Raw genomic sequence first — 49,944 nt, forward strand, 5'->3', positions numbered from 1 at the left:
CCATGCCTCCACCGAATGGGCATAACCCATCACGTGGAGGCGGCGGTAGGCGGTCGCCATCTCCGGGGTGATCCAAGTACCTGTGCCGACTTCGATTCGCAGACGGGCACAGGCATGAATCACTTGATCGAAGGCAGTGTCCAGGGTAACCCGGAAACGTTCCTGGCGGATGGTCTTACGCAAGGAACGGGATATCTTCAATTCTTGCGGCATCAGCACCAAACGGGGGTCCGGCGACCACCAGAGAATCGGCTCGTCACCGGAATACCAGGGAAATATACCGTTGCGGTAGGCGAGCAACAATCGCTCCGGCGCCAGATCGCCGCCGACCGCCAGTAAACCTTCACGCGTGGCAAGGTGGACGGGTGGGAAAACCAGTTCCTTGGACAGCAGGTAGACAGGCATGACGGGTTACACCGGCGTTCCGGACTGCATTTGAAGGTAGGCAGGACAAGGAAGGAAGGGCGGTGCCGACCGCCCTTTTTCCATGCTATTCATAGGCGAATACGATGGTATCGTCCTTGACGTCCAGGGTGGCCTTGCCCCCCTTTTCCAAGCGACCGAAAAGGATCTCATCGGCCATGGGATCCTTGATGGCGGTCTGCAGCACCCTGGCCAAGGGTCGGGCCCCATAGTCGGGATCGAACCCTTTCTTGGCCATCCAACGGCGCACGGCGTCGGTGTAGGTCAACATCACCTTTTTTGCCGCCAATTGAACGGCGAACTCCGACATGAATTTGTCGACGATCTGTTCCATGATCTCGACGTTCAGTCCGTTGAAGGTGATCACCCCATCGAGACGGTTGCGGAACTCCGGACTGAAATACCGTTCAACGGCTTGCTTGCCTTTTCCGGTGGCCCCTTTTTTGGGATCGCCGAAGCCGATGGTGGCTTGGCTCATTTCACGGCTGCCGGCGTTGGAGGTCATCATCAGGATCACATTACGAAAATCGGCCTTCTTGCCGTTGTTGTCCGTCAGGGTGGCATGATCCATCACCTGCAACAGGATATTGAACAGATCCGGGTGGGCTTTTTCGATTTCATCCAGCAGCAGCACACTGTGAGGGTGCTTGCGGATACCGTCGGTCAAAAGGCCGCCCTGGTCGAAGCCGATATATCCCGGCGGCGCACCAATCAAACGGGCCACGGCATGTTTTTCCATGTACTCGCTCATATCGTAGCGCATGAATTCGATACCCAGGTTGGCCGCCACTTGGCGCGCCACCTCGGTTTTGCCTACACCCGTGGGGCCTGTGAACAGGAACGAACCCACGGGCTTTTCCGGGTGTCCCAGCCCAGCCCGTTGCCGTTTGATGGCGGTGGTCAGTGCGGCAATGGCATCATCCTGACCGAAAACCACCTGTTTCAAACGCTGCCCCAGCGTTTCCAGCTTGGCCTTGTCCGGCGTGGAGACACTCACGGTGGGTACGCGCGCCATTTTGGCCACGATCTTCTCGATGTCGGCTGGATTGATTTTGGTCCGATGGGCGCCGCCGGAAAGGCGCACGAAGGCACCGGCCTCGTCGATGACATCGATGGCCTTGTCGGGTAGAAAACGATCATTCAGATATTTGAACGAAAGATCGCAGGCCGACCGCAGGGCGCTGTCCGTGTAAACGATGTCGTGGTGCTCTTCATAGCGGGAACGCAATCCTTTCAGAATGCGCACACTCTCTTCAACGGTGGGCTCGGCGATCTCGATTTTCTCGAAACGCCTTGAGAGCGCTCTGTCCTTTTCGAAATGGTTCTTGAACTCTTCGTAGGTGGTGGACCCGATGCAACGGATTTCACCACTGGCCAGCACCGGCTTGAGGATATTGGAGGCATCCATGGAGCCGCTGCTGGTGGCCCCCGCCCCGACGATGGTGTGTATCTCGTCGATGAACAGAATGACGTTCTTGCGCTTTTGCAGTTCGCCGATCACACCTTTGAGGCGCTGCTCGAAATCGCCACGAAACTTGGAGCCGGCCAGCATTCCGCCCAGATCGAGGCTGTAGATCCGCATTTCCTTGAGCATCCCGGGCACTTCGCCGTTGAACACCTTCTGTGCCAAGCCCTCGGCCATGGCGGTTTTGCCAACGCCCGGCTCCCCCACGAAGATCGGGTTGTTTTTACGACGCCGACAGAGCACCTGCATGGTGCGTTGCAGTTCCAGTTCCCGACCGATGAGCGGATCCAATTTCCCCTCGGCGGCCAGGCGCATCATATCGACTGTATAGGCATCCAGGGGGTTGGTCTTCTTCTTTTCCCGATCCACATCCGATTCGGGTTTGCCGAATCCGGCCGGATCCCCGGCAGGCGGCTCATTGGGCAACTCGTGGCTGATGTAGTTGAGCACATCCAGTCGTGTAATGCCTTCCTGATTGAGAAAGAAGGCGGCGTGCGAGTCTTTTTCCATGAAAATGGAGGCCAATATGTCACTGACCGAAACCTCCGCCTTCTCCGCCGAACGCACGTGGTTCACCGCCCGCTGAATCACCCGCTGGAATCCCACGGTCTGTTGCAGTACATATTCGTTGCCTTCGGGAATCACTTCCATCTTGTCGCGGAAGAAATTCTCCAAGGCCGCCTTTAGATGTTCCACGTCGCCGCCGCAGGCGTTGATGATTTCCAAACCGTTACTGTCATGCAGGATGGCGAACAGGATGTGTTCGATGCCCACATACTCATGGCGGCGACGCTTGGCCTCGCGTACGGCGAAGCCCAATGTGACACTCAACTCTTTGCTTATCATGACGCTACGCTTTCTCCATGGTGCATTTCAATGGATACCCGTTCTCCCTGGCAAGGCGGGTGACGGTTGTGACCTTGGTCTCGGCCACCTCGAATGTGAACACCCCGCAAGTGCCGATGCCGCGTTTGTGAACGTTCAACATGATCCGGGTGGCCTGCTCCACCGATTTGTGAAAAACCGCCATCAATATATGCACCACAAATTCCATGGTGGTATAATCGTCATTGTGCAGCAAGACCTTGTACAGCGGTGGCTCCTTGAGGTCACGCTCGGCCTTGACATCGACATCCCCTATGGTTTCCGGTAAATTTTGGCTCATCACACCGAATCGTCAACGCTAACCCCGGATGTCTCATTGACTGTTATCAATTATAAGCATCCGGGTCTGTTTTTGTAAAGTGGTTCGGCAACGGTGCTCATGGTGCCGAAAACCGCCCTCGGCCATGGCCTTGGCACAAATCTAACCGCCCAATTCGGAATGTCAAACAATCGGCTGCCGGTGGGTCGCCGCGATGTCAAACAGGCTTTAAAGGGCGATGATGCGGGGATGCAATCCGGTATCGTCGATGGTGATGCGGCCCACGCTGGTGCTGCCGCCATAACGACCCTGACTGGCCGATCCTGGATTGAAATAGAGAACACCGCCCGCATGGGCGATGGTCGCCTGATGGGTGTGGCCGCTGACGACAACGTCAATCCCGGCGGCAGGGGGATCCAAATCGAGGGCGGCCGGATCGTGAAGCAGATAGAAGCATTTCCCCCCCAGCTCAAGCATATCGGTGGGCGGTAAAGCCGCGGCCCACGATCCGCCATCGGTGTTGCCGCGAACTGCGGTCACAGGCGCCAATGTCGCCAACTGCTCAAGAATGGCCGCACCACCGATATCGCCGGCATGCAAAATGTGATCGGCACCGCGCAGGGCATGCAGGGCCTCGTTGCTCAAACTGCCGTGGGTGTCTGAAATAAGGCCGATAATCATTTGCCGCAACACTTCTTGTATTTCTTGCCGCTGCCGCAGGGGCAGGGGTCGTTGCGGCCCACCTTTTGATCACTGCGCCGCACCGGCTGCTTTTTGCGCGGGCTCCCGTCGCCGCCGCCCGAAAAAACCAGTTCCTGCGCCTTCTCCTTCTGCATTTCCTCCAAGGAGGGCGGTGCGGCCAACTGCACCCGGAACAAAACTCCCAGGGTCTCACTTTTGATCCGTTCGATGAGATCCTCGAACATGGCAAAACCCTCTTTCTTGTAAATCAACAAGGGGTTTTGCTGGGCGTAACCGCGCAATCCGATCCCCTCTTTGAGGTGATCCATGCTCAGCAAGTGGTCTTTCCATAGATTGTCCACCGTCTGCAGCATCAAGACCCGCTCCACGTGGCGCATGGTATCGGCGCCGAACTGTTGCTCCCGGGTCTGATGATAGGCCGTCGCCTGCTCGTAAATCGCCTCGGCCAAGCCCTCTTCGGTCAATCCGTCCAGCGTGTCGTTGTCGAAGGGCTGTAAACGGAAATTGAACTGCTTGAAAACCGCGTCGGACAATCCCTGATGGTCCCAGTCCTCGGGCAAGGCCTTCTCATCGGCGAATTGGGCGGCGATGATCTCGGCCTGTTCCATCATCATGTCGAGAATGGTCTCGTGGATACTGTCACCGCGCAACAGTTCCCGCCGCTGGCGGTAGATCACTTCCCGCTGCTGGTTCATCACATCGTCGTATTCCAGCAAGTGCTTGCGGATATCGAAGTTGTGCGCCTCCACCTTGGTTTGAGCGTTTTCGATGGCCCGACTGATCAGGTTGTGCTCGATGGGTTCGCCGTCCTGCATGCCGAGCCGCTCCATGATGCCGCCGATGCGCTTGCCGCCGAAAATGCGCAACAGGTCGTCTTCCAGGCTGAGATAAAAACGGGAGGAACCCGGGTCCCCCTGGCGCCCGGAACGGCCCCGCAGCTGATTGTCGATGCGGCGGCTCTCGTGACGCTCCGTGCCCAGGATGTGCAACCCGCCCAGCTCGGTCACCCCTTCACCCAACTTGATGTCCGTGCCGCGGCCCGCCATGTTGGTGGAAATGGTGACCGCTCCCCGCTGGCCGGCCATGGCGATGATCTCGGCTTCGGCCTCATGGTTCTTCGCATTGAGCACGGCATGGGCAATGCCTCTTTTTTTGAGGATGCCGGCCAACTGTTCCGACACATCGATGGAGATGGTCCCCACCAGTACCGGCTGCCCCTTGGTGTGCAAGGCCTCGATCTCGTCCAGCACTGCCTCGTATTTTTCCTTTCGGGTCTTGTAGATCGCGTCGGCGTGATCCTGGCGGATCATGGGCTGGTTGGTGGGCACCACGTTGACGTCCAGGTTGTAAATCTTCTTGAACTCCGCCGCCTCGGTGTCGGCCGTACCAGTCATGCCCGCGAGTTTGTCATACATGCGGAAGTAGTTCTGGAAGGTGATGGTGGCCAAGGTCTGGTTCTCGTTCTCGATCTTGACATTCTCCTTGGCTTCCAGGGCCTGGTGCAAACCGTCGCTGTAACGGCGCCCCGGCATCAGGCGACCGGTGAATTCATCGACGATGATCACCTGGCCTTCCTTGACGATGTAGTCCACATCGCGCTGAAAAAGGGTGTGGGCCTTCAAGGCCTGATTGATGTGGTGCAGGGTTTCGATGTTGCGCGGATCGTAGAGGTTGTCCACCTGGAGCAACCTCTCCGCCAGGGCCACCCCCTCTTCGGTGAGCGTGACACTGCGCGCCTTTTCGTCCTTGCTATAGTGGGCATCGGCCTTGAGGTTCGGCACGATGCTGTTGACCTGGTAGTAAAGGTGGGTCGATTTCTCCGCCGGACCGGATATGATCAAGGGCGTGCGGGCCTCGTCGATCAGGATGCTGTCCACTTCGTCGACGATGGCATAGTGCAGGTCGCCCTGGACGATGGTCTCCAGGTCGTATTTCATGTTGTCGCGCAGATAGTCGAAGCCGAACTCGTTGTTGGTGCCGTAGGTGATGTCGGCGCCGTAGGCCTCGCGCCGCTGGGCATCGTCCAAACCGTGGAGGATGGAACCCACCCGCAACCCCAGAAAATTGTAGATTTTGCCCATCCATTCGGTATCCCGACGGGCCAGGTAATCGTTGACCGTGATGATATGCACCCCTTTGCCGGCCAGGGCGTTCAGGTAGGCGGGCAAGGTGGCCACCAGGGTCTTGCCTTCACCGGTTTTCATCTCGGCGATCCGCCCCCTGTGCAAGAAAATGCCGCCGATCAACTGGACATCAAAGTGACGCATCTCCACCGTCCGCACCGATGCCTCGCGAACCGTTGCAAAGGCTTCGGGCAGCAGTTCATCCAACGATTCGCCCTGCGCCAACCGCTGCTTGAACAAATTGGTCTGTTCCCGGAGCTGCTCATCGCTCATGGCCTGCATACGGGGTTCCAGCGCATTGATCGCCTCCACGACAGGCCACAATTTCTTGACTTCACGTTCGTTTTTGCTCCCGAAGAGTCGGGTCAGCAGATTCCATATCATCGGATCAATCGTCCTTCCCGGAGATTCGTTTTACAATACGGATGCATGGCTTGCGGTTTGCGGGGACCGTAGCTGATGTTGGATCCTGCATGATGCGGGATGGATGGTGGTGAGGTCGAATCAATTAAGAATGTAGTTTTCCGGATTGACCGGCACACCGTTCAAACGCACTTCGTAATGCAGATGGGGCCCGGTGCTGCGTCCGCTGCTGCCCATTTTGGCCATCACCTCGCCCCGTTGCACCCGATCCCCCTTCTGTTTCAATCCCTTTTCCAGATGGGCGTAACGTGTGGTGAAGCCATATCCGTGATCGATCACCATGAGTGTCCCGAAGGCACCCCGCTCACCGATGAATGAAACGACCCCATCCGCGGTGGCCACCACCGGCGTGCCTTTGCGGTTGGCGATGTCCATGCCCCGATGGAACTCCCGCTTGCCGGTAAAGGGATTCCGGCGATATTCGAAGCTGGACGTGACCCACCCTTGGGCCGGCCGAATCGCCGGCGTGTGCGCCAAGATATTTTTACGCTCTTCCAGCTTTTCCACCAATGTGGCAAAGCTGCCGCTCCGGCGCGCCGCGGCGTTGTCCAATTGTCTCACCTGCGCGTGCATTCGGCGCATCAACTGTTGGTGGTCACGGGTGATGTCCAATTCGGGACTCAGGTCCTCGGGCGCCGAACCGCCGACACCGAAAAGCCCTTCCTGTTGATCGCGTTGATCGAGATTGGCCAGGATGCGAATGCGCTCCTCGAATTGATCCAGGGTAACGATGCGCTCTTTGAGCAGATCGATTTCCCTGGCGAACTTCTGGATTTGCCGGCGCTGCAGCGTCACCTCTTCATTTCGCAGCGCCAACTCACGTTGTAAAGCGCTGTTCCGGGCGGCCTCCCGTCCTATGGAAACATAATCCCACATCCCGTAACCGATGACCGACAGCAGGGTCAACGTCAACAAAGCGAGAAGAATGCACTGTCCGCGGGAAATTCGGAGCTGCCTGACCTTTGTACCGGAACCGCCTACAAGGAACAGGGAAAATTTTTGTGCCATGGTCAGTCCTGATGATGATGGCCGCCGCTTTGACGTGGGTGCCCGCACTTCCTGATCCCGCTCACATCGCTGGTACGCTTCGGGCTTCCGTGGGGTGGACGAACATCATCCGTTCCGATGTTGCCGGGTTGCGTGGCATTCGTGCTTCAGCGCACACCAAGGGCCGTTATGCACATGGTACAATTCACTACTGATATTAGCAAGATACGATGCTCTTTGCGTTAAAAACCCAGGGCAAAATAACATGGATCAGCAATGGTGTCAAATCCCATCGATTTGTTTTTGTTATACATTTTCAATGAAGCCCAATGCGGTGCCAACTTCACCGACACGCACTGTCGGTCATGAAGGCCACCAACCTGAAGTAGCTTTGGGTGCCGTCGGAAAAAAAGCCACCGGCGGACCGAGACCCACCGGTGGCTTCAGCGTTGTTGCACACTAGGATCAGGCGATCCCCAGCTTGAACTTGAGGGACTTGAGGGTGTTGAGCATCAGCATGGTGATGGTCATCGGGCCCACGCCGCCCGGAACGGGGGTGATGGAACCGGCGATCTCCTTGGCGGCATCGAAATCCACATCGCCCCGCAAAATGGCGATCGGCTTGCCGGTCTTTTCGCTGATCTTCTCGCCGACCCGGTTGACACCCACATCGATCACGCAGGCACCGGGCTTGATCCACTCCGGTTTGACCAGGCCGGGCACGCCGGCGGCCACGATCAGGATGTCGGCCCGTTGGCAATGGGAGGCCAAATCCTTTGTGCCGGTATGCACGATGGTCACCGTACTGTTGGCGCCTTTGCCCTTTTGCAACATCATGTTGGCGATGGGCTTGCCCACGATGTTGGAACGACCCACGACCACCACCTCGGCGCCGCTGGTTTCGACGCCGGCGCGCACGATCATCTCTTGGATGCCGGCCGGGGTGCAGGGCGGAAATTTCACTTCCTTACCGCCGATCATCAAACGGCCGACGTTGACGGGATGGAATCCGTCCACGTCCTTGTCCGGATCGATGGCGTTGAGCACCTTTTTTTCATCGATGTGCTTGGGCAGGGGCAGTTGCACCAGTATGCCGTTGATGGAATCGTCTTTATTGTACTTGTCGATCAGGGCCAACAGCTGCTCTTCGGTGATGTCCACGGACTGAGAGTCCTGGATCTCCTTGAACCCCACCCGGTGAGCGGTTTGGATTTTCAATGTGACATAGGATATGGAGGCCGGATTCTCACCCACCAGGATGGTGACCAGCCCCGGCACGACCCCATGTTTTTCCTTGATCTGTTTGACCTCAGCCGTGATCTCCTCGAGGATCTGCTCACGAATGTCGGTACCTTTGATTAGCTTTGCGGCCATCTGCTCTCATCTCCTTTCAGGATTGTGTAAACGAATATTTCCCGGGAAAATCAACCCTTAAGGGAGCAAGGGGTTGCTTTCACCGATGCAAAGGCGTTGGCGAAATGTCCGCTTCCATGCATGACGGATCGGCGCTTCGAAAGATGGTTTCCCTTAATTCAATGAAGCTGAAATGTCAATTGCAACTCACACCGTGGCAAACTCCCATTCCCGTTTGCATTCGACATAAAAGTTTTATATTCTCTGTGTTCGGTAACGCGCCGACCATCCAATAAGGAGGGAAAGCCACAGCGACGGCAAAGACATGGAAACCAACGCCCATCAAACCAAGATCACCTTCACTGATGTAGAGTTGTCGCGGCAGCTTTTCGGTGAGCACGACCGCCATCTGCAGCACATCGCCCGAAGTCTCGATCTGCAGGTCAAGGCGCGGGGCAACACGGTCCATTTGTGCGGGGATGAGATCACCGTGCACCTGGCCCGCAACCTGCTGACCCAGCTTTACGGATTGATCAAGGAACGCTATCCGGTCTACGACACCGATATCGATTACGCCATCCGGCTGCTCAGCGCCGACGACCGCACCCTGCTCAAAGAGATTTTTCTGGACACGGTCTACATCACAGCCAAGAAGATGGCCATTACACCCAAGAGCCGCGCCCAGAAAGAGTACATCGACGCCATGCGCCGGCACGACATCGTGTTCGGCATCGGCCCCGCCGGAACGGGCAAAACCTATCTGGCCATGGCCATGGCGGTGGCGGCGCTGACCAAGGGCACCGTCACCCGCATTATTCTGACACGGCCGGCGGTGGAGGCGGGCGAAGCGTTGGGGTTTTTGCCCGGCGACCTGGCGGAAAAGGTGGATCCCTATCTGCGGCCGCTTTACGATGCGTTGCACGACATGATGCGCTTTGAAAAGGCCGCCGCGCTGATGCAACAGGGAGTGATCGAAGTCGCCCCCATCGCCTTCATGCGGGGGCGCACCCTGAACGACTCCTTCATCATCCTCGACGAAGCCCAGAACACCACCTCGGAACAAATGAAAATGTTCCTGACACGTATCGGCTTCAATTCCAAGGCGGTCATCACCGGCGACATCACCCAGGTGGACCTGCCGCCCCAGAAAACCTCCGGACTGATCGAGGCCAAACAGATTCTGGCTCACATCCAGGAAATCAAGATGGTCTTTTTCACCCAGCGCGACGTGGTGCGTCACCGGTTGGTGCAGGACATCATTCTGGCATATGAAGCGGCCACCGAGAAAAAACTGGCGGCCGCCAACGGTCCGCCGCCGGGTATCGTGCCGACGGTCCCGGCTTGACGAGGCGATTCAACCCATGAGTCCCGAAAACAAGAAACGCTTGACGCCCGGCGCCATCGTGACGCGTCATCTGGGATGGCTTTTGCTGGCCGCCCTGGTAATCCTGTTTCTGATCCTGGTCTATCCAAGTCTGCTCATTACACAGGAACAGTACCAGTTGGGCGACATCGCCATGCAGGACGTCAAGGCGCCCGGTGATTTTTTCGTGGAGGACAAGGTGGCCACGGCGGCCAACCAGGAACAGGCCGCGGCCGGCATCCTGACCGTCTACGATCACGACCCGCGCATCGCGCCCCGCATTGCGGAACAGGTGCGCACCGTCTTCGCCCGGATGCGCACGCGCATCGAGGAGGCCGGCCTCGTCGGCGAAGGCGCCCAAGACACGCCCCCCGACCGACAAGCGCTGGAGCGGGCCATGGCGCCCCACAAAGAGAGCTTCGAAACGGCCATGGGCATCGAGGTGAGCCGGGGCGCCTACCGCCTGCTGACGGCTGAAATGTTCTCCGCCGCCATCGCCGAAATCATCGTTCAAATCGTGGACGCCATAATGTCCAACGGTGTCGTCGCCAACAAGGAGGTGTTGCTCCAGGAGATCGACAAGGGCATCACTTTGCGGGACGTGGCCACGCAGAACGAAAACACGGCCTATGCCCTGCGCCAATACTATGGTCCGGATCAAGCCAAAACCATGGTTCGCATCATCGCCGAACCGATGGTCAAGGACCTGAATTACAACCTGATCAATCTGATCGTGGACTTCAGCCAACGTCTGCTGGCACCCAACATCACCCTCAATCGCAACGAAACCGAGGCCCGCAAGCAGCAAGCCCGGGAGAGCGTCAAGCCGATCATGTACCGGATCAAGACCGGGGAGATGGTGCTGCGCGAAGGTGAAAGGGTCACCGCAGTCCAGCTGCTCAAACTGCGCGCCATGGAAGAGCAGAGCAAGGGCCGGCCGATCTTCACCAGCGCCGTCGGCGCAGCTGCCATGCTGGCCATCATTCTGATCGTGCTGCACTTCATCCACCTGCAACTGCCCGACCACAAACACCTGAACACCAGCAAAAACCTGCTCTTCATGACCTTGAGCCTGGTTCTGGTGCTGGCGCTTACCAAAGCGGGCATCGTTGTGGCGGGGGGGCAAAGCGGCGCCCACCCCTTTGCGCCGCCCGCCGATGCGGTGCTCGTCGCCATACCCATAGCGGCCTGTGCCATGCTGGTGTGCCTGGTATTGGGCTTTGAGATCGCCCTGCCCTTCGGCATGGTCGCCGCCATGTGCGCCGCGCTGTTGATGGGCACCCGACTCGACACCTTTCTCTTTTTCGCCGTCACCAACAGCATGGCGGCCTTCTGGGTGCAGCACTGCCGCGAACGCCGGGTGGTGATCATGGCCGGCATCAAAACAGGGATTCTGGGCGCCTTGATGGCCCTGGCCATCGGCATTCACGCCGGTGAAATCGGTGGTCTCAACTTGGCCTGGATGGCCGTCCTGGCCCTGGCCGGCGGGCTGCTCAGCGGAATCATCACATTGGGCGTGGCACCCTTGGTGGAGATGGGCTTCGGCTTCACCACCGACATCACCCTGCTGGAATTGGCCAACCTGGACCGACCCATTCTGCGGCGCCTGATGATCGAGGCGCCGGGCACCTACCATCATTCGGTCATCGTGGGATCCCTGGTGGAGGCCGCCGCCAGCGAAATCAACGCCAATCCGCTGCTGGGCAAGGTGTGCGGCTACTACCACGACATCGGCAAGGTCAAAAAGCCCCTCTATTTCATCGAAAACCAGACCGACGGGCGCAACAAACACGACAAACTGGCCCCTTCCATGTCGAGCCTGATTCTGATCGCCCATGTGAAGGACGGTGTGGAGATCGCGCGCAAGCAGAAGCTGGGGCAGGTGATCATCGACACGATTCAACAGCACCACGGCACCAGCCTGATCCACTATTTTTTCGAAAAGGCCAAGCAGCTCAAGGGCGAGGATGCCGTGAAGATCGACGATTATCGCTACCCCGGCCCCAAGCCCCAAACCAAGGAGGTGGGACTGGTGATGCTGGCCGACATTGTAGAGGCGGCCTCGCGCACCCTGGAAAACCCGACGCCCGCGCGCTTGCAGGGGCTGGTGCAGCAACTGATCAACAAAGTGTTCTCCGATGGTCAGTTGGACAACTGCGAATTGACCCTCAAGGATCTTCACAGTATCGCCAAGAGCTTCAATAAAATTCTCAACGGTATTCACCACCACCGTATCGAATATACCGAATCGAGCAGCAAAGAGGGCGCAAAGACGAAAAATGGCCATTCTGATCGACAATCAACAGGCAAACCATCCCATCGCGACGCAGGACGTGCAAAGGAACGCCCAAGCCATCTTAAACGCCTTGGGATGTCCTGACGGTGAATTGTCGATCGTGTTGGTGGACGACCCGACCATTGCCCGGCTCAATGAACAGTACCTGCAGCACACCGGCCCCACCAACGTGATCAGCTTCCCCATGCGCGAAGGGCCCCACGGCGATCTGCACCCCGAATTGCTGGGTGACGTGGTGATCTCCATGGACACCTGTGCCCGGGAAAGCCGGCAGGCCGACATGCCCATGGCGCAGCGATTCCTTGAACTTCTGATCCACGGCATCCTGCACCTGATGGGCTATGACCACGTGCACTCGGAGGCGGAGGCCGACATCATGGAAGCCAAGGCCCGGGAACTGATGGAAATGCTCGACAACGCTTGAAGGAGGTGCAATGGCCGGTTTGACGGTATTGGTGGATCATGTCGCGTCTTTGCGCAACAGCGGCCGCGGGGCCGATCCCTCACCTGCGACGGCGGCCTTGTTGGCCGAGCTGGGTGGCGCGGACGGTATCGGTGCAGGTTGGCATCCGGCACGTGCCCTGATCGATGAGCAGGATCTAAGGCTGCTCCGTCAATCGGTGCACGGACGGATGGTGCTCCATTTGACCGCGGCGCCGGAATGGGTCGGCTTGGCCCTGGACATCCAGCCGGAGCGCGTCATCTTACGACCATCGGAAACGTCCGACGAAGGCAAGGCCGCCGATGCTTTCGACATGGCGCTGCACACAAAAACCATCTTCGATATGGTCGACACGCTGCAATCCAACGGCATCGGGGTCGGCGTGGCCATCGTACCCGAACCCGAGCAAGTGAAATCGGCGCACCAGGCACGCGCCAGCTGGATCCACATCAGCACCCGCCGGCTGCAAACGGCTCCCTCGGCCGCCAATCAGCACCAGGAGCTGTTGAAAATCATCGACGTGGTCAAAATGGCCCACCGTTTGCGGCTGCGCATCGCCCTGGGCGGCGGACTGGATTTTCGCCTGGTCAAACTGTTCACCGGTCTCAAGGAGATCGATGAATTCAGCATCGGCCACGGCATCATCGCCCGGGCCGTGCTGGTGGGCATGGAAACCGCCGTGCGGGACATGGTGACGCTGATACGAACGCTGTAGAAAGGAGTTCCTGCGCCATGATTGTCGTTACAGCCGCCGAAATGCAGGCCATGGACCGCAAAACCATTGATGAGATCGGCATCCCCGGACGGGTTCTGATGGAGAATGCCGGAAGGGGCGCCACCCGTGCATTCCTGGAGCATATCTACCGCAACGGCGCCCGACCGGTGGGCGTGCTCGCCGGGCGGGGCAACAACGGTGGCGACGGCTTGGTGATGGCCCGCTACCTGGCTAGGATGGGGGTGGAAGTACGCATCTTTCTGACAAGCACCCGCGACCGTCTCCAGGGAGACGCGGCCGCCAACGACCGGTTGCTCAGCGCCCTGAACATCCCCGTTACGGAAATTCCCGACGCCGCCGCCTTTGCCGCCTGCCAAGGCGCCATGCGCCACTGCGGCTACTGGATCGATGCGCTGTTCGGCACAGGTCTCAACAGCGACGTACGCGGCTACCTGCGCGATGTGATCCAGTTCGTCAATCAGTTGCAAAAACCATTGCTGGCCGTGGACATCCCCTCGGGACTCCACAGCGACACCGGCCACCCCTGCGGTGTTTGCATTCAGGCCACTGTGACAGCCACCTTCGGCCATCCTAAAATCGGCCATCTGCTGCAGCCGGGCGCCGGTTTTTGCGGCCGCCTGGTGCTGATCGATATCGGCATTCCACCGTTGATCACCCAATGGGCCGATCCGCGCCAACGTTTGATCACCGGTCGTGCGGTACGCCGCTGGTTGCCCCGGCGGGCGTCCGACAGTCACAAAGGACACACCGGTCATTTACTGGTGGTGGCCGGCGCCGCCGGCAAAACGGGCGCCGCCATCATGAGCGCCCAAGCGGCCCTGCGGGTGGGCGCCGGCTTGGTGACCCTGGCCGCGCCCCAAAGCCTGAGCCCTATTCTGGAAGGCCGACTCATCGAAGCCATGACCTGGCCGGTTCCCGACAACGGCCAAGGGCAGTGGCCGTCGGAAGCCTTCACCGCCATCGAGCAGGCGGCGATGGAAAAACGCTGCATCGCCATCGGGCCCGGCATGGGCACCAGCACCGCCGCCCGCGATCTGGTGCGGCGCGTGGCATCGGCCCTGGATCTGCCGCTGGTGATCGACGCCGACGGTTTGAACAACCTGGTGGGCGGCCTGGCGGTTCTGGCCGGCCGCAGCGCACCGACCATTCTCACGCCCCATCCGGGCGAGATGGCCCGGCTGCTCGACCAATCGGTTGCCGCGGTTCAACACGACCGCATGGCGGCCGTACGTCGGCTCGCCCGCCAAACGCGATCCCACGTGATACTGAAAGGGGCCCGCTCCCTGGTGGCCGATCCGGACGGCAAGGTCTGGATCAATCCCACCGGCAACACCGGTATGGCCAGTGGCGGGATGGGCGATGTGCTCACAGGCGCAGTGGCCGGCCTGTTGGCCCAGGGGCTGCAACCATCCCAAGCCGCCGGCGCCGCCGTGTTTCTCCATGGCCTGTCCGCCGACCTGCTGTCGGAAGAGGCATCCAGAGGTTATCTGGCCACCGAAGTGATGGATGCCTTGCCCCTGGCCATGCAACGGATCTTCGACAACCCCCCGGCGCCGCCGGTGGAACAGCCACTGCTCTGATGAACACCACCGGCCAATGGATCACCCACGGTCCCGAAGAAACCCGCTGCTTGGGCCGGCGCCTGGGACAGTGCCTGCAACGGGGAACCATTATACGACTGTACGGGGACCTGGGAAGCGGCAAAACCTGCCTTGTCCAAGGCCTGGCCCGCGGTTTGGCGGTTCCCGAAGGGTATGACATCACCAGCCCGACCTATACCCTGATCCATGAATATCCCGGCCGCTTGGCCCTTGTTCATGTGGATCTCTACCGTTTGGAAGATGCCTCGGCGGCCGATGCCGTTGGTTTGTGGGACTTGTGCGATGAGCGGTCCGTGGTGGCGGTCGAATGGGCCGAGCGGCTGCCGGACAGCGAGTGGCCTTCGGACAGCGTGGCCATCCGGATCACCACCATCGACGACACCCGGCGTCGACTGCACGTCCAGGCACCGGCAACTTTGGACATCAGCGAAATCGGTCCGGCACTTTGAAGCCGGTCGACCGCCTACTCCTTGAAAATTGATCGTGGACTTGAAAAGCGCTCTCTGATATATAATCAGGTTGCCCGCGTCGGCATTGCCGTTGGGCATGTAACCGACACCATCTCTCCGCAAGGCGAACCGTGCCGGCGGTGGTTAGCGAGGAGAATCCATGGCCCTTGTGGTTCAAAAGTATGGCGGCACATCGGTGGCCAACATCGATCGCATCCGCCGAGTGGCACAGCGGGTGGCCAAAACCTTTGATCAAGGCAACGATGTGGTGGTGATCCTGTCGGCCATGGCGGGGGTCACCGACGGCTTGATTGAACTGGCCCATAAGGCCGCCGAAGAGCCGGCCAAAAGGGAGCTGGACGTGCTGCTGGCCACCGGCGAGCAAACCACGGCGGCCCTGCTGGCCATGATGCTGCAAGGGATGGGCTATCAGGCCCAATCCCTGCTCGGGCACCAGGCCGAGGTGGTCACCGATTGCGACTACGGCAACGCGCGCATTTTGGAAATCGGTGCCAAGCGGCTGCATCAATTGATCGAAAAGCATACCATCGTGGTGGTGGCCGGCTTCCAGGGATATGACATCAAGGGCAACATCACCACCCTGGGCCGGGGCGGCTCGGACACTTCGGCCGTCGCCATCGCCGCCGCCACCAAGGCCGATGTTTGCGAAATCTACACCGATGTGGACGGCATCTATACCGCCGATCCCAACATCTGCCCCAAGGCGCGCAAACTAAAAACCATCTCCTACGACGAGATGCTCAACATGGCCAGCCTTGGCGCCAAAGTGCTGCAGATCCGTTCGGTGGGCTTTGCCAAAAAATACGATATCCCCGTGCATGTGCGCTCATCATTCAACGAGGAGGAAGGTACCATGGTCGTCAACGAGGATTCGGGCATGGAACAATTGGTGGTGTCCGGCGTGACCCTCGACAAGAAGCAAGCCCGCGTCACCATCACTAAAGTTCCGGACCAGCCGGGGATCGCCGCCAAGATCTTTTCGCCCATTTCCGAAGCGGGTATCATTGTGGATATGATCATCCAGAACACCCGCCAAGGGGGCCAGACCGACATGACCTTCACCGTGCCCAAGATCGATTTCAAACGCACCATGGAGATCGCAGGCAAAGTGGCCGACCGGATCGGTGCCGAAGAGGTGCTGGGCGATACCAACATCGGCATGGTGTCGGTGATCGGCGTGGGCATGAAGAATCACGCCGGCGTGGCGTCGGTGATGTTCAACACCCTGGCCCGGGAGAATATCAACATCATTATGATCGGCACTTCGGAGATCCGGATCTCCTGCGTCATCGAGGAGAAATACACCGAGTTGGCCGTTCGCGTCCTGCACACCGCCTTCGGTTTGGATGCCGACGAATAGGGTGCGATTGCCCCGCTTCAGTCCCGACCAGCTGCTGGTGATCCTGGTCTTGGGTTTGCTGATCGCCGGCTTAGCGGTTTGGCGCCACTTCACTTGTTGATGATGCCATCGGTGTCGCGGTCATCCAGGGCGTTCTCGATCTCCGCCGCAACCCGACGTGCCGCCGCGACCGGATCGGCCGCATCACGGATGGGCCTTCCAATAACAAGGTAATCGGCGCCCCGCGCCACCGCCATGGCGGGTGTGACCACCCGGGCCTGATCATCCTTTTTCGCCAACGACCAGGCGGGGCGGATGCCCGGTGTCACCGCCAGGAAAGCAGCACCCAATCGCTGCTTGATGGTCGCCACCTCATGCCCCGAACAAACAACGCCGGCACACCCCGCCTCGTGCGCCATTTGCGCCTTGTGCAACACCAGGCGCTGCAGATCCGCGACCATGTCGTCGGCATACCCGGCGGCGCGCAATTGGGCGGCCGATACGCTGGTGAGCACCGTCACCCCCAACACTTTGACACGGCCGGCACCACCCCTGACGGCGCCCTCCAACATCGGCCGGCTCTCGCCGCAATGGACCGTAGTCAGGTCTACCGGCAAACCGGCAACGCCACGCATGGCGCGCTCTACCGTTACGGGAATATCGTGCAGCTTGAGGTCCAGAAAAACCCCGGCCCTGCCTTGGGCCGCCACCCATTGCACCAGGGCGGGTCCGTAACGCACAAACAGCTCCAGCCCGATCTTGAACATCCCCACCTCTTGATGCAACAAAGCGACCAAGCGCCGGGCATCGTCATCGTCCGCCACATCCAACGGAAAAATAATATAGTCCTTGCCGCTTCGCATTCAGCCCATCCTTTCCAAACGTCCATGACGGCATATGCCACAGCCCTCTATGCAGGGATCCATCAACGAAGTCAAACCGAAACCATAGGCGACCGATCATCGTCCTTTTTCCGTCGAATTGGACGCGGTGGTTGAATTATTCCCCGAAATCATGGTATTAGACGAGATCAAGCCTTGGCTCCCGCTGCCGCGGGGGCCGGATGTAATGGCATCGGCGGGATTGTCGTTTAAAACAATGGGGATTCCAAACGTGAACACACGGCGGTACCACGTCTCGGCGGGCACTTTTCAGACCAGTACGCGACAACCCCTGCTGTTGCAGGCCTATTTGGGAACTTGCGTCGGTCTGGCGATCCATTGCCGCGACACCGGTTGCGGCGGCATACTGCACCTCCTGCTGCCGGAACCCATTGTCAAAACCAATGTCACCAACCCCGAAAAATATGCTGCGACCGGCGTGCCATTGTTTCTCGACGCGCTCATGGCCATGGGCGCCCGGCCGGAAAGCATGGCCGCCACCCTGGCCGGCGGGGCGCTGGTGGGACCGCTGAGTTCCCAGGACCTCTCCCTGGACATCGGGGGCCGGACCGCGGAAACGACCTTGGATATCCTAAAAAAGCGCGGGATCGAAATCGCCCAGTCCGAAACAGGGGGATTCTTCACCTGTTGCCTGAGCCTGGACACGGCCGTAGGGCAATGTACCATCGAGCCGGTCGGGCAAAGCAAGCACGTCCCCCTGGCAGACATTAAAATACCGCAGACCGAGGAAATCCTGGCATCCATGGCCGGCTTGCGCCCCATTCCCCAGGTGGCCCTAAAGGTACTGCGCCTGATCGAAGACCAGGGATACAGCATTGACCGCGTGGCCGAAGAAATTCGCCAGGATCAAGTGATCACCGCCCGCACCCTGGGTTTGGCCAATTCGGCCCTGTTCAGCAAAAAACGCACCATCGAGACCCTGGATCACGCTTTGGTCTACCTGGGCCAGGAGCAGATGGTCAAACTGGTGTTACTGGCGGCGGTGGAAAGCTATTTCGAGCAGTCCGGCATGGGCTATTCGCTTTGCAAGGGGGGCCTCTACCACCACGCCCTGGGTTGCGCCCGCCTGGCCGAAGTGCTGGCCGCCCGCACCGGCCGGGCCGAACCCCATATGGCCTACACCGCCGGTTTGCTCCACGACATTGGCAAGGTGGTGCTGGATCAATATGTGGCCGCCGCCTATCCCCTCTTCTACCGCCAGGCGCTGGTAAAGCAGAACGACATGCGCACTGTCGAACGGCAAACCCTGGGCATTGATCACACCGAGGCGGGCCATCTGCTGGCCCGCCAGTGGTCCCTGCCCGACAGCCTGGCCCATGTTATTCGTTACCACCACCATCCGGACCGGGAAAGCGCCTGCCAGCCCTTGTCGATCATCGTCTACCTGGCCGATCTATTGTTGTCCCGCTTCCGTGTCGGACTGGAACTGGAGCGCCTGGATACCCGAACACTGCAAACCCAGCTGGCCGCCATAGACTTGGAAATGGAAAACTTCGCCGACCTGGTGGACCTGATTCCCGGGTCTGTATTGGAAGCCAACCCCGCCGAGTGGACACCACCTGCCGGCAACCACAATGAAAAGGACAAGCACCAAGGCCGTGAAGCCCATCAGTGATCATCAGCAGCAATTGCTGCGCCGGCTGCCGGGCGTGGACGCCCTGCTTGTCCGGGCGCAATCGGACCCCCATTTGGCGCCTATGCCGAAAACGGTCCTGCTGCGCGCCATCCGCGACACCCTGGCCGATTTCCGCCGCCGCATTTTGGAGCAACCGGACCGGATAACGGACCCATCCTTGCCTGAGCGTCATTTGCTGGCCGCAGTCGCCCAAAAGGCCGATAAACTTCAGGCCTACAACCTGCAACGCACCATCAACGCCACCGGCGTGGTGGTGCATACCAACCTCGGCCGCTCCTGCCTGGCGGCCGAAGCACTGGACCATCTCCTGGACATCGCCGGACACTACTCCAATCTGGAGTTCGATCTGCGCATCGGCCGCAGGGGCTCCCGCTACAGCGCCGTTGAGGATCTGCTCTGCGAGCTGAGCGGTGCCGAAGCCGCCCTGGCGGTCAACAACAATGCGGGGGCCGTCCTGCTGTCCCTGGACACCCTGGCCCGCGGCAAGGAAGTGGTCATCTCCCGAGGGGAGTTGGTGGAAATCGGCGGCGCCTTCCGCATTCCCGATGTGATGGCCAAAAGCGGCGCCATCCTCAAGGAAGTAGGCACCACCAACCGCACTCACCTGCGGGACTACCAACAGGCCATCACCACCGACACCGGACTATTGCTCAAAGTACACACCAGCAACTACGCCATCGTGGGCTTCACCGCCGCCGTGGACCTGAAGGCCATGGTGGGCCTGGGCGCACAATTCGGGCTACCGGTCATGGAAGACCTGGGCAGCGGCAATTTCATCGATTTCACGCGCTACGGGCTGACCGCCGAACCCACCGTTCAGGCATCGGTCGCCACCGGCATCGATGTGGTCACCTTCAGTGGCGACAAGATGTTGGGCGGCCCCCAGGCCGGACTGATTGTCGGCAAAAAGGCTGCCGTGGAGCGCATCAGGGCCAACCCCTTGACCCGCGCCCTGCGCATCGACAAACTGACACTGGCCGCCTTGGAGGCCACTTTGCGCCTCTACCGGGATGAAGCCAAGGCAGTGGCCACGATACCGACCCTGCGCATGCTGTTGGCCGGGCGTCCGGAACTGGAAGGCCGCGCCCGACGGCTGGCCCAGGCGATCGAGGCGTTGGCCCATCCCGATTTGACGGTCACATTGCTGGACCGGCCGTCCCGAGTCGGCGGCGGCGCCCTGCCCACACTGGATCTGCCCAGTTGTTGCGTCGCCATCCGCATGACCGGCATGTCGGCAGCGGGCCTCGAGAAGGCGCTGCGCCGCAACCGCCCTCCCATCATCGGCCGGATCGAAGACGACTATTTCTTAATGGACCCGCGCACCCTGGCAGACGAGGCGTTCGACACCATTGCCGGCGCCATCGACACCATCGTCAAAGGCGATCACCAGGGGAATATACCCTATTGACCGTCACCTGTGACCATCGAGTGGAGTTCAAACATGGCCATTCCGACCCGCAGCAACCAGCCCGATGATCGTTCTTTCCTGCGCACCGGCGCACCGGACACTCCCGGCGCCGATGGCGAGAATCACAACGATCAATCTCCCATCCGGCCTTCGGCCCCTCTGGATCCCGAGTGGATCGCCCCTTTGGCGGCCCTGGACCGCATCGGCATGTGGGCCATCCACCTGGACCCGCCGACCACGGCCGGTGTCTCGCTGCACAAAGCCCTCGCCAAAAGCCTCTCACAATTCGCCCTGACTTATAATGGGCGATGGTTTCAATGGGACAACGGGTTGTACGGCTGTTTATTACCCGACACGGACGCCGCCGCGTCCGCGGCCCTGGCACGACAATTTCTCAGCAGCTGGAGCGATCAACGGGTTGAAAGCCTCTCCATCGGCGTCAGCCAATTCCCACTGCTCGATTTCGACCGCGAGACTTGTTTGTTCAATGCATGCAAGGCACTGGACCACGCCGCTTTTTTCGGTCCGGCCAGCGTGGTGATTTTCGATGCGGTCAGCCTCAACATCAGCGGCGACCACTATTTTCAAAGCGGACAACCGGCGGATGCCATCGCCGAATACCGCGATGCGCTGCGCCTCGATCCCAACGACGTCAATGTCCTCAACAGTTTGGGCGGCTGCCTGGCCCAAATGGAAGACCGAACCGGCGCGCGGGAAGCCTTCGCGACAGCCCTTCAAATCGACCCGCGGGAACCCATGGCCCTCTATAACCTGGGTGTACTGGATCTGCTCGATGGGCAGCCCGAGGCGGCAATGGACAAATTCCGGCAAGCCCACGCCCTGGACGCCGCCCTGTTCGAACCCCTCCTCCAGCTCGGCAAGTGGTTCACCGAACAGCAAGCCTACGACGAAGCCTGCCGATATCTTGAGAAGGCCGTTGTGCTGCAACCGGAGCGGGCGGCGGTGCATAGTTTGCTCGGCCAGTGCCTGGCGGCCCGGGGGCACGACCGGGAGGCGATCATGGCTTGCAAAAAGGCGGTCAAACTCAATCCCAACGATGCCGCCGCCTTTTCCCAGCTGGGAATGCTCTACGATGCGAAGGGGGAAAACCCGGACATCTGCATCACCTTCTGCCGTCAAAGCGTCACCCTTTGCCCCGACAACAGCCTGTTCCATCTGCGCCTGGCCGCACTCTACCACAAGCACCACCATTTGGAGGACGCCCTAGCCGCCTATCAAACCGCCGCCGAACTAGGCGCCGACACCGGCAACCGCATCACCGAAATCCAGGAGCAGCTGGCCACCCCGGACGCCAGGCAACGTTACGCATAAGCCATCGCTTGCATTTGGAGGCGACAATCGTTATATCTTAGGGCTTGCGAAAAATGAATTCGCATCTCAAGCGCACGGGGAGGTCCGTGCGGACCCTTTGATGTCAAGGAGCACCTCATACCATGCCGATTTATGAATATCGCTGCGAAAAATGCGGCCACGAGTTCGAACAACTGGTGCTGGGCCGGGAGTGCCCGGAGTGCCCCACCTGCCAAAGCGAAAAGGTGTGCCGCCTGATGTCCAGTTGCGGCTTCGTCTCCAAGGGGGCCGGCGGCCAGACCGTTTCCGCCTCCGCGGGATCCTCCTGCGGGGGATGCGCGGCCACCAGCTGTGCCGGTTGCGGTCACTGATGGGCGAGGCGTTGCGCATCGGCACCCGCGGCAGTCAACTGGCCCTGTGGCAGGCCCGCTGGGTGCAGCAATCCATACTGGAACAGTGGCCCGGCACCACCGTTGAGCTGGTGATCGTCAAAACCCAGGGGGACAAGATCCTGGATGTCCCGCTGGCCCAGGTCGGCGGCAAAGGGCTCTTTGTCAAAGAGATCGAGGAGGCCCTGCTGGACGGCCGCATCGATTTGGCCGTCCACAGCATGAAGGACATGCCGGCGGCCCTGCCGGAGGGGCTGCACATCGCCGCCGTGCCGCTCCGGGAAAATCCTTTGGACGCCCTCATCTCCCTGCGCCATGCATCGCTGGCGGATCTGCCCCAAGGCGCACGGGTGGGCACCAGCAGCCTGCGCCGGGGAGCGCAACTGCTACACCAACGCCCCGACCTGACCATCGACCCCTTGCGCGGCAATGTCGACACCCGCCTCAAGAAGTTGGAAACCACGGAACTGGACGCCATCGTTCTGGCGGCGGCCGGTCTGACCCGCCTCGGCTTGGCCGATCGCATCACCGCCCATATCGCCCCCGATATCATGCTGCCTGCCGTGGGCCAGGGCGCCTTGTGCATCGAGGCGCGCAACAACGACGGGGCGACCAAACAACTGCTGGCCGCCCTGGACCATCGCCCCACCCACGTGGCCATCACCGCCGAACGGGCATTCCTGCACCGCCTGGAAGGCGGTTGCCAAATCCCCCTGGCCGGCCACGCCACATTGGAAAACGATCAATTGCAATTGACCGGCCTGGTGGCTGAACTGGACGGCTCCCGCATGGTGCGTGCCACCAACCGGGGCGCACCCGACCAGGCTGCTGCTTTGGGGCGGCAACTGGCCGAAACCCTCTTGCACCGCGGCGCCGGTGAAATTCTGGAAAGGCTCCAAGCCCATGCCCGATAAGGCCTCTACAGGAATGGTGTTTCTGGTGGGCGCCGGTCCCGGCGACCCTGGTCTGATGACCCTCAAAGGGGCCGACTGCATCGCCCGGGCGGATGTGCTGATCTACGATTTTCTAGCGGCCAAGGCGCTGCTCGACCATGCCCGACCCGATTGCCACTGCATCTACGTCGGCAAGCAAGGCGGCGACCACACTCTGGCCCAGGAGGAGATCAATCGGCTGATCGTGGAAAAGGCCCGTGCCGGCATGACGGTGACCCGGCTCAAGGGGGGCGATCCTTTCATTTTCGGGCGTGGCGGCGAAGAGGCGGAAGAGCTGGTGGCCGCCGGCATCCCCTTTGAAATTGTGCCGGGCGTCACATCGGCCATCGCCGCGCCGGCCTATGCCGGCATCCCCCTGACCCATCGCCGTTTCACGGCCACCGTGGCCTTTGTGACAGGCCACGAGGATCCGACCAAGGAGCAATCCAATATCGACTGGCGCGCCCTGGCGCAGGGCATCGGCACCCTGGTCTTTCTGATGGGGGTTAAAAACCTGCCCCACATCGTCGACCGTCTGCTGGCCAACGGACGCCGCCCGGACACCCCGGTGGCCCTGGTGCGCTGGGGCACCACCGCCCAACAGCAAACCGTTACCGGCACCCTGGCCGACATCGCGGAGCGGGTGCGGGCCGCCGGTCTCAAGGCACCGGCGATCATTGTCGTCGGCGAGGTGGTGGGACTGCGGGAACAGCTGCAATGGTTCGAGCGGCGGCCGCTGCTCGGCAAGCGCATCGTCGTCACCCGCGCCCGCGCCCAGGCCAGCGATCTGATCCGGCGTCTCAGCGCCCTGGGCGCCGAGTGCCTGCAATGCCCCACCATCCAGGTAACCGCCCCGGACAGCTGGCAACCCCTGGATCAGGCCATCGCCCAATTGGACCGTTACCATTGGATCGTCTTCACCAGCGTCAATGGCGTCGACGCCTTTTTCGACCGCCTCGACCGCAAGGGGCTGGATGTGCGCGCCCTGGGCCACCTGCGCACCGCCGCCATCGGACCGGCCACCGCCGAACGGTTGAAGCAACGGGGCCTTAATACCGACATCCTTCCGGATACCTACCAGGCCGAATCGGTGGTGGCGGCATTTGCCCGGCAATCCATCCAAAATTGCAATATCCTCCTCCCGCGCGCGAAAGAAGCGCGCAGCGTACTGCCGGACGAACTGCGGCGCATGGGCGCCGCAGTCGATGAAGTCACTGCCTACCAGACCCTCCAAAGTACCGAAAACAGTGAAAAGATGATCGCCTTGCTGCAGAAGGGTGCCATCGACATGGTCACTTTCACCAGCTCTTCGACAGCCCGCAACTTCAAGGCATTGCTACCGAAGGAATCGCCGCTGGCGCAACTGCTCAAAGGGGTCACGGTGGCCTGCATCGGCGACATCACCGCCGCCACGGCCAAGGAGCTGGGCTTCACCGTGGACATCGTCGCCGAAACATTCACCATCGACGGACTGTGCGAGGCCATTGTGCGGCACTACACCGCACCGCAATAGCGCATCCTTGATGTCCCCGAGGCGGCTGGAGGCGGATGTCGTTCACGTCCGCCGGCTTTGCAGATGGCACAATACGTGCGAGCAACATGGTTTCCCAAGGTGATCCTCCCTTGACCATTCAGCGCATTCCGTTCTATTTTTACGACACACCCTCCGCAAACCGAAACCCGGCCGCCGGGAGCGCCCATGAACGACGACCGCCCGCCCAAGCTGCCCGAACGGGTGGCGCAAATCCAGGAAATGATGGACACCATCATCGCCAATGTGGTCTTGGTGGGCCAGATCCCCGCGCCCACCTTCTCTGAACAGGAGCGGGTGGATTTCTTTCTGGAGCGTTTGGCCTCCTTCCAGGTGGACGAATGCACCACAGACGGTTTCAACAACGCCATCGGGGTGATCCAAGGCACCAACCGCAACCGGGCACCCATCTTTCTGGTGGCCCGCATGGACTCGCCTTTCGGCCACGAAGTGGACCACCACTTCACCATCCGCAAAGAGACCATCACCGGCGCCGGCCTGCTGGACAACGCCCTGGGGGTCGGCATCCTGCTTTCCATGCCGGAAATCCTGCGCCGCCTGGCGCTACGGTTGGAATCGGACCTGGTGCTTGCCGGGGCGATCCAATCCATCGGCAAGGGCAACCTGCGGGGTATTCGCCACCTGCTCCAAACCTGGCCCACACCCATTCGGGGAGCGGTCTGCATGGAAAGCGGCGAACTGGGCCGCCTCAACTACTACGCCGACGGCATGATCCGCGGTGAGATCGTTTGCCGGGTGGACCCGCTCCAGGAGCGCCCCCACCGCTTTCTGCCCAACGCCATATTGGTGATCAACGAGGTCATCAATCAGATCCTGGCCCTGCGCCTGCCATTGAAGCCAAGGGCCAAAATCATTCTGGGCACCATCCACGGTGGCTTGAAACATGGCCAGATCGCCCACGAGGCCCGCCTTGGTTTCGAGATCCACAGCGATGCCGACGAATTGGTCAAGAACATCTTCACCGATCTGGAAGACATCGTGGCGGGCCTGCGCCATGAATACGAAGTCGGGCTGACCATCGAAACGGTCAGCAACCTGCGGGCGGCCCGTCTGAAATACACCCACCCCCTGGTCAAGCGCTCGGTGGCACTCATGCAGGGCCTCGGCCTGGAGCCATTCAGCGAGCCCTGCGAATCGGAGCTCTCCATCTTCCTGGCGCGCGGCATCCCGGCCGTCACATTGGGCATCACCCACGGCGACAACTATCAACAGGTGGATGCCACCATGCGCATCACCCCGATGTTCACCGGCATTGCACAAATCATCGGCACCTTGCTGGCCATTGACGAGGGAGCGTGCGATGGATAGCCGCTGGATGCGCACCAACACTTTCCACTATGCCGATTTCAACGACCTGCAGGCCCTGGTGGAAGCCAAACGACGCAAAGGGTTGTCCATCTCCTTGTGTCTGCCCACCCTGAATGAAGAAAAGACCATCGCCAAGGAGATCGTCATCGTCAAATCGGAGCTGATGTCGCGCTTCCCTTTGGTGGACGAAATCGTGGTGATCGACTCCGACTCCACGGACCATACCCGCGACATCGCCAGGGCCTACGGCGCAGATGTCCACAAAGCGGCGCAGATTCTGCCCCATCTGGAATGCTACACCGGCAAGGGAGAAAATCTGTGGAAGGCACTGTTCGTCACTCGAGGCGACATCATCGTCTACCTCGATGCCGACATCAAAAACATCCACCACCGTTTTGTATACGGCCTGGTCGGCCCCCTGCTGCTCGACGACCGGATCCGTTACACCAAGGCTTTCTACGACCGGCCCATCGCCTCCGATGATCATACCTTGCGCCCCACCGGCGGCGGCCGGGTCACCGAACTGGTCATTCGCCCCCTCTTTTCCCTCTTTTTCCCCGAGCTGACCCAGATTCTGCAGCCCCTCTCCGGAGAGTATGCCGGTTACCGCGCCATTTTTGAACAAATCCCTTTTCCCATCGGTTATGGCGTGGAAACCAGCATGATTCTGGATATCTATCAAAAATGGGGACTCGAAGTGATCGGCCAGGTGGACCTGGAAAAGCGCATCCACCGTAACCAGGACACCAAGGCGCTGGGCAAAATGGCCTTTGCCATATTGAAAACCTTCATCCATCGAAAGATCGCGCTCGGCATGATCGATGTGAAAGGCGGACTCCACGACGAAATGATCCAATACACCATCGTCGGCAACCGGATCGAACCGGACATCGTCCGCATCAAGGGTGTGGAGCGCCCCCCCATGATCGAGGTACCGGAGTACCGCGCGCAGCGTGCAAAGATGGCCGGCGATGGCCCGCACACCTTCCGCAATGCCACGCCGCAAGAAGACCGGGCCGAATGAGACCTTTCAAACGACCCCACTACCAGGACCAACGGTGGTCCTTCGCAACACCGCCGTGCATCGACCTTCGGGCTCGCGACCGCATCCTTTCTTGCTTGCTCTCGGAAACTGTGGTAAGCCACCAAAGTAAAAGATAAAAACGAGGTTGGACATGGAGCGGGTGCCGCGGAGCAGACCAACATCGCCCATCAACACCGAGGTGGGTCCTGAAGAGAAAGGCCACATCACGCGGCCCGACACCGCCCCCGAAACGCCCTCGCCCGAAACGGCCGACAAGGAAATCAGCCGCCGGCAACTGATCAACAAGCTGAACAACATCAACTTCCAGGACCGCACCGTCACGGTGGTGTTCCGGCACCGCACCTACGGCCGCGAGCTGAAACTCAAAGCCCATCCACTGCCGTGCAGCGACGCCCGGCTGGTATGCCGCTGGTCGGACCCCGTCCCCTTCGACCAGTTGATCGAAGACTACCGCTTCGATCAACTGCAGGTCCTGAAAGGTCAGCAAATGCTCCAGGTGCACCCTGAAATCAAGGGGCTGACACCCGAGCAGGTGGTCTTCACCCTTCCCGAAACTTGCCGCGAAATCAGTACGCGCCAACTGCAGCGCCATCCGTGCAGGGACATCGCCGTTTATCTCTTTCAAAACGGCGCGGCCTTCTACGGCAACCTGGTGGATTTCAACGCCACCCAGTTTCGTGCCGCCCTGGGCGTGCATCCGCCCCAGACCTTCGGCTGGCTGGAAACTGCGGAACCGGTCACCATTGTCTTCACCCGGGGCAACAAAACCCTCTATTCGGGACAGTGCCGCATTGTGCGCCATGATGGCGGTCTGAACCTGCGCCATTTCACCTTGGCGCCGCTGCAACGCCAGATCCGCCGTTTCCCGCCGCGGGAATTTCGCAGCACCCGTCATCGTCCGACCCCGCCACCGGATGTGGTGTTCGAGCATCCCTTGTTTGGCAAAACCATCAACCTCAAGGTGTACGATCTGTCCGGCTCGGGTCTGGCGGTGGACGAAGAGGCCGACCGGGCGGTGTTGACTCCCGGTTTGATCCTGCCCTCTTTGGAACTGGTCTTCAGCGATGGTTCCGCTTTGCGGGGTATGGCCCAGGTGGTCTATTGCCATCCCTACCAGGGCAGTCGATGCGCCATGGTGCGCTGCGGCCTGGCCATGCTGGACATCGCCGTGGAAGACCACATTCGTTTGCTCTCCCTGATGCACCAAGTCAACGACGCCCGCGCTTATGTGTGCAACAAAGTGGACTTGGAGGCGCTGTGGGACTTCTTCTTTGAAACAGGCTTCATCTATCCCCAAAAGTATGAATTTCTGGAGTCCAACAAGCAGACCGTCAAGGCCACCTACGAGAAGCTGTACCATCAGAGTCCAAGCGTAGCCAGTCATTTCATCTATCAGCAGAACGGCCGTATCCTGGCGCACATGGCCACCGTGCGCTTTTACGAAGCCTCCTGGCTGATCCACCATCATGCCGCCATTCGCAGCAGCCACCATCGCGGCGGATTGATCGTGTTGAACCAAGTGGGTCGCTTTATCAACGATTCCCACCGGCTCTCCTCCATGAAAATGGATTACGCCTTATGCTACTATCGGCCCGAGAACAAGTTCCCCTCCCAGGTGTTCGGCGGCGCCGCCCGCAACATCAAGCAGCCCAAGGTCTGTTCCCTGGACACCTTCATCTATTTTCACCACCGGGCCGACCCCGGCATCGCCAAGGACATACCCGCCCACTGGACCATCGAAGCCGTCCGCGAAGAGGATCTTCTCGATCTGCGCACATTTTACGAGCAACACTCCGGCGGACTGATGCTCGACGCCCTGCATCTGACGCCCGAGCGAATAGACAACGGTGAGTTGGCAACGATCTATAACCGCATGGGACTCAAGCGGGATCGGCACCTCTTCGCCTTGCGGTACCGGGACAAGCTGCGGGTGGTGATCATGGTCAATCAGGCCGACCTGGGCCTGAACATGTCCGACCTGACCAATGCCATCACCCTGCTGGTGGTGGACGATCTCTATCTGAATTGCGAGCTGTTGGAAACGGTGGTGGGCCATCTGCTGCGCTACTACGAAGCCGATGCCGTTCCGGTGCTGCTCTACCCGGAAAATACGGCACGAAGGATGGGAATCGAAATCGAGAAGCGGTATATCCTTTGGGCTTACAACACCCAAAACCTGGACGACTACTTTCGTTATCTCAAACGCCTGTTGAAATTCATCCAGCACTGAGATCGCCGCAGGGCTTGCGTCCACGGCAGGCGATCAGCGGTGTGTAGGTGAACCGGCGCGGTTGGGCGAAGAAATTTTGAAAATCGGCCACGAACCCTTCGTACCCTCCCGGATAACATTCGAAGGGATAGCCGGACCGTCCTACGGCCACTTCCAGCTTCTTGGTCCAGTTGAAACGGTCCACCTCGTTCAGCGGCCCGTGGATCAAGTGGTGCGCGGCCAGGGCGACATCGATGGCTTCAAATCCCAAATCATAGAGAAAAGAGTAGAGTTTGATGCCGATGCGGGGATCGAAATCGGCTTCCTCCGCCAGCTTCTGCATGATACCATGCAGCGCCGCCGACAGGTGATCGGGCATGGCATAATGGTTGAGGCAGTTGTGATCCAGATCGATCAGACAGAGGATGCCGCCGGGCTTGAGGCACTCGGCCAGGCGTGCCACGATGTCGAAGGCACGACGGCCGTGGTATTCCAGAAAGAAACGCACCCACACAAAATCGAAGGGCGCGAGATGGCACAGGGGCTCCAAGACATTGCAGCATTCAAAGGTGAGACCCTCCGCGCCGTAGGTGTTTTGCGCGTGGGCGATGCGCTCCGCCGACACATCCAATCCCACCACCGTTCCGCCGGGCTGCACCAAATCGAACAGGGCACGGGTGGTCACGCCCGCCCCGCAACCGATATCGGCCACCCGCATGCCGGGGGCGATCCCCGCCCACACGGCTTGTTGTTGTACGACGGCGACATCGGTCTTCATTTCCAACCGTTCGATCTCCGCCTCGTTTTCCATCAGATAGGGAGGAGCCTGGATCATACCACCTCTTTTGTATTCATCGGCAAAGCCGTGAAGCCTTCAGCGTGGATTAGCAGAGCGCAAGGGGAGAGTCAATGGAGCATTCCGCATTGAAGCAAACAATCCATTCCAAGAGCCGTTTTGTTTTTGAAGCCATCGGGCGCATCCACTCCTGTTTTCCGGAGAAGTTCGGTATTCCCCGCCAGGCCGGTCTGGTCGAGGAAGCGCAGGGCGCCATTGAACTTTTTTCGTCCTTCGACCGGAAAGAAGCCCTCAGGGAATTGGAGGGCTTCTCCCACATCTGGGTCCTGTTTGTCTTTCATCGCTGCCTGGGGCACGCCTGGAAGGCCACGGTGCGCCCCCCGCGGCTGGGCGGCAATCGCCGGGTGGGCGTTTTTGCCAGTCGCTCCGGCTTTCGCCCCAATCCCATCGGCCAATCGGCGGTGTCTCTTCTGGGCGTGGAACGCCGCGACGGCAAGACCTGGCTGCGTCTCGGCGGTATCGACCTGCTGGACGGCACGCCGGTACTGGACATCAAACCTTATCTGCCGTATGCGGACCATATCCCCCGCGCTCGAGGCGGATACGCCCAGGAGGCACCCCCCTCCCGGCGCACCGTCGTGTTCACGCCAGCGGCGGCGGCGGCCTGCCAGACCCTCGGTCAAGGGCGCCACGGCAATCTGAAGGGGTTGATCACCGCTCTGTTGCACCACGATCCCCGACCGGCCTACCGGGATGCGACCCGCCCGGCGACATTCGGCATGGCCCTGTGGGATCTGAACATCCGCTTTTGCATCTCCGGCGAGCGCATCGAGGTGCAAAGCGTGGGATTAGGGGATCGAAACCGGCCCGCGTCCTCCGCCTTACAAACAACGCCGCTTGGGGAAGACTGAAAGTCGTTCAGGGACGATCGGCGCTTTCCTCCGGCCGCACGGCCGAATAGGTGATGCGATAGATCGCACCCCTCAGGTCGTCGGAGACCAGCAGGCTACCGTCCGCCATGATTTCCACATCCACGGGACGCCCCCAGGCGAGGCCGCCCAGCAACCACCCTTTGGCGAACAGGTCGTAACCCACCACCTGTTCGCCCCGCAGCGTGACCTGCATAATTCGGAAGCCGGATTTGTCCGGATGTTGCAAGGCACCTTGCTCGGCAATCATGATCCGGCCGTTGTAGCCGGGAGGAAACATGCGCCCTCTGTAGAAACGCAGGCCGGCGGCGTTCACACCGGGATCCAGACGCAATACCGGCGCGGTGAATTCGGAACAGGCGTGATCGCCGCCGAAGTGCTGATCGGCAAGAACGCCCCCGTAGCAATGGGGAAAACCGAAATGCAGCCCCCTTGCGTCGGCGCGATTGAGCTCATCGGGAACCGGCCCCGGGTCCGTTTGCCGGGGGGCGGTGTCGGTGAACCAAAGGGCGCGGGACCCGGGGTGCCAATCCATCCCCATGCTGTGACGCACGCCACGGAGCACCACCTCGAAACCGCTGCCGTCGCGATTGAGGCGCGCGATGGCGGCAAACATGGCACCCTCTTCCCTGCACACATCGCACGGCGCGCTCAAGGTCACATATAGACGGCCGTCGGGGCCGGCGCGCAAGGTGCGCCAGCCATGCAGCATTGCCTTGGGAAGCCGGTCGAAGATCACCTCGGGCGCCGGGGGCCGATCCAGGTGACTTTCAATGCGCCGGAACCGCAATATGCGGTCCACCTCGGCCACATACAGATCACCGTCCATGAAGGCCACCCCGTTGGGCATGTTCAGCTCTTCGGCCAAAATATGCACCCGGTCCGCCCGACCGTCGCCGTTTTGGTCCACCACGGCGTAAACCCGCCCGCTTTGCCGGGTACCCACGAAGAGCACACCGCCGGGGCTGACGGCCATGGACCGGGCGCCGGGCAGTTCGTCGGCATAAAGCGCGATGGCAAATCCCGGCGGCAAATCGATGGCGGCCAGCATCATGCGGTTCTGCACCCCGGCTGCGACTGTATTCCCACCCAAGCCAAGAGCAAAGGTCGCCACCACAATCCATACCAGTGACCAACGGCGCAATAACATCGACGCAACTCCTTCCGAGATCAAAAACCTCCCCTCGGTGGAAGAGGATTCAAGCTTTACATCGTCTTGCGGCCCATCCTTGACAACACCCGGCCGACAGCATAGGGGTTGTTGTCTGCATTGTCAAAAGCAGAAAGCGAAGGCCATGCATCCAAACGACGAACAAAACATCCGCGCTTGGGCCGCCCGGCAATCGACCCCCGTCACCATCACGGCGGCCCGGGCGGAGGGCGATGCCGACCGGCGGCTGGAGCGCTTCTGCGCAGAAATCCAAACGTTGATACCCGATCTGCGGATCGCCACTGGCGACAACGACCCCTTCCGCGCGCCGGCCCTGATCATCGGCCGCCACCGCAACATCGCCTATCAGGCGGTGCCTGAAGGAGCGGAATTGCCCCCTTTTCTCACGGGTTTGGAAGGCGCAGGCGGCGGGACCGGGGACCTGCCCCCGGACTTGAAGGATTGGCGGGATCGCATGGCGCTGCCCGTTGAGCTGACCCTTTTCATCGCCATGCAGTGCCCCCATTGCCCGCGGGAGGCCGATCGTTTGGTCCGACTGTGCGCCGCCACGCCCAAGATTCGCCTGGCCGTGGTGGACGGGCACCTCTTCGCCGATCAAGCCGCCGCTCACGGCATTCGCGCCGTCCCCACGCTGCTCCTTGACGGGCAAATGCGCTGGAGCGGCGCCATCGACCTGCCCGATGTGATCCGCCAATGCCTCCGACGCGACCCCGCCCGCCTATCGGTCAGCGGTTTGCGCCAACTCCTGGAAGCCGGCGAAGCACCCCGCGCCGCGGCCATGATGATCGATCACGGGTCGATCTTCCCGTCCCTGCTGCCGTTGCTGACCCACGAACGCTGGTCGGTGCGCCTGGGCGCCATGGTGGTGGTGGAGTACCTGGTCGAAGCAATGCCGTCATTGGCCGTCAGTTTGATCGCCCCGCTCCGACGGCAATTCGACCGACTGCTTCCCCGGGTGCAGGGGGATGTGGTGCAGGTACTGGGGCAGATCGATGACAGCGCCGCCCGGCGTTGCCTGCAAGCCATCGCAGACGGTGATTTTGCCGCCGATGTCAAGGCCGCCGCCGCCGAGGAGCTTGAAAACCGCTCGTCTTGACCACGGTTCGAGAACCACCTATCCCTTCAGCGCCAACCACCTGGCCCGGTATCCTTCCAGAAGGATCGGTTGCCCCGCCGCCACGCGCTCATCATTGAGCAGATCGGCCACCTCGTCCGGGGCTCCGAATGCGGCGAGCCACTCGCTTTCAAGGGTTTGGGTATCTTCGGAAAAATTGCAGACCACCAACACTTTCTGGGCGCCATGGGCGCGAACGTAAGCAAACACATGGGCATTGCGGCTGTCCACCACCTCCATGCCGCCATTGTAAAAGGCCGGGATCGCTTTGCGTTTTTTAAAGAGGTTGACCATTTCGTGATAGAAGCGCCACTCCAAAGTGTCGCTGTCGGCCAGATCGTCCCGGGCTTCCCAGCGGTGGCGGCAACGGTGCACCCAGCGGCTGTCATTGGCTTTGGCCGGATCGGTCAGGAAAGTGTAGTCGTTGAGCATGCCCCACTCGTCGCCCAGGTACAACAGGGGAATGCCGCCGGCACTGACGATGATGCTGCGCAGCAGATTGATGCGGCGCACGGCCAGTTCGATCCACTCCGGCTCTTCCTGTTCAATGGCGTTCTCCAGTCCGGCCAAGGAAGACAGGGTGCCGGAGACCCGCACATCGCCATTTTCCGGGTTGAATTGAAACGGCACCCCGCGGGCGAAGGAACCCGGGAAACGACCGGTGTAGAAGTCGTTGAGAAAGCGGCGGTGGCCCGCCGGATCGATGCCCACGGCGCGCGCATCCTCGTCGGCGAAGGTCCAGCCGATGTCGTCGTGACAGCGCAGGTAGTTGACCCACGAGCAGCCTTCGGGAATGCGGCTGCGGTGCCGCATGGCGTGCACCAACAGCTTGACCTCCCGGGTGGCCAGCGCCTCCCAGAGCAAGGCCATGAGCATCGGGTTGTAGGACAATTGACATTGATGGGGGTGGATGTAGGACAGCACATCGTCGGGGTGGACGATGGCCTCGGACTTGAAGCGCACCCCCGGCGCGACGATTTGCATCAGGGCGTTGAATGCGCTTATCAAGGTGTGGGCTTCGGGTTGGTTTTCGCAATCGGTGCCCAACTGTTTCCAGATGAAGGCCACCGCATCCAGTCGGAAGATGTCGACTCCCTGGTTGGCCAGAAAGAGCATCTCTTCGGCCATGGCACGGAACACTTTCGGGTTGGCATAGTTCAGGTCCCACTGGAAACTGTTGAAGGTGGTCCAGACCCAGCGCTGCATCTCTTCGGACCAGGTGAAACTGCCCCGTCGCACCGAGGGGAAGATGTCCCGCAAATGACGCTGAAACTGATCGGGCAGGGTGCGGTCGGGGAAGGTCCAATAATAGGCCTGGTAGTCGGGATCCCCCGCCTTGGCCCTGCGCGCCCAGATGTGTTCATCGGCGGTGTGGTTGAACACGAAATCCAGCACCAGGCTGATGCCTTCCGCGCGCAGGGTGGCCGCCAGGGCGTTGAGTTCCGCCATGGTGCCGATGGCCGGGTTGATGGCACGGTAGTCGCTCACGGCGTAGCCGCCGTCGTTGTCCCCCACCGGTACGGCGAACAGGGGCATCAGGTGCAGATAGTTGATGCCCAGCTTCTTGAAATAGACAACGTGTTCCTTGAGTTTGGCAAGGTTTTCGCTGAACAGATCCACGTACAGAACCGCACCGCAAATCTCGTGGGAGAGGTACCATTCAGGGTCGGCCTCCCGCCGGGCGTCCAACGCTTTGAGTTCATCGGATCGCTCCATCCAGGCCTGCATGGCGAGTCGCACCACCCGGATCAAGGTGTAGAAAAAGTCGTACTGCCAACCGTAGAGCGCGTGCAGATCCTTGAACAGACGCGGCCATTCCCGCTCCAGGCGCGCCTTGAATGCTTCCCATCGGTCCCCGTGCACGCCCGGCGCGGATGCGAACCCCGCCTCCATTTCCGGCAGAATGCGATCCAACGATTTGCGCGCCTGGACCGATCGCCAATCACCACCCGTCATAACGCCTTCCACAAATTGCAAGCTTTGTCGTTTTTCATTCCTGAACCCTTCATTCGGTCACGCACAACGAAGGTGCCGCCTCAGCACGCTTGATCCCGCCGTTTGCGGTTGCACCAGCCGCTGTTATTGCCCCGTCCAATGGAGATGGTACAAATCGTGGCGCCGGTCGCGCAGGTTCTTCACCGTACCGCTGTTGCGGGCCGCCATGAGCGTGTTGGGCCGTACATCGGCGATGGCCACGGTCTCCACGTTGGGGGTCGTGTCGGCGGCGATGCCGTCCCGCGCAAAGGGAAAATCGCAAGGGGTGAGAATGCAGCTCTGGGCGTACTGGATGTCCATGTTGGCCACATTGGGCAAATTGCCCACGTTGCCCGACATCACCACATAGATCTGGTTTTCCACGGCCCTTGCCTGGCAACAGTAGCGCACCCGCAGATAGCTCTGGCGTTCATCGGTGCAAAAGGGGACAAACAGGATCTGGATGCCTTGATCCACCAGATGGCGCACCAGTTCGGGGAATTCGGCGTCATAGCAGATCAGCACCCCGATGGGGCCGCAGTCGGTCAGGATGGCATTCAGACTCTCGCCCCCTTCGATGTTCCACCAGTAATCCTCATTGGGGGTGGGGTGAATCTTGGTCTGCTGATGAATCGAGCCATCCCGCAAAAAGACATAGGAAATGTTCTCCACGCGGCCGGCATCGACCCTGGTGGGATGAGACCCTGCGATGATATTGATGTTGTACCGCAAGGCCATGTCGCGCAAGGCCTCCTTGAAACGGGGCGTGTATTTGGTCAAGGCCTCGATGGACTCGGCCGGCGTCAGTTCCTGATCCTCGATGGAGAGCAACTGCAGGGTCAACATCTCGGGAAACACCACGAAGTCCCCCTTGTACTCGGCCACCACATCCACGAAGTAGGCCACGAAACTGACAAACTCCTCGAAGGAGCGCACCCGGCGCTGTTTGTATTGCACCGTCCCGATGCGCACCGTGTCGGGCAACCGGCCGCCGTAGGCCTTCTTGCGCACCGAGGAATCCCCCTCCCCCACCTTGGGATTGCGCCACACCATGTGGATGCCATACCCCATGGAGTGATGGTCTTCGGGCAGGTAGCCTTTGATCACACCGATCACTTCGAAACCGTTGTGCAGTTGGAAAGAGAGCACCGGATCGCGCGCCTTTTTATTTTGCACCTGTTCGATGTAGTTTTCGACGCTGCCGAATTTCTTGATGCGCTTGGAGAGGGTGGGCAAGCGCCCGGCGAAAACAATCCCCTTGAGCCCCTTTTCCTGACACAGCTTTTTGCGCGCGTTGTAGAGTCGCTGGCCCAGGCGGTAGCCCCGGTAATCGGGGTCGACACACACCTCCATACCGTAAAGCCAGTCCCCTTCCGGGTCGTGGTTGGCGGCATAACCGTTGCCGGTGATCGCCGCCCAGGTGTGGGCCTTGAGCGCCCGTCGCCCGTCCACCATGAAGGTGACGCAGTAACCCACCACTTTGGAACCCACGACAATCACAAACTGGCCTTCGGGAAAGTTGTTGATCTGACCTCTCACGGCGCCTTGGGTGTACCCCTTCATGACGGTGTCGGCATAGACCCGTTCGGTCAAATCACAGATGGCCGGCACATCGCTCAGACGGGCATTGCGAACCTCCAAACGGCTTTTGGTATTGGCAAGACGACTGGTGTTGCTCATATCGGTTGTTTGCACTCCTTTTTTAGTGGTCGATATCGGGTCGGGATTGAATCAGGCTCCGGAAAGGGTAACATGCTTTATTCATCGGTATCGGCATCGCTGCGCGCCTCCCCCGCCTTTTCGACAAGCGAGGGCGGCAGGGATTTGGCCGCTTTGGCACCCAACGCTTTGAGCGCCTCGGTACGCCGGACCAGATTGCCGTTGCCGCTGACCAGACGGTCATGGGCGGTGTGATAGGCACCGCGGGCGCGATCGAGCATCTGTCCCACCTCCTGCAGCGCTTCGACAAACCCCACGAATTTGTCATACAATGCGCCGGCTCTCCGGGCAATCTCCAATGCATGGCGACTCTGGTACACTTGGCGCCACATGTGCGCAATGACCCGCAAGGTAACCAGCAGCGTGGAAGGGGTGACCACCACGACGTTGTTTTCCAGCGCCTCGGTGAACAACGTCCCATCCTTTTCCACGGCAGCCAGAAAAGCGGCTTCGATGGGCACGAACATCAAGGCGAAATCAGGACTGAACAGACCCTCCAAGTCGGTATAATTTTTCGCGGCCAGGGATTGGATGTGACGGCGCAAGGATTGGACGTGGCGCTCCAGGTGCAGCTCCCGCTCCGCCGCGGTCTCGGACCGCTGATAGGCTTCGTAGCTATTGAGCGACACCTTGGCGTCGATCACCACATCCCGGCCCTCGGGCAATCGCACAACGGCATCGGGTATGAACCGTCGCCCATCACGATCCCGCAGGGCGACCTGTGTATCGAACTCCCGACCCTTTTGCAAACCCGCGGCTTCCAATACCCGGGCCAGCACCACTTCGCCCCAGTTGCCCCGTGTTTTGCTGTCGCCCTTCAAGGCCCGGGTCAGGTTGAGCGCCTCCTGCCCGATCCGTTGGTTGAGCGATTTCAGGTTTTGGATTTCGGCCTGCAGGGCGACACGGTCGCGGGTCTCCTTGTCGTACACATCCTCGACCCGGCGTTTGAAACGCTCGATCTGGTCCCGCAGCGGATCGATCAGGTGGTGGAAAGCCGTTTGGTGCCGCTCCACCAGCTGCCCGCCCTTTTCCTCGAATATCCGTTGCGCCAGTACCTGGAATTCGCTTTGCAGCTGTTTGCGGGCATCCTGCAACAAGGCCAATTTTTCCTCGCCCTGCTTGCGCTCCTGGTCCAGCACGGTTTCCAGCTCGGCCACCCGCACTCGCAAGGCGTTGCACCGCTCCTGCCACTGGTCGACCGCCTCTTGCCGCTCCGTTAACCGTTCCCGCAAATCGAGGACGTAATTTTGGGCCGTCGCCAAGCGTTCCTCCAGCACATCCAGGGCCCTGGCGTCGCGGTGCAGCTGCCGCCGCCAGGCTACCCGCAACCGGCTGCGCACCACCAAACCCGCCACCAAGGCGCCCATGAGGCAGCCGCCGAAAACGGCGCCGAGCCAATATGGATCACTGAGATTCGGGAACATGGTTTTATTCTCCGCTTTTACCTTAATAGCACCCTATAACTATTGACAAAAAAAAGCCCTCTATATTAATGTGGTCCCTTGGTTCGATATCAGCACCTGAATACAATTTAATATGTTGAATTTATTAAAAATCGAAACAGTATCAAATACCACCGCAAGCATGGAAAGGAGGAATCACAACCTACACCTTGAGGCGATGGGTCTGCTTGGACGCCATCCGACCCCGACGCGGCCTTCTGTTTTCGTGACCGCGTCATTCGTGCGACACGGCCACCCCCTCCGGGATGACCCGCCGCGCCCCGGACGGGGCACCTGCGATACTGGCCGGACAAGATTTTGTCAACCCCAAATGAATCGGCGACCTGCAGCACATGAACCCGCAACACTTACAACTTAAAGCAGTTACCATCTTGTCGGACTGCAACCTTTAACCGGTATCTCATTTAAGGAGGTAACATTGGCTTTCGAATTCTACAAAGAAAGTTATACCGGCAATGTTCACGAAGTCACCTTGGGCAAAGGTGACAAGGCCGTGACCGTCGGCGGTGAAACCAGCTACCCGTTTTACCTGTTCGAAGGCGAAATGCCCCACAAACCGCGCATTGCGATGGAAGTGTGGGACATCCAGCCGGAGGATTGGGCGGAAGCGGCCCTGGCGCCTTTCAAGGATGTCGCGGGCGACCCCGCCGCCTGGGCCAAAAAATGCGTCGAACAATACGGCGCCGATATGATCGTGCTGCAACTCAAGAGCACCGACCCCAACGCCCAGGATGCATCCCCCAAGGATGCGTCGGCAACGGTGAAAAATGTGCTGGCCGCCATCAACGTGCCCTTGGTGGTCTGGGGCGTGGCCAACCCGGCCAAGGATGAGCAGACCCTCAAACAGATCGCGGAGGATCACCAGGGGGCCAACCTGATCATCGGACCGGTGGAGGACAAGAACCACAAGGGCATCGGTGCCGCGGCCATGGCTTACGGCCACACCGTGATCTCCTCCTCGCCCATCGACGTCAACCTGGCCAAACAGGTCAACATCCTGCTGGAAAACCTGGGCGTCCCCATGGAAAAGGTGATGATCGACCCCACCACCGGTGGGTTGGGCTACGGCCTGGAATACACCTACTCCGTCATGGAGCGTTTGCGCATGGCGGCCCTGGCTCAGGGTGACGACAAACTGCAGCTGCCCATCGTCAACAACCTGGCCAACGAAGTGTGGAAATGCAAGGAGGCCAAACTATCGGCCGATGAAGCCCCCACCCTGGGCGACCCGGAAAAGCGGGGCGTCCTGATGGAGGCCGTGGCCGCCGTAACCTACCTGTTGGCCGGCAGCGACATTTTGATCATGCGCCACCCCGAAGCGATCCGTCTGGTCAAGAGCTACATCGACCTGATGGCCGACGGCGGCAGCGCCAACCAGGTGGCGGCCGTCGAAAAGGCCCTCGGTGCCAAGCCGGTGGATCTGGCCGCCCTGGCCCCCGCGCCCGACCTGACCATCGAGGAAGAAAAAGCGGCAAAACCGGCCCCGGCCAAAAAAGAGGCCCCCAAGGCCGAAGCGCCCAAGGCCGCCCCCGCCGCCGCCAAACCGGCCGCTCCCGCGGCGGCAGCACCCAAACCGGCGGAAGCGCCGAAACCGGCCGCCGCCCCGGCGGTGGATCCGGCCCAGGCCCAGGCGGACGCCGAAGCCAAAGCCAAGGCCGATGCCGATGCCAAGGCGAAAGCCGATGCCGATGCCAAGGCCAAAGCCGAGGCCGATGCAAAAGCCAAGGCCGAAGCGGAAGCCAAGGCCAAGGCCGATGCCGAAGCCAAGGCCAAGGCCGATGCGGATGCCAAAGCCAAGGCCGAAGCCCAGAAGCGGGAGGCCGAGGAAGACGCCCTGCGTCAGAAGCGGGCCGCCGAACGCCAAAAATTGGCCGCCCAGCGCAAAACCGCCGAATCGGAAGAGGCCGTCGCCAAAACGCCGGCCACCGTCCAACTGGACGCGCTTGACAAAATGATCAGCCAACTGGATCGCATCCACCGCCGCGTGGCCTGATCGGCCCCGCGCAGATGCGCCTGTCCATACAATCGAGGAGGAACCTCTAATGGCAATCGTAAGCAAAGTTAAGGATAAAGCGGAAGAGAAAGCCGCGAAAGTCGCCGATCCCGTGGCCGCGTCGATGGATGTCGCCACCCAACAAATGATCGCCCGCGCCCAGGAGCTGGGCATCGACACGGTGTTCGACCGGGCCGTACAGATGAAACCTTGCAACATCGGCACCCAGGGCATCTGCTGTAAAAACTGCTCCATGGGCCCCTGCCGCCTGCCGCTGCCCAAGGGCGGCATCGAAGGCGAGGACACCCGCAAGGGGTTGTGCGGCGCCACCGCCAACACCATCGCCGCGCGTAACTTCATCCGCATGATCGCCGGCGGCGCCTCGGCCCACTCCGACCATGGCCGCAGCGTGGCCGAGGTGTTCATGTCGGCCGCCCGCAAGGAGACCGACGCCTACAAGATCAAGGACACCACCAAGTTGGTGGCCGTGGCCAAGGAGCTGGGCGTGAGCACCACGGTGGAAGTGGACGGCGAGACCCGGGACCGCGACCTTGACGAAGTCGCCCTGGAGGTGGCCAAAATCGCCATGAACGAATGGGGCAAGCCTGAAGGCGAACTGCTCTATCTGAAGCGGGCGCCCCAACCGCTGTACGAAAAGTGGTCCAAGACCGGTGTCAAGCCGCGCAACATCGACCGCGAAATCGTGGAAATCATGCACCGCACCCACATGGGCGTGGACCAGGACTACAAGAACCTGATCAAGCAAGGCACCCGTGCGGCCCTGGCCGACGGCTGGGGCGGCTCCATGCTGGCCACCGACCTGCAGGACATCCTGTTCGGCACCCCCTACCCCCTGCAGTCCGAAGCCAACCTGGGCGTGATGAAGGAAGACCATGTCAACATCGTCATCCACGGCCACGAGCCGGTGCTCTCCGAAATCATCGTGGCGGTCTCCCAGCGCAAGGACATTCTCGAATACGCCAAGTCCAAGGGCGCCAAGGGCATCCAGCTGAGCGGCATCTGCTGCACGGCCAATGAAATTCTGCAGCGCCACGGCGTGCCGCCGGCAGGCACCTTCCTGCAACAGGAGTTGGCCATTATCACCGGCGCCTGCGACGCCATGGTGGTGGACATACAGTGTATTTTCCAGAACCTGGCCAACGTGGCCAAGTGCTTCCATACCAAACTGATCACCACCCACCCCATCGCCAAGATGGAGCAGGACAACGTGCTGCACATCGAGTTCGACGAACACCACGCCCTGGAAGATGCCGAGCGGATCGTCAAGCTCGCCATCGACAACTTCCAGAACCGGGGCCAGGAGGTGATGATCCCGCGCCAGAAGGCCACCCAGATCGCCGGTTTCGGCGTGGAGTCCATCCAGTATCACCTGGGCGGCACCTTCCGCGGCACCTACTATACCCTCAACGACAACATCATCAACGGCCGCATCCGCGGCATCGCCGGTGTGGTGGGCTGCAACAACGCCCGCACCCGTCACAACGAGGCCCACATCCAGGTGGTCAAGGAGCTGATCAAGAACGACGTGATCGTGCTGACCACCGGATGCAACGGCATCGCCTGCGCCATGGAAGGGTTGCTGACGCCGGAAAGCGCCATGGTCTACTGCGGTCCCGGCCTGCGCGAAGTGTGTGAAACCGTGGGTATTCCGCCCGTGCTGCACCTGGGCTCCTGCGTGGACAACAGCCGCATCCTGCTGGCGGCCACTGAAGTGGTCAAGGCCGGCGGTCTGGGCAAGGACATCTGCGATTTGCCGGCGGCCGGCAGCGCCCCCGAGTGGATGAGCGAGAAGGCCATCAGCATCGGTCACTACTTCGTCGCCTCGGGCGTCTACACGGTGTTCGGCGTCACCCTGCCCACCTCGGGTGCCCCGGTGTTCCACAACTACCTGGCCAACGAACTGGAGAAACTCTACGGCGGCAAGTGGGACCTGGAAACCGATCCGATCAAGCACGCCCAATTGATGATCGCCCACATCGACAAGAAGCGCAAGGAGCTGGGCATCGACAAGGCGCGCGATCGTGTACTGATGGACATGGCCGATCGTCAGAAGCTGGAAGCGTAGAACGCAAACAATATCCTCAACGAAGGAGGAAGCATAAATGTCTCGACTCGTCGCATTCGCCGCCATTCAGGGTGGCTACAACATCGTTTCCAAGGTGGAAGGCAAATACAAAAAAGCCCTGCAGACCTACAACGCCGACACCAAGGTGGGGTTTCCCAACACCGCCTACTACCTGCCGGTGATCTACTCCCTGCTGGGTATCAAGGTGGAAACCCTGGAAGATATGCAGAAACCGCTGGCCTTCGCCCGCAAACTGCTCCCCCCCCACGTGAAGGGCAGCAACCACCTGCCCTACCTGGGACCCCTTCTGGATGCCGGCATGGCTGCCCTGTTCGCCTTTGAACTCGAAGAGGCCCTGCGTTACCTGGAAGATCCCGATTTCTACCATCCTTCCGAGGAAGTGGACCTGGATGCCGGCAAGATCTGGCTGGGCGCCGCCGACGACACCGTCATGCGCAAGCGTGGCGTGGAGTTCGTGGACGGCTCGGCCCCCGGCTTCGCCGCCATCGTGGGCTCGGCCCCGGACGTGGACACCGCCAAGCTGATCGTGGAAGAGTACCAGCGCCGCAGCCTCTACATCTTCTGCGCCGCCAACCAGAACGGCACCACCGTCATCGAACAGCTGATCGAAGGCGGCGTGCAGGTCGGCTGGAACACCCGTATCGTGCCCTTCGGGCCGGACATCTCATCGGCCATCTTCGCCCTCGGGTTCGCCAACCGTGCCGCCATGGCCTTCGGCGGTGTCAAGCCCGGCGACTACAAGACCATTCTCAAATACAACAAAGACCGCATCTTCGCCTTCGTCAACGCCCTGGGCGATGTAAACGCCGAATGGGCCGCGGCGGCGGCCGGCTGTGTGAACTGGGGCTTCCCCACCCTGGCCGACACCGACATCCCCGAGATCCTGCCCACCGGTATCTGCACCTACGAACACGTGGTGGCCAATGTCAAACACGAAGAGATGGTGCAACGCTCGGTGGAAGTGCGCGGCCTGAAAACCACCGTCAGCCAGATCGAGATTCCCTGCGCCTTCGGCCCGGCCTATGAGGGTGAGCGTGTGCGCGGCGCCGATCTTTACTGCCAGACCGGCGGGGGCAAAACCCAGTGCACCGAGTATCTGCAACTGGCCGAAATGAACGATATCGAGGACGGCAAAGTCACCGTCGTCGGACCCGACATCCCTGACATGAAAGAAGGCGACACCTTCCCGATGGCCATCTTCATGCAGGTGGCGGGTCGCGAATTCCAGGAGGATTTCGAACCGATCCTGGAACGGCAAACCCATCATCTTATCAATTACATCCAAGGCATCATGCACATCGGGCAACGCGACATCGCCTGGGTGCGCGTCAGCAAGGCCGCGGTGGACAAGGGCTTCACCCTCAAGGACATCGGCGTTGTATTGCATGCCAAGTTCCACCAGGATTTCAACAAGATCCTGGACAAGGTGCAGGTGACCCTCTACACCAAGCCCGAAGATGTGGAGAAAATCACCGCCCAGGCCCGCGCCGCTTACAAGCAGCGGGACGAGCGCGTGGAGAACATGACCGACGAAGACGAGGAGATCTTCTACTCCTGCACCCTGTGCCAGTCCTTCGCTCCCACCCACGTCTGCACCGTCAGCCCCGAGCGCACCGGTCTGTGCGGCGCCTACAACTGGATGGACTGCAAGGCCTCCTATGAGATCAACCCCACCGGCCCCAACCAGCCCATCGAAAAGGGCGAGGTGCTCGACCCGGTGCTGGGCCAGTTCGCCGGCGTCAACGAGTTCGTTAAGAAGGCTTCCCGCGGCGCCGTCACCCACTACAACTTCTACTCCCTGGTGCACGATCCCATGACCACCTGCGGCTGTTGCGAAGCCATCGCGGCCATGCTGCCGGCCTGTAACGGCGTGATGACCGTGCATCGCGACTACACCGGAGAGACCCCCTGCGGCATGAAGTTCACCACCCTGGCCGGTGTCATGGGCGGTGGCGCTTCCTCGCCCGGCTTCGTGGGGCACAGCAAGTACAACGTCATCCAGAAAAAATTCCTCAAGGGCGACGGCGGCCTGCTGCGCATGGTGTGGATGCCCAAATCCCTCAAGGAGGAGCTGCGCGAGCGTCTGCTCAAACGTGGGGAAGAATTGGGCTACCCCAACCTGGTGGACATGATCGCCGACGAGACCGTGGGCACCACCGAAGAGGAGATCATGCCCTTCCTGCAGGAAAAGGGTCATCCTGCGTTGTCCATGCCGCCGCTGGTAGGCTGATCCATTGACAAACGGTTGACCCGGGGGTGCCTGCCATGACACCCCCGGGTCCGCACCTCATAAGATTAAGGAGAATCCAATGGCATTAACCGGTATTCAGATTTTCAAGCTCCTTCCCAAAACCAACTGTAAGGAGTGTGGCGTGCCCACCTGCCTGGCCTTCGCCATGAACCTGGCGTCCGGCAAGGCGGAGCTGGATGCCTGCCCCTATGTGTCCGATGAAGCCCGGGCCCAATTGGCCGAAGCCTCAGCACCGCCCATTCGTCCGGTAGTGGTGGGCAAGGGCGTGCGCAAAGCCACCACCGGCGGCGAAACGGTGCAGTACCGCCACGAGAAAACCTTTTACAACCCCACCCTGCTGGCCGCCGTCGTCTCCTCGGCTTTGGGCGCCGATGCCCTGGCCACCAAACTCAAGGAGTGGAACGCCCTGCAATACGAGCGCGTGGGCCTCAACCTGCGCCCCGAACTGGTGGCCCTCAAGGATGCCAACGGCGATGCCGCCGCCTTCGGCGCGGCCGCCAAGCAGATTGCCGAGACATCGGAATTCAACCTGATTCTGATGACCGAAAACGTGGACGTCATGAAGGCCGGCGTCGAGGCGGCCGGGTTCAAACGGCCCCTGCTCTATGCCGCCACGGCCGACAACGCGGATGCCATGGGCGCCCTGGCCAAGGAAAAGAACCTCCCCCTGGCCGTCAAGGCCGATGGGGTGGAAGGCCTGGTGCCTTTGACGGAAAAGCTGACCGGTATGGGACTCAAGGATCTGGTCCTCGACCCGGGCAGCCGTGAACCCAAGCAGGCCAATGCCGACATGATCGCCCTGCGTCGTGCGGCATTGAAGGACGCTAACCGTGCGGTGGGATTCCCCACCATCACCTTCCCCTGCGAAATGGCCGACAATCTGGATGTGGAGACCATGATCGGGGCCACGTTCATCGCCAAGTACGGCGGCATCGTGGTGTTGTCCGACTTCGCCGGCGAGAGCATCTTCCCGCTGCTGCTGGAACGGCTCAACATCTTCACCGACCCGCAGCGGCCCATGACCGTGACCGAGGGCATCTACGAGATCGGTACCCCCGACGAGAATTCGCCGGTGCTGGTGACCACCAACTTCGCCCTCACCTACTTCATCGTCTCGGGCGAGATCGAGGGCAGCCGTGTACCTGCCTGGTTGTTGATCAAAGACTCCGAGGGCCTATCGGTGCTCACCGCCTGGGCCGCCGGCAAGTTCGCGGGCGACGATGTGGGTATCTTCGTCAAGAAGAGCGGCATCATGGACAAGGTCAAACACACCGAACTGATCATCCCCGGTTATGCAGCAGCCATCGTGGGCGACATCGAAGAGGAACTGCCCGGTTGGAGCATCACCGTCGGCCCGCGTGAAGCGGCCCACATTCCCGGTTTCCTCAGAGAACGATTCAAATAGTCCCGTCATCGGGGATGGCCCGAGGGGCCATCCCCGTGTTGCATCCCCGGACAAACCGTTTGCAACGGGCCCCCGAATCTAGTAGAAACCGGTTCACGCCGGTCACGAAGGGTGGCCGGCTTCCGCGACACGCAACCCACACACTGTGAACGCATAACAAGGGAGGTCGTATGTTACTCATCGGCGAAAGTTTGAACGTAATATCCACAAAGATCGGGCGGGCCTTCAAGGAACGCGATGCCAAACCGATCCAGGAAGAGGCCCTGTTTCAAAAAGAGAAGGGCATGGACTACATCGATATCAACCTCGGGCCGGCCAAAAAAGACGGCCACGAACTGATGCCGTGGGTGGTGCAGGTGGTGCAGGAGGTGGTGCCCGATCTGCCCCTGGCGCTGGACACGTCCAACATCGACGCCATCGAGGCGGCCCTCAAGGTGATCAAGCAGATCCCCAGCGGCACCCCGCACATCATCAACTCCATCATGGTGCGGCCCGAACGCTACGAGCGCATGGTGCCCCTGGCCGCGGAATACAACGCCGACTTCATCGCCCTGATGTGGGGCCCCGAAGGATTGCCGCGGGATGAAAACGAGCGCGCCGCCCTGTGCGTGGAGCTGCTCTATTTCGCCAACGAGGCGGGCATTCCCAACGAGAAAATCTGGGTGGACGGCATCGTGACCCCCGTCAACATCCAGCAGCCCCAAGCCATCAGCCTGATGGAGTTCCAGAAGATGATCCCCGATATCTCCCCCGGCGCGCGCAGCACCTGCGGCCTGTCCAACATCTCCAACGGCCCGCCCGAGCACCTGCGCCCCATCCTGAACCAGACCTACATGGTGATGCTGCAAAAGTGCGGCATGCAGTCGGTGATTTCCGATCCGCGGGACGATCAACTGACCGCCATCGCCAAGGGACAGCGCCAGGACATCGTGGATCTGATCTACGGCATGCTGGACGGCACCCAGCCGGACATGGCCGGCCTCTCCAAGGAGATGCAGGACTACGCCAAGACGGTCAACGTCATCCTGGGCAACACCCTCTACTCCGACTCCTGGTTGGAAGTGTAAAACGCCATTATCAGCCACCATCCAGCTGCCCATCGCCCCTTTCCCGATCGGAAAAGGGGCGTTTTTTTTGCAAGCAAGGGGTCGCGTGCGACACAGACAGCCTGTCAAACATAAGATAGCCCTTGGACCGGGGTCCAATCCCTGCTATTTCTGTTTACAACAAACCGTCCATATTAAAAGGGAGACCCAGCCATGGATGTCAAAACCAGCGATCTTCCGGGCATCGGCAAAAAGTACGCCTTTGGCACCGCAAATTCGGGCCATTTCGTCATCGTAATGCATCAGCAGGGCATGCGCGAGATCTATCACTTCAAGCACCCGGATGACGACGAGGCCGAATACAGTTTTCAGCTCACCGACGAAGAGGCGCGCCAGATCGGCGCCATCATGCTGGGGGTGGACTACCAGCCGGTGGCCGACGACCGCATGGAGCTTTTCTTGCGCAATGTGCGCCTGGAGTGGATAAAGGTTCAACCGCAATGCCGATTGGCCGGCAAGCGCATCGACGAATCGCGCATTCGCTCCCTGACCGGCTGCACCATCATCGGCATCCAAAGGGAAGGCGATATCATCGGCAGCCCCGACATCAGCGAAGTGATTCGCCCGGGGGACACCCTCATGGCCATCGGCAAACGCGATCAGGTCAAGGCTCTGGAAGATCTCTGCCGGGCATAAAGGATATTTTCCGATGGAAAACCTTCCATTCCTGTTGCTGGCCGGCTTGATTCTCGGCGCCTTCTTCACGGTGAGCTTCGCTTCCCAAAAATTGCGCTTGCCGTCGGTTCTGGTGTACATCGTGCTCGGCGCCGCCGTCTCCTCCTATTTCATTGACAACGGCCCGGTTCACACCGTGGCCGAAATCGGCATCGTGATCCTGTTTTTCATCCTGGGCCTGGAGTTCCCCTTGGCTCGGATGATCGTCATCGGCAAGAAAATCTGGCCCTCGGGCATGTTGGATGTGTTGCTCAACCTGGGCGGGGCAATGGCCCTGGCGTTACTATTCGGGTTGGACGCCATGTCGGCAATGGTGATCGGCTCGGTGGCCTATGCCACCAGCTCATCCATATCCGCTAAAATGCTTCAAGAACAGAAACGGCTGGCCAACCCCGAAGCGGAATTCATCCTCGCCATCCTGATCTTCGAGGATCTTGTGGCGCCCCTGTTGGTCTCCTTCATCGCCGCCATGCGCCAGGGAGAAGCCTTCACCGCGCCCTTTGCCGCGTTGTTGCTCCTGAAAATCGCACTGCTGGTGACCGGCGCGATCTTATTGGGCCACTTCGGTTTCAAACGCCTCGACCAGTTCGTGTCCCGTCATCTGCAAAAAGACTTCATGCCCCTCATGGCGGCCGCCATCGCCCTCTCCTATGCAGGGGTGGCCATCGCCTTGGGTCTGTCGGAAATATTGGGCGCCTTCTTGGCCGGCATGATGCTTTCGGAAACCGGGCGTTCATCGGATCTGGAGCACCTGCTGCTGCCCATCCGCGACATAACCCTGCCCTTCTTCTTCTTCTGGTTCGGCACCACCATCAGCCTGGGCGAAGGGGTACCCCTGGTGCCGCTGTTGTTGAGTTTGATCGCCTGGGCGGTCATCGGTAAAGTCGTGATGGCCTACTACGGCAGCCGACTCTACGGCTTGAGCCCCAAAGTGGCTTGCCGGGCAGGTTTTTCCATGGTGCATAGGGGCGAATTTTCCGCCATCATCGCCAGCCTGGCCATTCCTCAGCTCAGGGTGCTCAGCGGCATCTACATCCTGGTGACAGCATTCCTGGGCGTCTACCTGTTCCAGAAAGCGCCCGCTCTGGCCAACTGGTACCAGAAGCGAAAAGGCGCCGAATGACGGCCACTTTCAATTCATTCACAAACCATCGGTTTCGCTTTCCCGAAAATAAACCGGGCGCCCCCGATATCCGGGTAGCGCCCAGTGGGTTGACAATCAACCGATCAGCGGTATTAGATCTTGCAGGTCGACGCACCGTCGATACAATAGTTCAAATAGTAACCGATCAACAGAACGCTCAATATGATGGACAACATAAGTCACCTCCAGCCGCGACGCGTCCCGTGTAACCCGGACGCTGATTATGAACACGCTAAGGGCCAAACCCTATAACGCTTGTCTTTACATCTAATATCTAATAATTTTTTATAGTTATAAAATAACAATGGATTCCACATCGTCAAGACCGGGGGCCATGGTGGGTAGTTTAAAGTTTTAAGTTTAAAGTTTAAAGCAAGGAATTCTGTCGATTGTAGGCGGTGGGGTGGTCAAGCTGGTGTGCCCTTTGAAGTGAAATGGTTTGTGCTCGCAGGGAGGCGGGTGGGTCGGGGGGCCGGGTGCTGCAATGCGTGCAGGCGCATCGGGGCCGTTATGGGGTGGGCGCAGGGCGTTCGGCCCG

At 60.4% G+C, this 49,944-nt stretch carries 38 protein-coding genes (1 of these 38 only partly in view); 25 read left to right on the top strand and 13 right to left on the bottom strand.

Going from position 1 to position 49,944, the window contains the following annotated elements:
- From aat to folD, 7 genes are all read right to left on the bottom strand, one after another.
- Nucleotides 1–405: the 5' portion of a leucyl/phenylalanyl-tRNA--protein transferase gene (gene aat / locus MRX98_RS08660; protein WP_246905606.1), read on the bottom strand. The gene continues 285 nt to the left of window position 1, outside the view; 405 of the gene's 690 nt are visible here — the first part of the coding sequence; the start codon lies at nucleotides 403–405; its stop codon lies off the left edge, out of view.
- A gap of 85 nt (nucleotides 406–490) precedes the next feature.
- Nucleotides 491–2,734, bottom strand: coding sequence for an ATP-dependent Clp protease ATP-binding subunit ClpA (clpA, locus tag MRX98_RS08665; protein ID WP_246905619.1), 2,244 nt, complete (start codon nucleotides 2,732–2,734; stop codon nucleotides 491–493).
- 4 nt (nucleotides 2,735–2,738) lie between these two features.
- Nucleotides 2,739–3,053: an ATP-dependent Clp protease adapter ClpS gene (gene clpS, locus MRX98_RS08670; RefSeq protein ID WP_246905645.1), complete on the bottom strand. Its 315-nt coding sequence runs from the start codon at nucleotides 3,051–3,053 to the stop codon at nucleotides 2,739–2,741.
- A 207-nt stretch (nucleotides 3,054–3,260) separates the two neighbouring features.
- Nucleotides 3,261–3,713 carry a metallophosphoesterase family protein gene (locus MRX98_RS08675; protein WP_246905648.1) on the bottom strand — a complete coding sequence of 151 codons (453 nt, stop codon included), beginning with the start codon at nucleotides 3,711–3,713 and terminating at the stop codon, nucleotides 3,261–3,263.
- The gene (gene secA, locus MRX98_RS08680; protein ID WP_281432274.1) at nucleotides 3,710–6,241 is read right to left on the bottom strand and encodes a preprotein translocase subunit SecA; all 2,532 of its coding nucleotides are present in this window, start codon (nucleotides 6,239–6,241) and stop codon (nucleotides 3,710–3,712) included. Before secA ends, MRX98_RS08675 begins: the two co-directional genes overlap by 4 nt.
- A 120-nt stretch (nucleotides 6,242–6,361) precedes the next feature.
- Entirely contained in the window at nucleotides 6,362–7,288 is a 927-nt protein-coding gene (locus MRX98_RS08685; RefSeq protein WP_246905651.1) for a M23 family metallopeptidase, read from the bottom strand.
- A gap of 444 nt (nucleotides 7,289–7,732) precedes the next feature.
- Nucleotides 7,733–8,641, bottom strand: a complete 909-nt coding sequence (gene folD / locus MRX98_RS08690) for a bifunctional methylenetetrahydrofolate dehydrogenase/methenyltetrahydrofolate cyclohydrolase FolD (protein ID WP_246905654.1) — start codon at nucleotides 8,639–8,641, stop codon at nucleotides 7,733–7,735.
- A 304-nt stretch (nucleotides 8,642–8,945) separates the two neighbouring features.
- On the opposite strand from folD, the gene MRX98_RS08695 reads away from it, so the two are divergent.
- The 7 genes from MRX98_RS08695 to MRX98_RS08725 all read left to right on the top strand — a co-directional run bounded on the left by MRX98_RS08695 (nucleotide 8,946) and on the right by MRX98_RS08725 (nucleotide 16,888).
- The gene (locus MRX98_RS08695; RefSeq protein ID WP_246905656.1) at nucleotides 8,946–9,965 is read left to right on the top strand and encodes a PhoH family protein; all 1,020 of its coding nucleotides are present in this window, start codon (nucleotides 8,946–8,948) and stop codon (nucleotides 9,963–9,965) included.
- Between the two features lie 16 nt (nucleotides 9,966–9,981).
- Nucleotides 9,982–12,363: an HD family phosphohydrolase gene (locus MRX98_RS08700; RefSeq protein WP_246905659.1), complete on the top strand. Its 2,382-nt coding sequence runs from the start codon at nucleotides 9,982–9,984 to the stop codon at nucleotides 12,361–12,363.
- Nucleotides 12,317–12,703 carry an rRNA maturation RNase YbeY gene (gene ybeY / locus MRX98_RS08705; protein ID WP_425523875.1) on the top strand — a complete coding sequence of 129 codons (387 nt, stop codon included), beginning with the start codon at nucleotides 12,317–12,319 and terminating at the stop codon, nucleotides 12,701–12,703. The genes MRX98_RS08700 and ybeY overlap by 47 nt, the downstream gene beginning before the upstream one ends.
- A gap of 10 nt (nucleotides 12,704–12,713) precedes the next feature.
- Entirely contained in the window at nucleotides 12,714–13,436 is a 723-nt protein-coding gene (locus tag MRX98_RS08710) for a pyridoxine 5'-phosphate synthase (RefSeq protein ID WP_246905679.1), read from the top strand.
- 17 nt (nucleotides 13,437–13,453) lie between these two features.
- Entirely contained in the window at nucleotides 13,454–15,037 is a 1,584-nt protein-coding gene (locus tag MRX98_RS08715) for an NAD(P)H-hydrate dehydratase (RefSeq protein WP_246905682.1), read from the top strand.
- Nucleotides 15,037–15,507 (top strand): tRNA (adenosine(37)-N6)-threonylcarbamoyltransferase complex ATPase subunit type 1 TsaE, encoded by a 471-nt coding sequence (gene tsaE / locus MRX98_RS08720; protein ID WP_246905697.1) that lies wholly within the window; start codon nucleotides 15,037–15,039, stop codon nucleotides 15,505–15,507. Before MRX98_RS08715 ends, tsaE begins: the two co-directional genes overlap by 1 nt.
- Before the next feature lie 160 nt (nucleotides 15,508–15,667).
- Nucleotides 15,668–16,888 (top strand): aspartate kinase, encoded by a 1,221-nt coding sequence (locus MRX98_RS08725; protein WP_246905700.1) that lies wholly within the window; start codon nucleotides 15,668–15,670, stop codon nucleotides 16,886–16,888.
- A gap of 89 nt (nucleotides 16,889–16,977) precedes the next feature.
- Here MRX98_RS08725 and pyrF read toward each other — a convergent pair whose 3' ends face one another.
- Entirely contained in the window at nucleotides 16,978–17,730 is a 753-nt protein-coding gene (gene pyrF / locus MRX98_RS08730; RefSeq protein ID WP_246905703.1) for an orotidine-5'-phosphate decarboxylase, read from the bottom strand.
- A gap of 250 nt (nucleotides 17,731–17,980) precedes the next feature.
- Here pyrF and MRX98_RS08735 point away from each other — a divergent pair, with 250 nt between their 5' ends.
- From MRX98_RS08735 to MRX98_RS08775, 9 genes are all read left to right on the top strand, one after another.
- On the top strand, nucleotides 17,981–19,384 hold the full coding sequence (locus MRX98_RS08735; protein ID WP_246905706.1) for an HDOD domain-containing protein: 1,404 nt from the start codon (nucleotides 17,981–17,983) through the stop codon (nucleotides 19,382–19,384).
- A complete protein-coding gene (selA, locus tag MRX98_RS08740; RefSeq protein WP_246905709.1) occupies nucleotides 19,368–20,813 on the top strand; it encodes an L-seryl-tRNA(Sec) selenium transferase in 1,446 nt (481 codons plus the stop codon). Before MRX98_RS08735 ends, selA begins: the two co-directional genes overlap by 17 nt.
- A 33-nt stretch (nucleotides 20,814–20,846) precedes the next feature.
- Nucleotides 20,847–22,145, top strand: a complete 1,299-nt coding sequence (locus MRX98_RS08745; protein WP_246905711.1) for a tetratricopeptide repeat protein — start codon at nucleotides 20,847–20,849, stop codon at nucleotides 22,143–22,145.
- Nucleotides 22,146–22,267: 122 nt separating this feature from the next.
- Nucleotides 22,268–22,495: an FmdB family zinc ribbon protein gene (locus MRX98_RS08750; protein WP_246905714.1), complete on the top strand. Its 228-nt coding sequence runs from the start codon at nucleotides 22,268–22,270 to the stop codon at nucleotides 22,493–22,495.
- Nucleotides 22,459–23,427 (top strand): hydroxymethylbilane synthase, encoded by a 969-nt coding sequence (gene hemC / locus MRX98_RS08755; protein WP_343217740.1) that lies wholly within the window; start codon nucleotides 22,459–22,461, stop codon nucleotides 23,425–23,427. The genes MRX98_RS08750 and hemC overlap by 37 nt, the downstream gene beginning before the upstream one ends.
- Nucleotides 23,417–24,958 (top strand): uroporphyrinogen-III C-methyltransferase, encoded by a 1,542-nt coding sequence (gene cobA / locus MRX98_RS08760; protein WP_246905716.1) that lies wholly within the window; start codon nucleotides 23,417–23,419, stop codon nucleotides 24,956–24,958. Before hemC ends, cobA begins: the two co-directional genes overlap by 11 nt.
- Nucleotides 24,959–25,144: 186 nt before the next feature.
- Entirely contained in the window at nucleotides 25,145–26,305 is a 1,161-nt protein-coding gene (locus tag MRX98_RS08765; protein ID WP_246905719.1) for a zinc-binding metallopeptidase family protein, read from the top strand.
- On the top strand, nucleotides 26,298–27,329 hold the full coding sequence (locus MRX98_RS08770) for a glucosyl-3-phosphoglycerate synthase (protein ID WP_246905722.1): 1,032 nt from the start codon (nucleotides 26,298–26,300) through the stop codon (nucleotides 27,327–27,329). Before MRX98_RS08765 ends, MRX98_RS08770 begins: the two co-directional genes overlap by 8 nt.
- A 151-nt stretch (nucleotides 27,330–27,480) precedes the next feature.
- Nucleotides 27,481–29,580, top strand: coding sequence for a hypothetical protein (locus MRX98_RS08775; protein WP_246905725.1), 2,100 nt, complete (start codon nucleotides 27,481–27,483; stop codon nucleotides 29,578–29,580).
- On the opposite strand, the gene MRX98_RS08780 is transcribed toward MRX98_RS08775, so the two are convergent.
- Entirely contained in the window at nucleotides 29,567–30,394 is an 828-nt protein-coding gene (locus MRX98_RS08780) for a class I SAM-dependent methyltransferase (protein WP_246905728.1), read from the bottom strand. The two genes, MRX98_RS08775 and MRX98_RS08780, sit on opposite strands and share 14 nt — an antisense overlap.
- A gap of 89 nt (nucleotides 30,395–30,483) precedes the next feature.
- On the opposite strand from MRX98_RS08780, the gene tsaA reads away from it, so the two are divergent.
- Nucleotides 30,484–31,266: a tRNA (N6-threonylcarbamoyladenosine(37)-N6)-methyltransferase TrmO gene (tsaA, locus tag MRX98_RS08785; protein ID WP_246905730.1), complete on the top strand. Its 783-nt coding sequence runs from the start codon at nucleotides 30,484–30,486 to the stop codon at nucleotides 31,264–31,266.
- A gap of 7 nt (nucleotides 31,267–31,273) precedes the next feature.
- Here tsaA and MRX98_RS08790 read toward each other — a convergent pair whose 3' ends face one another.
- Entirely contained in the window at nucleotides 31,274–32,434 is a 1,161-nt protein-coding gene (locus tag MRX98_RS08790; protein ID WP_246905733.1) for a PQQ-dependent sugar dehydrogenase, read from the bottom strand.
- Between the two features lie 145 nt (nucleotides 32,435–32,579).
- Here MRX98_RS08790 and MRX98_RS08795 point away from each other — a divergent pair, with 145 nt between their 5' ends.
- Nucleotides 32,580–33,551 carry a thioredoxin family protein gene (locus tag MRX98_RS08795; protein ID WP_246905736.1) on the top strand — a complete coding sequence of 324 codons (972 nt, stop codon included), beginning with the start codon at nucleotides 32,580–32,582 and terminating at the stop codon, nucleotides 33,549–33,551.
- A gap of 18 nt (nucleotides 33,552–33,569) precedes the next feature.
- Here MRX98_RS08795 and MRX98_RS08800 read toward each other — a convergent pair whose 3' ends face one another.
- From MRX98_RS08800 to MRX98_RS08810, 3 genes are all read right to left on the bottom strand, one after another.
- The gene (locus MRX98_RS08800; RefSeq protein WP_246905738.1) at nucleotides 33,570–35,525 is read right to left on the bottom strand and encodes an alpha-amylase family glycosyl hydrolase; all 1,956 of its coding nucleotides are present in this window, start codon (nucleotides 35,523–35,525) and stop codon (nucleotides 33,570–33,572) included.
- 123 nt (nucleotides 35,526–35,648) lie between these two features.
- On the bottom strand, nucleotides 35,649–37,223 hold the full coding sequence (locus MRX98_RS08805) for a bifunctional GNAT family N-acetyltransferase/carbon-nitrogen hydrolase family protein (RefSeq protein ID WP_246905741.1): 1,575 nt from the start codon (nucleotides 37,221–37,223) through the stop codon (nucleotides 35,649–35,651).
- A 77-nt stretch (nucleotides 37,224–37,300) separates the two neighbouring features.
- Nucleotides 37,301–38,686, bottom strand: a complete 1,386-nt coding sequence (locus MRX98_RS08810; RefSeq protein ID WP_246905744.1) for a DNA recombination protein RmuC — start codon at nucleotides 38,684–38,686, stop codon at nucleotides 37,301–37,303.
- Nucleotides 38,687–39,143: 457 nt separating this feature from the next.
- On the opposite strand from MRX98_RS08810, the gene MRX98_RS08815 reads away from it, so the two are divergent.
- The 7 genes from MRX98_RS08815 to MRX98_RS08845 all read left to right on the top strand — a co-directional run bounded on the left by MRX98_RS08815 (nucleotide 39,144) and on the right by MRX98_RS08845 (nucleotide 49,385).
- Entirely contained in the window at nucleotides 39,144–40,718 is a 1,575-nt protein-coding gene (locus MRX98_RS08815; RefSeq protein ID WP_246905747.1) for an acetyl-CoA decarbonylase/synthase complex subunit delta, read from the top strand.
- Between the two features lie 49 nt (nucleotides 40,719–40,767).
- Entirely contained in the window at nucleotides 40,768–42,804 is a 2,037-nt protein-coding gene (gene cooS / locus MRX98_RS08820) for an anaerobic carbon-monoxide dehydrogenase catalytic subunit (RefSeq protein WP_246905750.1), read from the top strand.
- A 37-nt stretch (nucleotides 42,805–42,841) separates the two neighbouring features.
- The gene (gene acsB / locus MRX98_RS08825; protein WP_246905753.1) at nucleotides 42,842–45,055 is read left to right on the top strand and encodes an acetyl-CoA decarbonylase/synthase complex subunit alpha/beta; all 2,214 of its coding nucleotides are present in this window, start codon (nucleotides 42,842–42,844) and stop codon (nucleotides 45,053–45,055) included.
- Between the two features lie 79 nt (nucleotides 45,056–45,134).
- Nucleotides 45,135–46,481 carry an acetyl-CoA decarbonylase/synthase complex subunit gamma gene (gene acsC, locus MRX98_RS08830; protein WP_246905768.1) on the top strand — a complete coding sequence of 449 codons (1,347 nt, stop codon included), beginning with the start codon at nucleotides 45,135–45,137 and terminating at the stop codon, nucleotides 46,479–46,481.
- A 170-nt stretch (nucleotides 46,482–46,651) separates the two neighbouring features.
- Entirely contained in the window at nucleotides 46,652–47,548 is an 897-nt protein-coding gene (locus MRX98_RS08835; RefSeq protein ID WP_246905781.1) for a dihydropteroate synthase, read from the top strand.
- A gap of 192 nt (nucleotides 47,549–47,740) precedes the next feature.
- A complete protein-coding gene (locus tag MRX98_RS08840) occupies nucleotides 47,741–48,223 on the top strand; it encodes a cation:proton antiporter regulatory subunit (RefSeq protein WP_246905784.1) in 483 nt (160 codons plus the stop codon).
- 13 nt (nucleotides 48,224–48,236) lie between these two features.
- Complete coding sequence (locus MRX98_RS08845; protein ID WP_246905787.1) at nucleotides 48,237–49,385, top strand: cation:proton antiporter; 1,149 nt, start codon at nucleotides 48,237–48,239, stop codon at nucleotides 49,383–49,385.
- Nucleotides 49,386–49,944: the final 559 nt, after the last annotated feature.

The sequence above is a fragment of the Desulfatitalea alkaliphila genome, from assembly GCF_022968795.1.
Classification (GTDB): Bacteria; Desulfobacterota; Desulfobacteria; order Desulfobacterales; family Desulfosarcinaceae; genus Desulfatitalea; species Desulfatitalea alkaliphila.

Bases quoted from the DNA above. Each gene is read 5' to 3' on its own strand.
- clpA (WP_246905619.1), bottom strand. From the start codon at position 2,734: ATGATAAGCAAAGAGTTGAGTGTCACATTGGGCTTCGCCGTACGCGAG.
- clpS (WP_246905645.1), bottom strand. From the start codon at position 3,053: ATGAGCCAAAATTTACCGGAAACCATAGGGGATGTCGATGTCAAGGCC.
- MRX98_RS08675 (WP_246905648.1), bottom strand. From the start codon at position 3,713: ATGATTATCGGCCTTATTTCAGACACCCACGGCAGTTTGAGCAACGAG.
- secA (WP_281432274.1), bottom strand. From the start codon at position 6,241: ATGATATGGAATCTGCTGACCCGACTCTTCGGGAGCAAAAACGAACGT.
- MRX98_RS08685 (WP_246905651.1), bottom strand. From the start codon at position 7,288: ATGGCACAAAAATTTTCCCTGTTCCTTGTAGGCGGTTCCGGTACAAAG.
- folD (WP_246905654.1), bottom strand. From the start codon at position 8,641: ATGGCCGCAAAGCTAATCAAAGGTACCGACATTCGTGAGCAGATCCTC.
- MRX98_RS08695 (WP_246905656.1), top strand. From the start codon at position 8,946: ATGGAAACCAACGCCCATCAAACCAAGATCACCTTCACTGATGTAGAG.
- MRX98_RS08700 (WP_246905659.1), top strand. From the start codon at position 9,982: ATGAGTCCCGAAAACAAGAAACGCTTGACGCCCGGCGCCATCGTGACG.
- MRX98_RS08710 (WP_246905679.1), top strand. From the start codon at position 12,714: ATGGCCGGTTTGACGGTATTGGTGGATCATGTCGCGTCTTTGCGCAAC.
- MRX98_RS08715 (WP_246905682.1), top strand. From the start codon at position 13,454: ATGATTGTCGTTACAGCCGCCGAAATGCAGGCCATGGACCGCAAAACC.
- tsaE (WP_246905697.1), top strand. From the start codon at position 15,037: ATGAACACCACCGGCCAATGGATCACCCACGGTCCCGAAGAAACCCGC.
- MRX98_RS08725 (WP_246905700.1), top strand. From the start codon at position 15,668: ATGGCCCTTGTGGTTCAAAAGTATGGCGGCACATCGGTGGCCAACATC.
- pyrF (WP_246905703.1), bottom strand. From the start codon at position 17,730: ATGCGAAGCGGCAAGGACTATATTATTTTTCCGTTGGATGTGGCGGAC.
- MRX98_RS08745 (WP_246905711.1), top strand. From the start codon at position 20,847: ATGGCCATTCCGACCCGCAGCAACCAGCCCGATGATCGTTCTTTCCTG.
- MRX98_RS08750 (WP_246905714.1), top strand. From the start codon at position 22,268: ATGCCGATTTATGAATATCGCTGCGAAAAATGCGGCCACGAGTTCGAA.
- hemC (WP_343217740.1), top strand. From the start codon at position 22,459: ATGCGCGGCCACCAGCTGTGCCGGTTGCGGTCACTGATGGGCGAGGCG.
- cobA (WP_246905716.1), top strand. From the start codon at position 23,417: ATGCCCGATAAGGCCTCTACAGGAATGGTGTTTCTGGTGGGCGCCGGT.
- MRX98_RS08765 (WP_246905719.1), top strand. From the start codon at position 25,145: ATGAACGACGACCGCCCGCCCAAGCTGCCCGAACGGGTGGCGCAAATC.
- MRX98_RS08770 (WP_246905722.1), top strand. From the start codon at position 26,298: ATGGATAGCCGCTGGATGCGCACCAACACTTTCCACTATGCCGATTTC.
- MRX98_RS08775 (WP_246905725.1), top strand. From the start codon at position 27,481: ATGGAGCGGGTGCCGCGGAGCAGACCAACATCGCCCATCAACACCGAG.
- MRX98_RS08780 (WP_246905728.1), bottom strand. From the start codon at position 30,394: ATGATCCAGGCTCCTCCCTATCTGATGGAAAACGAGGCGGAGATCGAA.
- MRX98_RS08790 (WP_246905733.1), bottom strand. From the start codon at position 32,434: ATGTTATTGCGCCGTTGGTCACTGGTATGGATTGTGGTGGCGACCTTT.
- MRX98_RS08795 (WP_246905736.1), top strand. From the start codon at position 32,580: ATGCATCCAAACGACGAACAAAACATCCGCGCTTGGGCCGCCCGGCAA.
- MRX98_RS08800 (WP_246905738.1), bottom strand. From the start codon at position 35,525: ATGACGGGTGGTGATTGGCGATCGGTCCAGGCGCGCAAATCGTTGGAT.
- MRX98_RS08805 (WP_246905741.1), bottom strand. From the start codon at position 37,223: ATGAGCAACACCAGTCGTCTTGCCAATACCAAAAGCCGTTTGGAGGTT.
- MRX98_RS08810 (WP_246905744.1), bottom strand. From the start codon at position 38,686: ATGTTCCCGAATCTCAGTGATCCATATTGGCTCGGCGCCGTTTTCGGC.
- cooS (WP_246905750.1), top strand. From the start codon at position 40,768: ATGGCAATCGTAAGCAAAGTTAAGGATAAAGCGGAAGAGAAAGCCGCG.
- acsB (WP_246905753.1), top strand. From the start codon at position 42,842: ATGTCTCGACTCGTCGCATTCGCCGCCATTCAGGGTGGCTACAACATC.
- acsC (WP_246905768.1), top strand. From the start codon at position 45,135: ATGGCATTAACCGGTATTCAGATTTTCAAGCTCCTTCCCAAAACCAAC.
- MRX98_RS08835 (WP_246905781.1), top strand. From the start codon at position 46,652: ATGTTACTCATCGGCGAAAGTTTGAACGTAATATCCACAAAGATCGGG.
- MRX98_RS08840 (WP_246905784.1), top strand. From the start codon at position 47,741: ATGGATGTCAAAACCAGCGATCTTCCGGGCATCGGCAAAAAGTACGCC.
- MRX98_RS08845 (WP_246905787.1), top strand. From the start codon at position 48,237: ATGGAAAACCTTCCATTCCTGTTGCTGGCCGGCTTGATTCTCGGCGCC.